This window comes from uncultured Roseobacter sp., from assembly GCF_947495275.1.
In the GTDB taxonomy this organism is placed as follows: Bacteria; Pseudomonadota; Alphaproteobacteria; order Rhodobacterales; family Rhodobacteraceae; genus Roseobacter.
Genome location: NZ_CANLYL010000002.1, coordinates 346,029 through 403,067, shown reverse-complemented (window position 1 = coordinate 403,067; position 57,039 = coordinate 346,029). Strand labels below are relative to the sequence as shown.

The following is a 57,039-nucleotide window of genomic DNA, read 5'->3' as shown; positions in this document are numbered from 1 at the left end:
GGGCGGATTGCATGTCGTCAAGGCTCAACTCGGGCAGATCACAGCCTTTGCTTTCGGCCAGTGCAACAAGGCTGCCGGTGATATGATGCGCCTCCCGAAAAGGCAGGCCAAGTATACGTACCAGCCAGTCAGCGAGATCCGTTGCAGTGGAAAACCCGGAGCCCGCAGCTGTCGCCAAGCTCTCCCGGTTCGCGGTCATGTCTGTGACCATTCCCGTCATGGCGGCAAGGGCCAGCATCAAGTTGTCGGCGGCATCAAAAACCTGTTCCTTGTCCTCCTGCATATCCTTGGAATAGGTCAGCGGCAATCCCTTCATCACCATCATCAACGCCGTATTCGCTCCGAAAATACGGCCGACCTTGGCGCGGATCAGCTCGGCCGCATCGGGGTTTTTCTTTTGCGGCATTATGGAGGATCCGGTTGAAAACCGGTCACTCAGGGTAACAAAGCGGAATTGGGCGGAAGACCAGATCACCAATTCTTCGGCAAAGCGGCTGAGGTGCATCGCGCAAATGCTCGCGGTGCTGAGAAATTCCAAAGCGAAATCCCGATCACTGACCGCATCCAGCGAATTGGCAGCCGGCGCATCAAACCCAAGTGCCCGGGCTGTCATGTGCCGGTCGATGGGGAATGAGGTGCCCGCCAAAGCTGCGGCCCCCAGAGGAGAGGTGTTCATCCGTGCCCGCGCATCACGTACCCGGCTCAGATCGCGCCCGAACATTTCCACATAGGCCATCATATGGTGACCCCAGGTGACGGGTTGCGCCGTTTGCAAATGCGTAAAGCCCGGCATGACCCAATCAGCGCCAGCCTCAGCCTGCGCCAGAAGCGCTTTGATCAACGCCCGCAATCCGCCTTCCGCGGCATCCAGTTGATCGCGCACCCAAAGCTTGAAATCCGTTGCGACCTGATCGTTGCGGCTGCGCCCGGTGTGCAACCGCCCGGCAGGTTCGCCAATGATTTCCTTGAGCCGCGCTTCAACATTCATGTGAATATCTTCGAGCGCGGTAGAAAACTGAAAGCGCCCGCTTTCAATTTCTGACAAGACTGTGAGCAGACCTTCCCGAATGGCATCAACATCGCTAGTTTGCAAAATGCCTGTCGCTCCCAACATCGCGGCATGCGCCCGCGACCCTGCAATGTCCTGCGCCGCCATCCTTTGGTCAAACCCGATCGAGGCATTAATTGCCTCCATGATCGCATCCGGCCCGGCGGCAAAGCGACCGCCCCACATCTGGTTGGAGGCATTGGAGGAATTCGTGTCGGGCGTGTCGGTCATCTGTGAAAACCCTTCGGAGGGGATATGAAAAGAATACTTGCTGCGCTCGTTTATACGGCCCTTGGCGCGGGCGCAATCTCGGCTCCGTTCGACGCACGCGCAGATCTGGCGCAGGCGGCATTGCTCCGGGATGGCGATATGCGAAAACTGGTTTTTCACGAGGTGCCGGAAGCCACATCCTCCGCATCCTATCTTTTGGCGGATGACGCTGGCGAACAAACGCTGGAGGCCTACAGGGGCAAATATATTCTGCTCAACTTCTGGGCCACATGGTGTGCTCCCTGCCGCAAGGAAATGCCCCAACTCTCGGAGCTGCAAGCCGAATTTGGGGGCGACAGCTTTGAGGTTGTGACAATTGCAACCGGGCGTAACTCTCCCGAAGGCATCAAGAAGTTTTTCGAGGAAACCGGTATCGACAATCTGCCGCGTCATCAGGACCCGCGTCAATCGCTTGCGAGCCAGATGGGAATTTTCGGTCTGCCGATTACGGTTCTGATTGATCCCGTCGGGCGTGAGGTTGCCCGGCTTCGCGGGGATGCCGATTGGGCCAGCGAGAGCGCGAAAGCAATCATTGCCGAGGTCATCAAGCCCGAAAGCTAAACGACTGGTCCTCGCAACTTTCCTGGGACAACGGACATCAAACCCGCGCTTTTGATTTTTTGATCAAGTGCCCTGCTCTTGGCAAGACAAGACATAGCTGCGGGATCAGCCAGCGTCGGCAGCAGCGGCCTTCAAGCCGCATGGGCAAGAATGGCAGCTTCCGAGGATGTCAGGTTTCGTCGCGCGTAACTGCCGTAGCGGTGAGGGTCGAAGGCCAAATCCGGATTATGGGCCAGCAATCGGGCCCGATCAGAGCTTTCCAGGGCCGCTATGTCAGCATTTGCTGGGTGAAAACTCTCTGTCGCAACGCCGTTTGCCCATAGAATGTTGTGGCCGGGCAAGAGTACATGAATGTAGGTTATTTCCCGCACTTGCAAATCGACCGCAATGTGATGTCCGTCTATCAGATCTCTCGCAGCGACCAGCACTTCTGAGGTGTTGAAAAGATCCATCGCCGCTGGTCCGGAAATAAGCATTCGGTGCTGGGGAGATACCAGCAGCTCCTGATCCGGCCTCTCGACACCCAGCGCGCCTGCTCGAATGCGCACCGGGCGCAAGCTCGGTATCGCAAAGAGACGCGCGCCAGTCATACGTCTGCTGCCAATCCATTCAATCGCCTGAGCACCGTTGTCTTTTGTTTGCACCAGGTCTCCAACACTCAGATCCTGCACCAACCTGACCCCGTTTGGCGTGCTGATGCGAGTGCCGGAGGTGAAACAAATGACACCACAACCCTCAGCCCGATCCTTGGCTACTCCCTTAGATTCAAGTGTATGATGCACGATCCATAAATCGGTCCCGCGGGGCGGCAACTCATCAAGGAACATCAACAATGGTTGCGCGCCGCGCCCGATCGCGATGAGGGTGACCGTGTAACTTTGCGCTCCGTCGGTCACGACAAAACTGCTGTCCGCCAAGCCACTCTCTATTGCGCCTGCTGATTGTGCTCCCGGGTCGGCCTCCAGAGCCGTACCAACAAGTCGGTGCACCATTTTTGCTGCGCGTTGGCGCAATGTCTCTGATCCGTCCGCCCGGTCCAACCGCAAAACGCCGGAAGGTCCGTCTACCTGTACCGCATCCCCGCGCCAGGACCACGCCGCACCCACATTGAGCGAACACACTGGCGCGGCCACCAAGCCGTCTACTTCCGTCTGCGACCAAGAAATTACGAACGTGCCACGAAAGCCCGTCTTCATTGCCTGTTGCCTGCTTTAGTTTTTTTATTACCAAAGGCATAGCAATGCTGGATCAATCTGTGAAGTATATTTTTCTCGGAGATTCCAAGATGTTGCACTCAGACTCTGATGCGTTTTCAGATCAGCTTGTTCAATTCCGCTCTAACAACCTTGGCGTCAGCCCAGCCAATCACGGACTTTAACCGGGAAACTTGACACGCGATCAGAAATGTTCGATATTTCTGTCATGACAGAAATAGATGACATATCGGAAGCTTCTGCAAAATCTCAGTTCATCCTGTACTGGGGTGACATGGGAGGGCAATGGGGCGTGAATCGTTCAGTCGCGCAAATTCATGCTCTTTTATACTTGAGTATCAGCCCGTTGAACGCGGAGCAGATATCTGACGAATTGGGAATCGCCCGTTCAAATGTTTCCAATTCGCTCAAGGAACTGGCGGGCTGGAAACTCATCCGACGGGTCCCCGTTCCAGGTGACCGCAGAGAGCACTTTGCTGCGGAAACCGACGTTTGGGAAATGGCGATGCGGATCGCACAGGGCCGCAAGGAACGTGAGATCGACCCGGCGATTTTTGCCATTGCCGAATGTGTCGAACGCGCCCACACGGAATCCACCCTGAATCCAGAAGTTCTTGAGCGCATGAAGGAAATGCAGAGCTTTCTGGCCACGGTGGATACCTGGTATGGGCAAATGCTGAAGGTTCCGAAAGCAAAACTGAACCTGCTTATGAAAATGGGAAACAAGGTGATTTCGCTGCTGTCCACTAACGGGAAATGAACGAGGTCGTTTTTTGTGCCTCTATTTCTCTTTATCCAGAAATTTCAGACTTTAACGATTGTGAGGATATTATGCACTATGATGATGAAAACCAATTTGAAGAACCGGTCAAAGACGAACGTTTCAGCACCCTTCTGGGGGCGGAACAATGGCGGCGACTTCCCGACCCAATCCGTCATAGATTTGGCAAACGCGTCCGCGGCGGCGCGAGCATTGCCTACCAGGGCACCATCGAGCAAATGGAAATGAACTGGGCTGGCAAATTGCTTGCCCACGCGACCCGCATCATCGGTGCGCCGTTGCCATTTGATTTGTCCTGCGTCGGGCGTTCGGCGGTGGTTGTCGTCACCGAAGATTCGGCGGGTCAGGGCCAGTTCTGGATACGTCAATATGGCCGAAGATCCGGCTTCCCCCAAATGGTCCACAGTTCAAAACGGTTTGCCGGACCGACCGGCCTCGAAGAATACATCGGATATGGCATCGGAATTGCTCTACGTGTCGAAGTGTCTGACGCGGCTCTTTTGTTCAAAAGTGATCACTACTTCATTTCCGCTTTGGGATGGCGCATCCGGTTTCCGCGTCTATTCAGCCCGGGTGCTCTGACCATCGGGCATCATGATCTCGGTGGCGGCAAATTCCGCTTTTCACTCCGTTTGCAAAACAGGTTGCTTGGCACTCTGCTGAGCCAGGACGCAATATTTCAGGATGCGGCCCCGTGAAACCCGAACCGCACCGCACATATGATACCCTTGCAAAGCCAGCACGGGCGATCAATAGCCCACGAGGGTTGGAACCATGAAGAAAAAACGTGTTCTCATCATCGGTGGGACGGGAGTTTTTGGTCGCCGGCTCGCGCAGCATCTCGCGCGTTGGAACGACATGGAACTGGTCCTCTCGTCACGCTCAAAGACAAAAGCGCGCGCATGCATATCACAGCTGCAAAATCTTTCTTCCACCGCCAAGGTTCGGGCCACAGTACTTGAAAAAGGTTCGGGCCTTGGGTTTCGATTGGAGGAGATCAACCCAGACATTGTTGTCGATTGCTCGGGTCCTTTTCAGGGCTCAAGCTACGAAACAGCACGCGCCGTCATACAATCGGGCGCAGATTACGTCGATCTTGCAGATGCCAGAGATTACCTGACCCGGTTTGAGACCGAACTCGATGCGATCGCACGCCAAAATCAAGTGTCGGCGCTCGCAGGCGCAAGTTCAACGCCCGCCCTTTCTGCCTGCGTTGTAGGCCAATTGGCGGAGGGCTGGCAGCGCGTTGATGACATTGATTTATGCATCACACCGGGTGGGAAAAGTGAGGTCGGTCGAGCGGTCATTGCCGCGATTTTGAGCTACGCAGGGCGTTCCGTTCCCTGTTGGCGCGAGGGCGCTTTGAGCAGCGCCATTGGATGGTCTGGAGGGGAACGGGTAAATATCCCTGACCTTGGAATACGGCGGGTAGCGCCCGTGGAAACTCTGGATGCAGAACTTTTAGGGCCGCGCCACGATGTGCGCGGGCGTGTTTCTTTTTCTGCTGGCCTTGAATCACCCATCGAACAATTCGGCATCGAAGCGTTGGCTCTCCTGCGAAGGAGAGGTTTCGTTCGCAATCTCAAGCGTTTGATCCCGGTTCTTTTGAGATTGCGACAGATCACACGCCTTGCGACCTCTGATCGCGGCGGGATGCGCGTCGCGGTCCGCGGGATCGATGGCCACGCCCAAGCGACATTGGCGACCTGGTCCCTACTGGCCAAGGACAACCAAGGACCATTTGTGCCAATCCTGCCCGCCGCCGCAACGGTGCGAAAGCTGCTGGCGCATGCAACGCCCCCCGGCGCCTGTCTGGCGGATCGCCATCTGGAACTCGCTGATATCCTTGCGGAAACAGGGGGGTATCAAATCACCACGCGGGTCGATATCGCACATGGCGCCCAATAGGACTGTGCGATTCCAACGGGAGCTTCCCGACTATCCACGTTTCTGAAAGGCGATCATCACCAATGCAAGGCAGGACGATCCAACCATCAGCAAAAGCGAGACCGCATTTAGCAGGGGCGTCGAGCCCTCCTTGAGGCGATCAAACATGGCGATAGTCAGGGGCGCATCTGAACCGACGAGCATCAAAGTAGTGTTGAAATTCTCGAAGCTCATCAGGAATGCAACCACGAATGCGCCGATCATGGCGGGGGCAAGATAAGGCAATGTGATGGTGCGGATGGCTGTCAGCCGCCCGGCCCCGAGGTTCAATGCGGCCTCTTCCAGGGTCTGGTCAAACTTCTGCAATCGCGCGCCGATGACCAGTGTTGCGATGGTCGTGATGAAAGAGAACTGCCCCAGGACGACAAGCCAAAGCCCTGGGCGAAGGGCTTCCACGTCGACGGAAAATCCGTCCCACAGACCATTTGCCACCCGGCTGGAAAACACCAGGATCGAAATGCCCAGCACGATGCCGGGGATCACAAGCGGCAAAAGCATCAGAACATAAAGAACGCCCTGCCCGCGAAACCTGTATCGGTTGAACAGAAAGGCATTGGAGGTGCCGACACAGACCGACAGCGCGGAAACCACAACCGCGACAAAAACCGACGTGCCGATGGCGCGCAGGATAGATCGTTCGTGGAAAACACCGATCATCGGGCGTTCGGATCCGAAAAACCAGTTCCAGGTAAACCCTTCCCAGGGCAGCGATGGAAACTGGCTGTCATTGAAGGCAAAAACCGCAACGACAATCAGCGGCAAGGCCAGAAACACGAAGAACATGGTGACATAGGCCGCGTAGGCAGCGGTTAGAAAACGCGGTTGGGGGATGGAAGGGATCATGGTGCCAGCTCCTTATCCCATCGTCTTTTCGAGCGACTGGCCCGTGAGTTTGAGCATGCCCCAGACAATGGCGGAGGACAGGATCAGCAGCATGAACCCGAAAGCCGCGCCCAACTCCCAGTTAAACCGAACGATGAACTGCGAATAGATCAGTTCCGTGAACCATAAGCTCTCCTTGCCACCCAGCATCGTGGGGGTCAGATAGTTCCCGAGGCTCAGCATGAAAACGACGATACACCCCGATACGATTCCCGGCATCGCATGCGGGATGATGATTTCGCGTAACACGCTCAGACCGCTGCCACCCAGATCGTAACCCGCCTCAACAACCTCATCCGGCAGGCTTTCCAGCGTTGTCACCAGCGGCACAACCATGAACAGCATCGAGGTATAGACTAGCCCGACCATGATGGCGCCGTCGTTATAGAGCATTTCCACCGGGCCGTCAGCGAGGCCCGCAAATTGCAGAAGGTTGGAAAACACACCGGTTTCGCGCAGCAGGATCATCCAGCCGAAAGTGCGCACGAGTTCGGACACCCAGAAGGGCACGAGGCACAGCAAGAACAGCGCCGATTGCACCCGCCCCTTGACCATCTTGGCGATGTAGTAGGACACCGGAAAGGCGATCACCAGGGTCACCAGCGTTGCCAGAACTGACATCACCGCGGTGCGCAGAAATGTCCACAGATAAAGCGGTTCGCGAAAAAACGTCAGGTAATTGGCCAGGCTCGTTTCATATTGCCCGACACCCACACGCTCCCGTAGTGAGACCAGAAACACATCCACGTGCGGGATGAAAATGAGCAGCGACAGCCACAACAGCAGCGGTGTCAGCAAAAGCGCCAGCCCCAGTTTTGCCTGATCGCGCATTCAAGCGCCTCGGGCGGCAAAACAATTGCCCTGATCGCTGGCCCAGCCAATGTGGACATCCGCCCCCTTGCTCAGTGCCGCGAATTCGCCCGATTGCGGCAGGTTAACCTCGATTTCTTCCCTGCCTTCCGACGTGCCCACCAGAACCCGGCTGGCAGCCCCGTTAAAGAGCAGCGACGTGACCTTGCCCGAAATCCGATTGTCGAAATGTTGCAGGTCATTCTTGTGGTGCGCAATCCGGATGGCTTCGGGGCGCACGAAGATATCCGCAGGGTCGCCCGCTGTCATGTGCCTGCCGTGCGTCGCGCCGCGCAAAACCATGCCGCTGTTGGTGCGCAACGCGATCTGCGCGCCTTCCTGTTTCTCGATACGTCCACGCCAACGGTTCGTGTCACCCACAAACCCCGCCACAAAGGCGGTATCCGGTCGGTAATAAAGATCACGCCCCGTGCCCATCTGCTCGAAACGGCCTTCGTTCATCACCGCGATGTTGTCGGACATCACCAGCGCTTCTGACTGGTCGTGGGTGATATACACAAATGTCGTATCAAAGGCGGCCTGCAACGCTTTCAACTCAACCTTCATGCGCTCGCGCAGTTTCAGATCGAGCGCGCCAAGCGGTTCATCCAAGAGCAGCACATCCGGTTCCAGCACCATGCACCGTGCGATGGCGACCCTCTGTTTCTGGCCACCCGAGAGCTCATTGACCTTGCGTGCGCCAATCCCCGGCAGACCGATCCGCTCCAGCCCCTCGCCGACCTTCCTGTCGATTTCAGTTTTCGACAAGCCCGCGCGCCGCAGCCCGTATCCGATGTTGTCGGCAATGTTCATCATCGGGAAAAGCGCCAGATGCTGGAACACCATATTCACCGGGCGCTTGTTTGGCGGCACGTCCAGCACAGACCTGCCTTTGATGCGGATATCTCCCCCGGAAGGTTCCAGGAACCCGGCGATCATGCGCATGATCGTTGTCTTGCCGCATCCTGATGGCCCCAGGATCGAAAAGAACGATCCCTGCGGCACCTCGAATGAAACATCTTCAACAGCAGTCGTGGAACCAAACCTCTTTGTCAGGTTGGTGCATTCAAGGTCTGGGGTCATAGGAGATCACTGTAAGGATAGCGGCGCCCGCGTTCCGGCGGGCGCCTGACTTGAAATGGTTGGTTCAGTTGGCCGCTTTTACGCGGTCCAGAACACCGCCCTCGATGGCTTCAAGGCCAGCGGGAACCGGCGGATACCACTTGATGTTGTCGATGGCTTCTGGCGGGAAGCTCGCCTGATAGCGTGCTTTCAGATCATCAGCAGCAAAGGCGTCAGCCCCTTGGGCGGCAGTGAAATTACCCGCGGCCGCCGTTATCATCGCAGCCACCTCCGGCTGCATCACGAAATTGATCCAGGCATAAGCCGCGTCATCCGCCTTTCCCTTTGCGGGCAGCACGAATGTGTCCACCCAGCCAAGCGCACCAGATGCAGGAGCCACAAATGTGATGTCAGGATTGTCGGCGTTCAGCTTCCAGCCGCCCGTGTCCCAGGCCATTGATGCCACCACTTCGCCGGACCGCATCAGACCCATCAACTCGTCGCCGCCGCCCCAGTAGGTTTTCACGCCTGCCTTGCACTCAATAAGCTTGGCTTCGACCTGCGACATGATATCGGAATAGGCTGCTTCGTCACCGTAAGCCGCAAAGGGATCAAGACCCATCGCATATGCGAACCCAATCAGGGTCGGGCGTTTCAGGCGATAAGATACTTTGCCCGCCACATCACCGCTGCAAAGATCCGTATAGTCTTTGACCGTGCCCGCGTTCTTCGTATCGACAACCAAGCCGCTTGTGCCCCAAACGTGCGGCACCGCGTAGACCGCGCCGTCAACGGTTGTGTTGAGCTTAGTCGCTTCCATCATGGACGGAATGAACTGCGCTGCGTCAATTTTGGATAAATCGATCGGCTTATAGATGCCAAATTCCTGTTGCGGCCCGGCAATACGGTCCTGGCTTGGCTGCGCCAGATCGAACCCACCGCCACCTGTCGCGCGTAGTTTGGCGATCATTTCCTCATTGTTGGATTTGGTCACCTCGACTGTATGTCCGGTCTCCGCTTCGAATTTCGCGACAACCTCTTCGGGTGCATAGCCACCCCATGTCAAAAGCCGGAGCGTGTCGGCTGACGTCGATGTCGCGACACCCATAAGGGCAAAAGTGACCGCAGTTGAAATTGTAAGGGTTTGTTTTTTCATAGTTCCCGTCCCTGTTGAAGAGTCCTGATTAGGATGCCGTGACACTGTGATTACTTTTGATCATTTGGTCAAACCGAAACACCAGATGTCCGACACAATTGGGATTTCATGGTTTTCGCAGAGAGCGACTTCCCGCCGCTGAACCCCTGGATTCTCCACCTCAATTGCTCGAATCCGCGAATAGATTTACCCTAAGACCGCCCGCTGAAGCTTTCCGGGTCATTATTTTCCGACCCTTTTTTATCGCAGCGGTATTTGGATTGGATATTGCGATGAAACTTTTTCACCTGACTTTCCGCATTTTTGTTCTTTCGATTTTTCTCTCGGCCATCGGCCATACCGGAGACGCGCAGCCCGCCGACGAGGTCGCCCTTGGCCCCGGCCCGATGATTGATCTGGCAGGGTTGAGCGCCGCAGGTTGCCGCACGCCCTCACAAATGCCAACCAATACGGATACGGCGCGCGCGACACTGCCTTGTCGCCAAATTAAAGGGGTACAGCATGCGCTGAATCACTTCATTGATCCAAGGCAGGTACGTACCGAACCCGCAAACCTGCCTTTTGTCTACGTATCGGATGAACCCGCCATTCGCGCATTGACCAGAGCAATTGTTGTGGCCTGTTTGACGGATGGTGCCCTGCCGGAATTCACCCCCCCCGGACTGGAATGTTCAACGGCATTGGCCCAGCAACCAGAGATTGATGACATTCGGCGAAAGCTCTTTTTTGGGGACTATTGGGATGGCGATGTCTCCGGCATTTCCGAAGATTGCAAAGAAGTGCCCTTCGAGGACTTTGAAAAAAGTCTCCGGTCCGCTTTCCCGCGCATGACAGCACTCCTCATCGCGTCTTCCATGCCGGTTGACCGGGTGGACGCCGCGACGTTTGGCGACAGTTGGATTTGGGAATTGCCGCAAGCCTATGCTCAGGAACCGAACCTGAACCTGCGTGCCCAGATGATGCGCGACGATGTCAATATCTGGATCCAGGATGCAGGCATCTCAGTTTTTGCAGATGCGGGCACGCATGAAAACATTGATGAAGGCTGCGTTCCGGCTGACTACGACTTCATCCTTTCGCTGATCACCCATTTTCTGCACATCTTTCAGGATCGCCCTGACCTTCTGACCACGCAAAGCGTCGAACGGCTGATCTATAAGGACACTTTTGGCACCGGGCCGTTGATCGGATATCTGACACCGGCAACATGGGCTGGCAGCGCGGTTCCCTTTTCCGGTCAGCACTTCGAAAGAGAACTTTGGTACGGGCAGAGCATTTCTCTGAAAGCCACCCATATCGATTTTGCCTTGGCCGAAACCGAGAACCACGTGCTGATGACACTGGCCCACTATTACCTGATCAATCAGTGGCTGTCTTCTGGCAAACGCGGGGCGCCCGAAGATCTGGACGATATCGCGCCACCCGGTGTGGACCCGATCGATTGGTTCGCAACCGAAGGCACTCCGTTGCAAGAAAAACTGCGCGATGTCATCGCCCGCGTCATGCACAACGGGTTTTTTGAGACCAACGCGCGGCCCTATCACGGCTACACGATCGGAGCCCTCATTGCCCTCGCTTCATATGCTCAGGATGACCTGATCCGTACCGAGGCCCAGAATGCCCTGCATTTCGCGGCCACAAAATTCGCATTCCAATCTCTGGAGGGTCGGCGGTTTTCGCCGCAACGGCGCAATTGCCAATACGTCGATGAACTCAGCCTCTACAATCGGGACGCCGCCGGACAAGCCTTTGGCTGGCTGTCAGGTGCCTACAAATGGAATGACAGCCCCTTCGGCTTTCGGCAGTTTCGCAATGACCCGCAAAGCTGTTTCGCCGCGGACGCACAGACAGGCCCCGGTATCGTCGAAAGCTGCCCCTGGCGGTTCTATACCTGGAAGCGGGACAGCGGCATCGAGGGAATACCCGGCAGTGACAAACCCGCAATCGAAGATGGAAAATCAGCCAATCCCGAAATTCTCGATTCGATTGCCGAAGGTATACCCGCCACAGTTGAGGAACTCAGCGATGACAGGCCCGGCCCCCTACTGGCCACCAACCTGTTCCTGCTCTTTTCAAACTACGAGCTGCCACGCGCGATTCACGATTTTCTGCTCGATAAACAGGATGGCTATTTCGCGCGGATGACGTCGCAATACGAAAGCGATCACTATCCGATCAGACCCTTCGGCGGCATTGTCACACCGGGCTATTTCACGTCCGATCAACCGTTTGATTCCATCGGCAACAATGAACGGGTGCCCGAATTCTACTTCGCAGGACCCGGTTTCATCAATGTCGCCGGCGGCATCTACAATCCGCTCTATGACCGGTTGTTCAATGACTTCTTCTCGGGTGGCGAAGATCGCCCCTATGGCATCCCCACCAACCCTTTCCCGCCCGCCATTTCGACCTGCAATGGCGGCAATAAGGCGGTCGAACAATACGACTATCTGTCAAAACCCTATAGCGTTTTGACGTCGGTGCCGACCCACCCGGACACCCTAGATCAGGATGGTGACGGCGATACCGATGAAGCCCTTTTCTATGCACCCTTCGGCACTTGGGAGCAGCCCGATGCGAGCTTCAACCTCAAGACCGCAATGGAAAACATGCCAATGATGCGTGGCGATGTCCGCAGGTTCTACAAATCCGCCAATATCGCGACCTACAAGAATTTCAGCTATGGATATCAGGTCCACAGACAAGACAACATTCCGGACGACCTTGAATGGTTTGATGTAGAATCAGGATTTTGGGACAAGATTCTTAACCTTGCGCCAAACATCCTCAGCCTGCTCGATACTTATCTTGCACCGTTTTCCAAAAAGGACCTCGATTTCCCTCAGGACATTCCTGCGGCGTGGGAGGCGGACTCCGTGCCACGCTCGGATTTCAGCATCGGTTCGGCCTCTTTCCGCGTATATGACCTGCGTGACCTGATGCGCGACAACGGACAGGAACCGCTTTACGTGGTCACCGCACGCATTCGAAAAAAGGCGATTGGTCTATGGTCCAAGAAGGTTTCACGGGGGTTTTGGGAAATCGTCCCCGGCAGATCTTTCCGATCATTGGACGCGCTTGTCCAGCGGGTCAGGGATCACAACCCCAAAAGCAATTTCTCGTTCCGCTACACCGACACGATATTCGGCAATTTCAAGCACTATCGCTACCGCATGGCCGTCTCCGGAGAGCGGATCAGGCTGAGCCAGTATTACGGCGCGATTTACGAGAACATGCGCCATAGAAATGAGGGAACGGTTCAGGGGATCATCTCGATAGCGGACACCGCAGGAGAAAATATTCCCCTTACGGAAATCCATCTGCGCTACATGAGCAATGGTTTCATGAACAGATTGCCCTTGATTGATGTCAAAGCGGTTGAGCCGGATTTCACCTTCAATCGCCTTGAGCCTGATGCCGCCAACGAGGATGCGGACCCGCGTGGCCCGTATCTTTTTTACGCCTGCGCACAAAACGGATGGCTTTTTGTCAATCGCCCAGCTGATCCCAATGTGCCGGGTGACATGGGTCGTTGGTTATTTGCCGACAGTCGCAGACACATTGAGGAAGCGCCCTATTTTCGCGGCGGGACATTTTCTGACGATGAAATTTGGCGCACCGGTTGTGGTGCGGGAACAGGTGGGGGGTGGACGCCCGAGCAGCCCGACAACGGCGTTCCCGATGAATGTTCAGATCCTGATGACTGTCCTCGCCCCGATCCCGGCGGCGACGGCGATCCGGGTGGCGATCCTGGAGGTGATCCGGGCAGCGACCCAGGAGGCGAATGTGTTTCGTCCAACCAAACCTGTGAGACAACGTCACAGTGCCAGCGAGGCCAGTTCTGCATGGATCTGGACGGTGATGGCATAACCCGTTGCGCTTGCGATCCCGCCTTGCAACCGGACCTCTTTCCCTTGCCCGCTCAGCAAACCACCATCGAGGGCCTGCCGGGTAGCGGCTATTGCGCACGGCGACCCACTCCGGGACCCTCGCAGAATTTGCGCATTCAGGTCCGCAACGCTGGCGGATCAAATGCAAATGCAAGTCAGTTGGAGGTCGACTTCGAAGGTGTCTTGAGCGGGCCGGTCAATGTTCCCGCACTCGGAATTGGGGGCTCCGTCATACGCACGGTACCCATACCATCCTCTTGTTATGCAAACGGGTCGAACTGCAGTTACACCATCACGGTCGATGTTCAAGATACCGTGTCAGAGGGCAACGAGGGTAATAACACGGCCTCAAGCCATTGCCTCAGTCCACAAGGATAGATGATGCGAACAGCGTCACGGGGGCGCTGTTCACATTCGTCCAGCTTTACGACGTCTCGGCAAACCTGATCACCTGCATGCTTCAGCGTGTTCGCCCCATTTTGCCTTTCAATCAAACGGCCTGGTTCGGCTGATTAGCGTTTTGCTTCATCTAGTGTCTGCTGGCTTGCAGTGACCGCACTGCCGTGCGACGCTCTACCCTTGCAGATGAGAATGAGGTCAATATGGCAGCGCCGCTTCTGATCAGAAACAGAAACTACCGCCTTCTATTTGGCGCAGGCACGTTGACCAACCTTGGCGACGGCCTCGTCTTGCTCGCATTGCCCTGGCTTGCCACTTTGATGTCTCAAAACCCCGTGGCCATCGGCGCCGTGGCGGCAGCGGGTCGGCTACCATGGTTACTTTTTGCCATACCCGCAGGTGTGGTGATCGACAACGCAGATCACAAAAAACTAATCGCCCGCGCCGACCTTCTGCGTGCGGCGATTGTATTGGCAATCCTTATGTTGGCCATGAATGACCATGTGGAGGGTGCGGTCTGGGTGTTGGCAGGGCTGGCTTTCTTACTGGGTTCTGCGGAGGTCCTCAGAGACAATGCCGCTCAGACAATGTTGCCGTCCATCGTGGACTCCAAAGACCTGGAGGTTGCCAATGGCCAACTCTGGAGCAGTGAACAGCTGACCGGTCAGTTTATTGGGCCACCCTTGGCGGGTATATTGATCGCCGCCGGCATTGGTATCCCCTTTGGCCTTGATGCCGCGTTACTGGTTTTGGCCGCCGGGTTGGTGTGGATGATTTCCCTCAAACCACGTGCCCGTGTTCAGACAAGTTTCCGTAAAGCGCTGATGGAAGGGATCGCATTCATGCGAAGCGATCCCCTATTGTTGCGGCTTGCGGTTGTGTTGGGGATCGCAAATTTCATCGCCACGGCAACGATCACCATTCAGGTTCTGTTTGCTCAGGACGTTTTGGTCATATCCGCCTCTTCCTATGGCATGATCCTGTCCGTCGCCGCAGTCGGGGCCATCACGGGAAGCCTGCTGGCGCCCCGGTTCATCGCAATGCTGGGAACACAGCCTTGCCTGTATCTTTCAATTGCCACCTGGGGCGTTGGCTATGCGGCGATCGGTTTGAGTCATTCCGGAATGGCAATGGCCATCGCCTTGTTCTTTGTGATGGCGGCGGCGATGCTCTGGAATGTGATCACGGTGTCTTGGCGACAAAGACGCATCCCGGCTAATCTGCTCGGTCGGGTCAATAGCATCTACCGTTTCTTTGGGTGGGGATCGATGCCGCTGGGTGCCTTGGCGGGCGGTCTGCTGGTGTCGATGCTGGAACATGAATTCGGCCGCGAAATAGCGCTTCGTGCCACATTCCTGTTTGCTGGGGCGGCATGCGCGTTACTGCTGATCTACGCGCTATTCAAGCTGCGTCTGGATTGAACAAGTAAGCTCAGCGCAAAGCCTGTTTTGATTGATCTCTCAAGCTCTTGGTTTCCGGCATCGCATCGGGCATCTGCTCTACGCCCAGCAGAATGATGGCTCACAACGTAGCGCCATGGCGCATCAGGTTGTTTTATAAAACGCGCGAACCACACCTTCTGGCATAAAAACTTCCCCGTGAGGAATGATGCCAGCGCGGTTTCTCATCGATAGCATCGATTGCCTCCTTTGCTATGCTCGGATCAGAGGCTTGACCAACCCGCTGCACCCGCTTAAATTTCAAAGCGAAGGTCAAACACTCACAACGGGAGGGCAAAAGCTGAGCATGCGTATCATCCGCCGACTTCAGCATGGTCCCCGTACTGCCCTGCAGATCCGTTTGCAGGGCTGACCACTTACCGGTCTGCCCATTCCGCCGCACAGCGCGGCAACATATATATGTGCAGAGACCACTATGACCTTAATCAATGTTCAATCCCTTGGGGTGACCTTGGGTGATCCGCTATTCGACAATCTCACATTTACGATTTCCAAGGGCGACCGCATCGGTCTGGTTGCCGCCAATGGGCGGGGAAAGTCCACTTTGTTGGGCTGCCTGGCAGGCAGTTTCGAACCCACAACGGGTGACATCACCCGCGCCCGAGGCTTGCGTGTCGGACATGTGAAGCAGGATGTTCCCGCGCAAGCTTTGACAAAATCCTTCTACAACTGGGTTTTGTCAGCGCTCCCCCAGGAGCAAGCAGACTATGAAAGCTGGCGGGTCGATGTGGTCTTGGATGACCTCATGGTTCCGATCACGCTACAGCAAGAACACCTTGTTCATCTGAGCGGAGGATGGCAACGCACGGCCCTGCTGGCGGCAGCGTGGATCACCGAACCAGATATTCTGTTGCTTGATGAACCGACCAACCATCTTGACCTGCACAGGATCGGACTGCTGCAAAACTGGCTCGGTGCTCTACCCCGCGACACGCCCGTCGTTACCATCAGCCATGACCGGGCCTTCCTGGACGCAACCACCAATCGGACATTGTTTTTGCGCGCGGATCGCAGCCGCATATTTCCATTGGCCTTCACCAAGGCCAGAGCCGCGCTGGAAGAGGCTGACGCCGCCGACGAACGTCGCTTTGCCAATGACCTGAACAAGGCCAGCCAGTTACGCAAGCAAGCGGCCAAGCTAAAGAACATCGGGATCAATTCCGGCTCTGACTTGCTGATCACCAAGACCAAGCAGTTGAGTGACCGCGCCGCCAAGATCGAAGCAGCCGCCAAACCCGCCCATCACGAAAGAGGTGCCGGGAACATCAAACTGGCCAACAGCGGCACACACGCGAAATCACTGATCACACTGCCCGACGTCCGTGTGACAGTTCCGGATCAGCGCGACCTGTTTCGCACGGGGACAAAGTGGATCAACCAGGGTGACCGGGTCGTTTTGCTGGGCACCAACGGAACGGGAAAGACCCAATTCGTCAAAATGATCCACCGGGCACTATTGGGAAAAGAGCCCGCGATACGCTGTGCGCCGAGCGTTGTTCTGGGATATTCTGATCAGCACCTCAGCCAGCTGGACGATGCGGGCACGCCCATGAGCGCCGTGGCGGGCCAATTCGATGTTGGTGACCAGCGCGCACGCGGGTTGTTAGCCGGGGCCGGCGTCAACATTCAGATGCAGGACACCAGGATAGCAGCGTTATCAGGTGGCCAGAAATCGCGACTGGCGATGCTGGTGTTACGGTTGCAAAACCCCAATTTCTATCTGCTCGACGAACCGACAAACCATCTGGACATCGAAGGACAGGAAGCATTGGAGGAAGAGCTAACCAGCCACGGTGCATCCTGCCTGGTGGTCAGCCACGACCGGAGTTTCCTGCGCAACGTGGGCACCCGCTATTGGCAGATCGAGCAGAAACGACTGATTGAAGTGGACGATCCGGAAGCCTTTCTCTCTGCTGAGATGTCGGGCTGACGTAAAAGCGCAAGGCGATCCCCACCCGCGGCTTGGGCCATCACCTTTTAGGCCGCCAAAATTAGTTTTGTTTAAGTTTCAAGACCGCCAAGTGGCTCATCGCAGTCGGGGGACCTGACGATTTCCCCCATGTTACTTGCATCCGTCTGCGAGGTCCGTCCGTCATATTCTAATACAAACCGAAAACGCATAACCCCGTCGCGAAACATGGCATTCAAAACTCACATCTCATCATTGCTGCGGCGCCAGCGGGAAGATCAGAGAACGGAGCCCGCGGAGGCTGATTTGCGGCTGCTGGTACCGCTGACAGAGTCGCTGGATTTGAACTGCCCTCAACATGGGCTTCTGGAAGGAATTGAAGCAGAACTCGATACGAGCCAAGCGCAGCCCGCAAGATCAGTGGAAAAGTGGTGCGCGACGCTGCCATTGTTCCTGGCCTTTGCCTTCGGCGCTTTGATCGCTCTGGGTATTTCAGGAAACAGTCGCGACGGTTTAGAAATAAGCATCCGTTCGGAAGCAGACGAAGCCTGGCTGTCGTTGGGCGTGGTTACCCTGCGCGGCGCGGCCTTGCATGCATTTGTCGCGGCCAGGTGCCAAGATCACTCTCATCTGACCATCGCTCTAACTAGTGGTCACAAAAACGAAAAACCCTCTCTGCGCGGCAAAACTGAACCGTATGCGCAGCCGTCAAGAACGCATTCTGGTGAAAAAATTCTGATGGCCTGCAACTTTTGACCCACGGCTCCCGTCCTTGCTAGATGCCAACAGAACGGGGAGACTGCCGTGGGAGTGACCAGACTGGTGCCCGCATCGGAATCGAAGAAAAGCGAAACCAAGCCTATGGCCGCCACAGAACAATGCCGACAACTGGCGCATTTGCTTGCGGCCTGCGCCGAGGGTGATCGAGCCGCATTTCGCCGATTTTATGACTTGAGTTCGCGCTATGTATTCGGCGTGATCCTTGCCATTATGAGAGATCGCGATCTGGCCAGAGACGTCGCGCAAGAGGCGTTCGTGCGCATCTGGAAAAGATCACACCAGTATCGCCCGGACAGCGGCAACCCGCTTTCCTGGATCGGCACAATCGCCCGAAACTGCGCAATCGACAGGCTAAGGTCCGAGCGTACGCGTGGTTTTGTGGAGTTCACAGATGACGTCCCGGAGTTCTCCGACCTTGATGACCCGGCAAGCCACACGCTCGACAGCCTGGTGATCCGGCGCCTTCTTGCGGACCTGCGTCCCGACCATCGCAAGGCGCTGATGCTTTGCTATTTTCAGGGTTACACCTACATCGAGCTCGCGGGTGTACTGGATATTCCCGTCGGCACCGCGAAAAGCTGGGTCAGACGCGGATTGGCTGCTCTGCGCGAGGCAATGGAATGAAACAGGATACCGACAATACAATGCGTTCACAGGATAAAATGGTTAGTAATCTCGACACGATCCCCGCCATTCCGGGCACCATGCCACAATTGGGCAAAGGGGCTGACGAAACGCTCGCGCAGTTGGCACCATTGGCTCAATCTCTCCCGTCCGCTACGCCACCGTCCGATTTGTTTGCGGCCATTGAACGTGAACTCGACGCTGAACCGAAGGCCGCAACGCAGGTACAGCGAGCCGATGAGGGGGAGTGGACCAAACGGTCGGACCTGATCTGGAAAAAAATCCTCACGCGTGATCCCCAGAGCGGACGGTGTATGTATCTGTTGCGCTGCCTTCCCGGCGCGCGGATCAAACCACATATCCATGATCGCTCCGAGCATCTGTTTATTATCGAGGGTGAATTCTGGATGAACGGCAAGCTCTTCACGGCAGGAGACGCACAGTGCTCAATGCCAGGGACCGAACATCATGAAATCACGATGCCAAACGGATGCCTGGTTTTGATCAGCGCCTAGATATGGGTCTGCTGTACCCAATTGAGCAAGAAACTGGCCGACAACCACGGACCGAAGGCCAGTTTTTGTCGCTTCAGGATCATCGCATAGCAAAGTGCCGATACTGCTGCCAAGGCGACCAGCCCGGGCAGCGCTGCCCACCCCAGCCACGCCCCTGCCCCTGCGAGCAGTTTGGCGTCTCCAAGACCTAAGCCGTCGGTGCCCGTCCGCCGGAAATATATCTCTCCGACAACCGCAAAAACCAGATAGCCTGAGACGACCCCGAATAGGTGTTGCACAGGCCAACCGGATGCGTAAATCGCCGAGACAATGAGACCCGAGATCACCAGCAAACCATTGGCAATATTTGGAATTCGCATGTGATTTATATCCCAGACGCTGATCCAGAGCAGCATCATTGCCAGCCAGATTGTGACGGTGATCGGAAAGGATTCATATGGCATATACGTCTTCTTTTCCAACGAATGGCCTCATCTAACTAGCAATACGTGACGTGCCCTGAATTTGTTGCGCGGGCTGAAACTAATTCTCAAAGCCTGCCGTTTTAGTGATTACAGCTTGAACAATCCCTCAGCGGAAACCCGCGACCGGACTCAAACCGCTGTCGCGCAAAGCCCAGGCAAAAGATGCTTCTTTTGCCAACGGAGACGCTTTGCGTGGAACTGAAACGTGAGGAACGAAAATGAAAACCAACCGACCCCTTGCCATGAGCAGCTTGCTTGCCGCAGCCATCATGGCCGCTGCAGCGCCGGTCACCGCGTCGTCTCATCGTGAGGCACCTGCCATTACCGAGCATCCCAAAGTGGATGGCACAGATTTCTACATCTTTCGCAGCTACGAGCCCGGGCGCGAAGACTACGTGACCTTCCTGGCCAACTACCAACCCTTGCAGGTCAATTACGGCGGACCGAGCTACTATACGATGGATGCAGACGCGCTTTATGAGATCCACATCGACAACGACGGCGACGCCATCGAGGATCTGACATTCCAGTTTGAGTTCGACAACCAATTGGCAAACGGCGGCGCGGGCATTGGCCTGGACATCAACGGTGAACGTGTGGCCATTCCGCTGAAATACGCAGGAAGCATTCTGCCCAACGATCAGTCTCTGCTGAACGAATCCGAGAGCTATGGCATTACTTTGGTTACGGGCGACCGCCGGAGTGGCAACCGTAACGCCGTGACCCGTTCCGGTTCGAGCGATACTTCCTTCACAAAGCCACTCGATCACGTCGGCCTGAAAACCCTGCCCGACTATGACGGTTACGCCGATCAGTTCATCTACGATGTTGATGTACCCGGCTGCGACACACCCGGTCGGGTCTTTGTCGGTCAGCGTTCAGATGCGTTTGCCCTGAACCTCGGCGAGGTATTCGACCTTATCAACCTTGTGCCCATCGAAGGCGACAGCGCGCCCGGAGCGGGCGATGGTGGCGGTCAGGTTGGTGGTATCACGCAGAGCCGTGCCAATGATGACGTCTTCGGCAAGGTCAACGTATCGACCATCGCGCTGGAAATGCCGATTTCCTGCCTGACCTCTGGGGATGAGACGGTGATTGGCGGCTGGACCACTTCGAGCCTTGCCCAGGCCGAACTGGAAGATGCCACACCGGGCTATGAGGCAACCTCGAAGATTGGCGGCGCGTGGGTACAACAGTCCCGTATCTCTACACCTCTGATCAACGAGGTCGTCATCGGCATTCCCGACAAGGATCGCTTCAATGGATCGGAGCCGATTGATGACGTTGAGCTTGCGACATATGTGACCAACCCTTCCTTCCCTGCGCTGGTCGATCTGTTGTTCCGGGGTGATCTGGGCGCGACAGATAACATCGCGCCCTCGAACTTCCCGCGGCAGGATCTTGTCACGACTTTCCTGACCGGCTTTCCTGGCCTGAACCAGCCCGCGAATGTGCAGCAGGCAGAGATGTTGCGTCTGAATACCGCGATCGTGCCAACGCCGCGGGCCAACCAGCATACGCTGGGTGTCGTCGGCGAGGATCTTGCAGGTTTCCCCAACGGGCGTCGCCCGGGCGATGACATCATTGATGTCACGTTGCGGGTCGCCATGGGCGCGCTCTGCCATCCTGTGCCTTTGGGTGCAGAGCTGGGCATCGACGGGGCGGTCGAGGATGAGGCAAGCGATTTGATCAACCTCGGGCTTTGTGCGGAAGCTGACGCGCCTGTCGGCGCCGAGGCCTTTACCGATGGCGCGCCCATTGCTGCCACTGAATTGCAAAACCGCTTCCCATACCTGAACTCGCCAATCCCAGGATCGCCTAATTGATCCTGATAAAAGAGAGGAAATCCCGATGAATACTCCCTATGTAAGAGCAGGCTGTTTCGCGCTGATAGCCGTCCTTCTGGCTGCATGTTCCGGTGATGACGCTGTCGGGGGCCAGACTGGCCTTGCAGCCGCACTCGCCGCCCTTGGGGGCGATTTTCAGACGGCGTTTAATCAGGGTCGCAACGACACACCCATCAATGTCGATATCGCGACACTAACGCTGAACCGCACAGCAGAACCGTTCGAATTCTGAGTTAAGGCAAGACTGTGTTAACCATCAGGCGTCGCGGGAGAATCCTGCGGCGCCTACTTCTTTGGCGATTGCTCAGAAGGCAGATCGATCACCCGCCCCGACTTGGGGTCGCGCAGCACCCGACGATCATAGGTCATCGTTACATCTCCGACAGTTGCTGTCACCGAGATATCATAGTTGTGAGATTGCCAGCCTGCGAGTGCTGGTTGCACCACCCCCAGATCAGAAAGATCGGCACGGATCAGAAAACCCTGCGACGCCCGACGTGCGCCTAAGCTACGGGCAACAATTGCGTTGGCAAAGACCGCTTCAAGCACGGGTTCCGAGGCGGTGTTTAAATTGATCGTAGCCGGTTGCAGCAACGTCGTCACATGGGGGGCGAGCACGGCAACCGAATTATCGCTGATCCCATACATCATCAACGCGTCAACAGACGGCAGCGGCCCCTTTCGAGCCACGACATCGACAATCTCCGCTCCCAACTCCCGAGGGAGATCCAGCGCTCCCAGCAACTGATCGAACACACGTCTTTGGGTAAGGGCGTTGCCTGTGAGGCTGTTGATATCGAACCGTCCTTGCGCATCGGTCACGGAAACCGAATACGATCCAAAGTCAAATGCGGTTTCCTGCTGGGCCACCAGCGCCCATGGCTCTCGCAGGTGATCACTCTCCGGGGCAGTCATCAGATCGCGCCTCAGAGCGGTTCGCAAGGAGGCAACCCCACCTTTGGCCAGCGCATATGCCTGCGCGCGGTCCGTGGCCTGCCGAACGTCCCTGATAGCCGTTTCCTGCGAGGTCAGCATCGTCTGCACGAGTGCCGCGGAAATCGCTATGACCAGAAGCACGTTGATCAGGGCAACGCCATCGTCGGACCTCTGCGGGATCATTCTGGCCAACGAGGGATGGACGACAGCGGCACCAATCTGCGGATCGCGTGGGTGGTATCGCCCTCTGGTAAAAGGTTGATTTCAACCGCCTGAATTTCACCAACGTCTGTTACGCTCCAGAACGCGCGCGCTGGATATACCAGAACCTGTTGGACAAGGGCCGGCTGTTCGGAACGCTCGATCCTGCGGCGCAGCCCCTTCTGAGATGAGAAGTACGTGATACGGTCCGCTGATGAAACCAGCGTGATCCGATCCTCTTCGAGTACAGAAAGGCCTTGTGATCGCAGAACATCCGCCTCGAATATACGAAGCGCCAAATCCAATTGAGCAACTGCCTCCAGGCGGCCATCCGTCTGTCGATCTGTGCGCACAATGGCATCAAGCACATTAAAGCTTGCCAGACCGATCAACGAAAAAACGGAAAGCGCGACAAGCATCTCGATCAATGTCACACCCGACTGCCCAGCCCGCGTTGTCATCCGACCTTGACGATCCGACCGTTGCTGACCTGCAGAATGGCCAGTTTACGCATGCAGGTTCGATCTTTGCGGAATGAGCATTGGCCCAGAAGCCCTTCGACGGGCGCATTAACGGCCAACTGTATCTGACCCCGCCGATCTCTTGGCAGGCCAAATGCAAGCATGACGGCATCAACGGCCAACCCGGAAATGATCCCCATTTCTTCTCCCAGCTCATTTTGATAACTGGAGGAAAGGCGTCCAAAGAGAGTTGGATCGGGGCCGGTGAAGCTCATGGATTTGATATCCCCAAGAGTATCCGGCGGCACATCTGCCCATTGCAGCGAGCCGATCACCGCCTTGCCGGCACTACTGGCCATCCGCGCAAGCTTCAGGCCCTCTGCGTCAGCGGCCGGTATGTAAATGCTGTCAGCCGCTACGCCATCGCCGTTTGCTTTCAGACGCCGGTTAAAATCACCTGGGTTTGCGCTCTGAATGGGCGGCATCAGTTTGACACGTTGCGCGCGGGCGGCACGTGCCAAGGCTTCAGCCGACCGCACGCCGAACGCCCCACCAGGCTGGAGCATGGCCATGCTGCCAAATCCCTTTTGCTTGGTAAAGGCAACCGCCGCCTCTGCCGAATGCGCCGGTGTCACACCAAACACCCAGGCTCCGGTTTCTGTCAGACGATCATCATTGGAAAGTGAGATGACCTGCGCCCGCGGTTTGGTTTTCATCACGGACTCAGTATGGTCAGAGAACAACGGACCTACGATGACCTCTGCGCCCGCGCCGTCAGCCAATCTTGCGGCTGCGGCAGCACCTGCGGGCGATGGCCCGGTGTCAAAAATCTCGACACGTTGCCGCAAGCCGCTGCGATCCTCGACAAGCCAGACCGCCTTGGCCATGGACTGCCCCAGTCTGGCCTTTGGCCCAGTGAGGGGAAGCAGCATGGCCGTACGGGCGGGCTCTGTCGGGATCGGTGCGCGGCTTTGAGAAGGTGCCACACAGGCACTAAGCAAAGGTAGACTTCCTGTCGCGGCCAGACAACCAAGCAATTTTCGCCGCGTAAATGTATGCATTCCAAGGATTCCTTTCGTTTTCTGGCCCGGTCAGACCACCAGATTGTTGAGGTTCACGATGGGCAGGAGGATGGCCAGCACCAGCAACATCACGATCCCACCCATGACCAGCAGCACCAGAGGTTCAACAAGACCGACCAGCGCCTTGACGATCGCATTGAGCGAGAGGGCAGTGTCTTGAGCGTATCGAGCAAGGGAAAGCGGCAACGAGCCTCCTGCTTCGCCGCTTGCCACCATGGTAATCATCATTGGCGAAAAGATACCGTGGCTGGACAAGGCTTGCGACAAGGCCGCCCCGTCGCGCACGGCATTCGATACTTCTGTCAGCGTGGCACGATAGGCGAGGTTGCTCACCGTACCGCTCGCAGCTGCCAAGGCATCGTCCAGGCTGACGCCGCTTTGCGTAAGAGTTGCGAGCGTGCCGGCAAACTGTGTTGCCGCGATTTGCCGGACAAGTCTGGTTCGCAACGAGATGCGATGCCACGTCATGTGCAGCCTCGGTACCTGAAGCGCGCGCCAGATTGCGAAAGCCGCAGCAAGCAGCCCTGCAATGAGGTGAGGCCACCAGATCAAAATACCGTCGCTCAGCGCGATCAGAACGAGCGTCAGGCCCGGCAAATCCGCGCCCCGGCTTGTGAAAACACGCACGATGTCCGGCACAACGAAAACCAATAGCGCAATGACGACGGCCAAAGAAACAACCGCCAGGATTGCCGGGTAAATAAGCGCCAGTTGAATACTGTTTTTATTTCGTGACCTGCTCTCCACATGGTCGGCCAGATGGCCCATCACCGCACCCAGTTTACCCGCCGCTTCTCCGGCCCGGACGGATGACACATAAAAGGCGTCAAATATTTTCGGATGCTTTGACAATGCGGCGGCAAGGCTCTGACCTTCGACAATATCGGTTTTCAGCCCGTCAATCATGCCCGCGACACGGGCACCGGATTGCCGGGCGATGGCCGTCAAAGCGTCATCAATTCGCACGCCACTTTCGAACAACGTCGCCAATTGTCGGGTCAGTATTGCCAGTTCACCCGGCGATACTGATTTCCGGATCACAATCGACGGCAAAGCCGCTAATTCCGTTTGTTTGACGTCCAACGGAATGAGATTCCGACTGCGTAAAACGCTGGTAGCTGTCTGTATGTCGGCGGCTTCGAGCTTTCCCCGCTGTGTCTCCCCGGAATTCGTTGCAGCAATATATTGGAAACGTGGCATGCCTCACTCCGCAGTTTCGTAAGTCACACGCAGGACCTCTTGAGGCGTGGTCAGACCGGCGCGGATTTTCTGAAGACCATCCGCGACAAGGCTTTGCGCGGACTCGCGTGCGATCAATTGCAGATCCGCCTCTGACAAACCGTCGGTGATGCCCCGTTCGAGCCGGGGCGTGGCTTCAACCACCTCATAGAGAGCGACGCGACCGCGGTAGCCGGATTGGCCGCAGGAGGCACACCCGGTCCCACGTTGCACGATATCGTTTCGCGTCGTTCCCAGAGCTTCTGCTTCGTGGCCGGTCATGGTATCGGGCGCTGCGCAATCGGAGCACACTCGTCGCACAAGACGCTGGGCAATTACGCCCCGCACCATCGGCGCCAGAAGGAACCGCTGCACCCCCAGATCAACCAGCCGGTTGATACTGCCCACCGCCGTATTCGTATGCAGCGTTGACAGGACCAAATGCCCCGTCATGGCGCTTTCCACCGCGATCCGGGCGGTCTCGCCGTCCCTGATTTCACCTACCATGATTACATCAGGGTCCTGTCGCAGAATCGCGCGCAAGCCCCGCGCGAATGTGAGATCAGTCGCCGTGTTCACCTGCATCTGACCGATGCCTGCAAGCGCGTATTCGATAGGATCTTCGATGGTCATGATGTTGCGTTGGCGATCATTGAGCGCATCCAACGCGGCATAAAGCGTGGTAGTCTTGCCCGACCCGGTTGGCCCGGTCACCAGGACAATGCCGTCAGGAGATTTCAGCATCCGCCTGAATGCAGCGCCCGCCGTATCTCCCATCCCCAAACCAGACAGGCCCGCGCGGGTCTGGCTCCGATCCAGCAGTCGAAGAACGACTCGCTCGCCATATTGCGCAGGTAAGGTCGAGATACGTACATCCAGTTCAAAATTGCCAACGCGCAGGGAGACCCGGCCGTCCTGGGGCACACGTTTTTCGGAGATGTCCAGCTTTCCCATCACTTTGATCCGGCTACACAACAACGGCGCCAATGCCCGGGAGGGCTCAAGCACATCGCGCATGACACCATCGATCCGGAAACGCACGACAAGACGTTTCTCCTCGACCTCAATATGCACGTCCGAGGCCTTTTCACGGGTTGCCTCAAGCAGGAGCGCATTGATCAAGCGCACCACCGGCGCGTCGTTGCGTTGATCCAGCAAGTCATCCACAGCCGCTGCGCTATCGGCAAGCGCCGCGAGATCACCACCACCCACATCCGCCTGAGCGGCGCCAGCGGCGGCGTGAGAATTGTCGCGATACATCGTCTCCATACGTGCCGCCAACACGGTCGCCGAAACCTTGCGCAGCTTTAACAGGCGAGATTGATGCCGTTGCACCTCAATCAAGGCTGCCACGGACGTCGCCTCGGTCATCAGACAGGTCTCGCCGTCTTCCAGAACAAGCAACCCATGGTCTCTGGCAAAGGCGTAGGAGAGCTGTCCGGTCATCGTGCAGGCTCCAGTGTGATCCGTGTCGAAACCGTCCCGGGTGCCGTGCGCCTTCCCATTTCGACCGCGCTGATGCGCAGCCCTTCCTCTTGCGTCAAAGACGCCAGCCAAGCGATTACAATCGCAAATGGCGCGTCATCCAAGGTCACGGACATGGCTGCCCCCGACGGCTCCAATCGGCGTATCAAAAGGTTCGCCGCTTCGGCGCTTTGGGTCAGGATGCCCTGAATGGGACGGGGCGTGTTTGTAACGACCGTACCGTCGCTGGATGCCAGAATATCAGCTATTGCATCAGCTTTCTGGATGCGTGTCAGGCTTTCAGCTTTCAACGTGATCATGGGCGAGATCAACGCGATCCAAATCGCCCAGGCCAAAACTGGTGGAACACCGGCCAATAGAAACCGGATTTCCCGTGCTGACAGACTGCGCTTCACGACGCATCCCTCACCTGCAGGAGGATTTCAGCACCGCTTTCAGTCGCGGTTGCCGTGCCGCTCGTGACCTCCATACCCGCATCGCTCAATGCGACTTCAGAGGCTTGCAAAGAGCTGAACTCGCGACCCTGAACAAGTAGTGTCAGCACGTCTTCCTGCGCGCCGTAGCGCAATTCGCGAAAAGTGACTTGAGCATCCTGAGCGTCCAAAGCACGCGAAACCTGCGCCAATAGTGTCATGAAACGATCCTGTCTCTGGGGTGCGATTTGTTCCGAAATTCGTGCCGCGATCTGAAAAAGCGGTTGCCCTATAGAAGCATCCGGTACGCGCTCCGCGAGGTCAGCGGTCACAATTGCGGTCCGCTTCTCGGCAATTGCGGCCAGTGCGCGCGCCTCCACGGCCAAAAGTGTGAGTTGTCCGATAGCGCAAATGATCAGGGCTATTGCCGAAAACCTGACAAAACGGCGTGGCGCCCTTTTGCGATGTTTGAAGGCTCCGCGTCGCAAGTCCATCTGCAGATCATTCGGGTCCGCTGGTGGCGGGTTGCTCGAAAGATCGGTGACGTCCGGTCCTGAATCCAATGGGCCTGTTAGCGAAAAAAGTTCCGGTTGACCGCCCACCTTCCAGAACGTTGTAAAATCGTCAGCGCGACAAACAAAGCCCGTTGCATCCGTTGCACGGACGTAAACTACCGATGCCTCACACCACAAGTTCCACGCATGGCCGTCGGTTTCGGGTCGCGGAATACCAAGCACATCCGGCAAGGCAGCGCCCGGAAGTTCAGCATTGGGGATGGCTCTCGCCAGCGCATCATCGTCGCAACAGGCTACAAGGTAATGGTCGCCCTCGAACGACGGACCCAGTGTCAGCTCCGCGCCTCCCGCTTGCTCGCAAAGCTGACCGCTTAGCGCAAATGCCATCGCCTTGCGACGCTGACGGGGCGATTTCAGTGGCAGTAACACGTTGAAAAGACTGACCGCCCCCGTCGGCAGGACAATCGGCGCCGGACGATTGGCCTCACGCGCGGCATCGTTCAACCGCGCGGCAAGCGCATCACTAACACCCGGGATGCCACGCCCTGGCAACACGGGGACGAGAGCACGCGAGGGCAGGCCCTCGTGGTTTCGCCCAGTGATAGCGCAGCCGTCACCGCATTGTGTAACCATTTGATTTTCCACAATAAAATACTTTTCATCGCGACATTTCGTGTCTATGTACCCAGACTTACGAGACTCGAAAGGAAATGGTTTCATGACCCAACTCACACTCAAGCTGCGCACCCACCGCCCGACAGATGCAGGCGTCACATTGATCGAGATGATGGTAGTACTTGTGATGATCTCCGTTGTTGCGGCCATCATCGTCCCAAATGTCATCGGCCGACCCGATGAGGCGCGGGCCAGTGTTGCTCAAACGGATCTGCGCTCCATTGCCAGTGCGCTGGAGCTATACCGCCTTGACAATCGGAGCTATCCGACCACCGGACAGGGTTTGTCTGCCTTGGTCGACCGCCCTGTCAGCCCACCCGTTCCCCGGAATTGGCCCGAGGGCGGATACCTCACCACACTTCCACAGGATCCATGGGGCAATGCCTACCTGTATCAATCGCCCGGGTCAGCGGGCGCGTTCGACCTTGTATCGCTCGGAGCAGATGGCGTGCCGGGTGGTGACGGGACAGCAGCCGATATTGCGCTCGACGGACATCCCTCAAAGCTCTCATCAAGATGAGCAACCGCCGGAACGACGCCGGAGTCACGCTGGTCGAAATGCTTATCACCCTTGTTGTGATCGGCGCGATGGCCGGTGCCGTCGCCTTGGCCATCGCGCCAAAGTCAAGGGGCAACTCTGCCGAGCTTATGGCGCTCAAATTGTCGGCCGATCTTGCCCGGGCTGTTCAATACGCAATGGATCATGATCAGGCTTTCGGTGTGAAAGCGGGGCAGGATGGATACAGCTTTTGGGTTACCGATGGAAAAGACTGGCAGCAGCATCCCACGGCTTCGCTGCACGATCTGAAACCTTTTGGAGAGAACTTACGTATCTCGGTGCAGGACCATGAAGATGTGGTCTTTGCCGTGTCGCGGTATCTGGTGCCTAGGGCCCGGACACCATGGCAGGTAACATTGAAGCAGGGATCTTTGACGCATCTTGTGACCTTTGACGGGATCACAGCGCGGATCGCTCTGGCAGGCGGAGACTAGACAGGATGCGACGTGCACAGGACGCTGGATTTACCCTCATCGAAGCGCTTGTTGCCCTTGGCATCCTGTCGACCGCATCGATCTTCTTGTTGGCCATATCGCAGTCGCATGTCGCCCGCGTCGGGCAGATTTCGGATCGTAGAACTGCGCTCTGGATCGCTGAAAACCGGCTTGTTGAGCTTGAACTGGGTATGGTCGATTTGCCCGCAGAAGTGACCGCGCTGGGTGGGCTTTGGCGAATTAACACCGACAGATCCGCAACCTCTGACCCCGATTTGACCCGCGTGGACATCCGCGTGGCCGCAAGCGGAGGAGGACTTACCGCCGCTTCGGCGCTGCTGACCGGATTTGTCGAAACCCGGAAAGCAGGTGGATCATGAAATTTGATCCATGGCATCTGGGACAACTCGGAATTGGTATTTTGGTCGCCGTGCCCCTGATCTGGCAGACGCCTTCGGTTGTGCGACATTCGCTGGGTATTGTGGTGCTGGAACAACCAGAACGTTCCATCAACCAACCAGACACTGATGACCCAACGGTCGACCTGACGGCGCTGTTGGCCTTTCGCCCCTTTGGACGGGCAGCAGCCGAGGCGACAACAGACTTTGGTGCGCCTACCAACGCGCTGCCTGATCTGACATTGAATGGTGTTCTGAAGTCGGCGAGAGCGGAAGCTTCCGCCGCACTTATCTCGGTGGCAGACGTTCAGGATCTTTTCCGTGAAGGCGACCCGATTTCCGAAGGGCTTCGCGTTGAATCCGTCGCCTCCGATCACGTCGTTATCCGTTCAAGAACCAAGAAAATCATTCTGACATTCGAAGAAACCCAGGAAACAGAGGGGGAAAAAACCCGAAATGCCACCGCCGAGACGCCGATCAACAACCGCCTGCGGGCGGCCGCTGTTGTAGCAGATCGCACGTCCCGCACGGGCCTTCCCGAAACCACGCAGGAATACATCGCCTATTGGCGTCAGAAGATACGCAAGAACCCGCAGGCCGTTCTGGACACGATTGGGCTGGAACCCGTCGGGGATGGCTACCGCATTGCCCAAAAACACAACCGCGGCGTTCGGCTCGCGGGACTGCAGGCTGGTGATCTGGTGCGGAGTGTCAACGGCAAGTCGGTTGGCAATCCGAAGGAAGATCGCAAGACATATGATGCCATCGCCGCATCTGGCCAAGCGCGCATTGAAGTTCAGCGCGGCGACAGGCTGCTCACATTTTCATTTCCGCTTAGGTGACCGCTTTGACGTTTTTCAGATCAACGCTTGCAGCCGGGCTATTGATGGTCTCGCCGCTTCTTGCGCAGGAAACGGAGGATGGGTTCATCATCAACCTGCGCGACACCGACATTACTGTGCTGGCCGAGCAGGTGGCACAGATCAGCGGTCGAACATTGATTGTTCATCCTGAGCTGCGCGGCGAAATAACGGTTGTTTCGGCGGAACCCTTGGACACCGAAGGCGCCTGGGAGCTTTTCCAGTCGATCCTGAGAGTGCGCGGATTTCAGGCGGTCCAAAGCGGCGCGATCTGGCAAGTCCTGCCCTTGGAGACCGCCCGCACCGCCTCGCGTGTCACAGGTGCCCAAAAACCCGGCAGCCAGGATTTTGTGACGCGGCTTGTCATCCTGGACCGCTTGCCATCTGGCGAGGCCGTGCGCGTGTTGCGCCCGTTGGTGGCGGTTTCAGGCTCGATTGAAGCGCTGGAAGAACCGAACGCAGTGCTGATCACCGACACATTGGAAAGCACCGCGAGGATCATGCAATTGGTGGCGGAGTTGGATCAGGAAGACACCCGGCAATCACGTGTGCTGCGGTTTCAACATACCCAGGCATCCGTTATCGGCTCTGCAATTGCAGAAGTATTGGGGCCCGACCCAACTGGCGCGCGCCTGTCTGTAGACCCGATGTCCAATACGCTGCTGGTCAGAGGGTCGCTGGAAGATCTGGATGAAATTCAGGCGCTCGCCAGTTCGATGGACGTGCCCCCCGAAGAAAACCCACAAATTGCGCTGACGACCGAAGTGATCCGGTTGCGCTTTGGCGAGGCAACGCAGGTGGCGGAGCTGGTACGGGCCACGTTGACCGGATCAGCCGGATTGACCAACCCCGTTTCAGAAAGCCTCGAAAGCGAGAGCCTCCAGAGTATTGCCGCAACCGATGGCATCGAAGACGTTTCGGTGCAGGCCTCCACCGAGCTGAATGCAGTCGTTGTGCGGGGAACGGCGGCACAAATCCGCGAAGTTGTGGCCTTGGTTGGGCGTCTTGATCAAAGGCGGGCACAGGTGCTGATCGAAGCCGCTATCGTGGAAGTTTCGGGCGATGTGGCGCAGCGGCTGAGCGCACAGCTTGGTTTTGGTGATCTGGCGCCACCCGGTGGGCTGGCAGCAACATCATTCAGCAACGGTGGCGTGTCACTGGGCTCCGTCCTTGCAGCAATCGGTGTGCCCAACGCGTCTTTGGCACCAGCGGGAGGCAGTTTCAGCATCGGCAATGACAACTTCGGGCTTCTGCTGCAGGCACTGAACCAGACCAGCAAAGCCAACCTGCTGTCCACGCCATCCCTGACGACACTAGACAATCAGGCCGCGTCCATCGTGGTCGGGCAGAACGTACCGTTTCGTACAGGCTCCTTCGCCACGGACGGCAACACCGTGCAGCCATTCACCACCATCGAGCGACGGGATGTCGGCATCACCATGAATGTACTGCCAAGGGTCAACGCGGGTGATGTCGTCCGACTGGACATCAGCCAGGAGGTATCCTCTCTGGTGAACGCCAATCTGGAAGGCGCCGCAGATCTGATCACCAACCGCAGGTCCATACAGACAAGTGTTCTGGCAGATGATGGCGCGACTATCGTTCTTGGCGGCCTGATCACACGTGATGACCTGGAGAGCCTGCAAAAAGTACCCGGTGCAGGTGATATCCCGCTCCTCGGCAATCTTTTCAAGTCACGGAGCACCACCCAAAACCGCAGAACGCTCTTTGTCTTTCTCAAACCCACCATCCTGAGATCAGCACCCGACATACGCAAAACCTATGATGCGCGTCTCAAGGCATTGAGCGCGGCCCGTGTAGAGCAACAAGGCAAGGCAAAGGTGCCGCGTGCGCCGGTCAAACTGGAAATCGGAGGACTTTATTGATGAACAATTCGATAGCCGTCGATGGCAGCAACAACGTAACACCTCTTCGGCGGGTTGAGCCTGACCTGTCTGATCTCATCCGCCGCGTCGCCTCTCGCGACCGAGCGGCCTTCGATCAGTTATATCTGGTGACGTCGCGCAAGCTATTTGGCGTTACTTTGAGAATGCTGAAAGATCGCGCGGAAGCCGAAGACGCGCTACAGGAAGCTTACGTACGCATCTGGCAAGAAGCGGATCGCTTCCGACCAGGTCAGGCACAGCCGATGTCCTGGTTGATCGCAATTACACGCAACCTGTCCATTGACCGCTTGCGGCGCCGAAAAGCACCATCGGTTCCCATTACCGATGCCTTCGATATAGCCGACACCGCGCCCGGACCCGAAACGATGACAGCCCATTCGATGCAGCGCGCGCAGCTCGATCAATGTCTGGAGAAGCTAGGTGCTCGCAAGGCCGAAGCCGTGCAATCAGCCTATATCGAAGGCTACAGCTATCAGGAACTCGCTGACAGGTTTCAAATCCCGTTGAACACCATGCGTACATGGCTACGTCGAAGTCTCCTGTTGCTGCGCGATTGCCTGAAGGAGAATTCGCAATGAATGTCACCGACACGCAGGACGCAGATGCCGCCGAATATGTCATTGGTCTCATGGGTCACGCCGATCGAATCGCGTTTACCGAGCAACTGAAGAAAGAACCTGCTTTGGTTCAAAGTGTCTTCGCATGGGAAGAGCGCCTTGCTTCTCTCAACATCGAATATCACCTGGCGAGCCCGCCCGACTGGGTGAAGAGGGCCATTGATCGACGCTTGTTTGGCAAGCCAGCAACAGTCGGGCGCAGTACATGGCGCTTGCCCTTCTTACCAACTCTTATCGCGGCAGGGCTGGCAGCGGTTCTGGTGATTTTCAGTTCGCAATTACGGCCCAATTCACCGGAATATGTTGCGCGTTTGGAAGCCATCGAAACGGGATACTCTTTCCAGGCCAGCTATGATCAGGGAGATCAGTTGTTGACAGTCACACCGCTTGAAAGCCAGCGGCCAGAGAACACCGATTTCGAAGTTTGGCTCATTGGCGACAATGGTGTGCCTCTTTCATTGGGCGTCCTGCCGCCCGGTGGGCAGATAAATGTGCGATCAGATGTCTCGATAGCGCAGGGGCTGACATTGGCCGTCAGCTTAGAACCTCTTGGCGGTTCCCCAACCGGAGCCCCTACAGGGCCGGTTTTATCCGCAGGAATTTTGAACGATGTTTAGAATACTGGGCTTGTTGACGGCGATGATCCTCGGCGGGATGGCAGAAGCCCACGAATACTGGCTGGAACCATCCGCGTTCCTGCTGGAACCGGACGAGGAACTCTCCGTTACCGTGCGCGTAGGCGAGGCCCTTGAAGGGCGTACCTTCCCATTCGATCCACGCGCTTATAAGGCGGTAATTTGGGCGGGGGCCCGTGATCAGGTCGATCTCAGTGCGCAGCAAGTTCGGGCAAAAGTCAGCGAATTGCAGCCTTTTGGCAACGGTCTGCACAGCCTCACGGTTTCGTCCTACGACCAAACTCTAACATATAAAAATCGGAACGATTTGCTGAGTTTCCTGAAATCGGTTGGTCAGGAGGCACTAATTGAAGAGCTGTCTGATCAAGACCTTCCAGCCACCAGCATTACGGAGATGTACCGCCGATCCTCAAAGCTTCTTGTCCACTTTGGGACACTTGATGGCGAAGATAGCCGCAGGAGCTTAAGTCGTGAATGGGTTGCCATGGGAAATGGCTTTGTTTTGTTTGACCAAGACGGCGTCGCGGCAAATCAATCCGTTCAGATTCTTTGCCGCTCGCAGGAAACCGGCGCGGTGTCCATGTCGCTGACCATGAAAACCCATGCCGCCGGTCAGGTGTCGCCTCGCCTGCCCGAGAGATCGGTTTGCTTGCTGAATTCGGTTTTTGTCGAGCCGGGGGGAGCCAAAAGCGATCTGAAAAGTGACTGGGTATCGTTGCATTTCAAAACGTTTCCCTGAGGACAGACGACCAATGCGGGCACGAAAATCCGCGACGCAAGCACGTGATGGCACCCTCCCAACGCGGTGACCATAGATACGCGTCGGTTAGGTGATGTGGCCGCCTTGGTCGAGCTTTCCGCCACCTTTCTTGTCAATCATCAAACGATGTGCAAGTTTGCGGACAGCTTCAATATCCCCCGGTTTCAGTATGATTTCGCGTCGAAAATTCTTCTCCATTTTGCTTGTTCCGTTCCTCGGACACCAATTAGGCGGCATTGCCAAACTTGGAGAGCGCTGGGTTGTTCGGAACGGATGGATACTTTCGACCAACGACATTGAAAGGCTGCGCGATCATCATAAGAACAGGGGCTGATCTTGCTGCGATATCTGACCCCTGAAACCGGAATTTCGGCAAATTATGATGTATGTGTGATCGGCGCGGGTGCTGCCGGCATTTCCTTGGCTCAAAAATTGCGTTCAAGAGGGCAAACGGTCTTGCTGGCCGAAGGCGGCGGCGAAGACTGGGAAGACGACTCGCAGGCAATATACCAGGGTAGCGTTGAGGGCGACGAGTACTTTGACATCGAAACCGCGCGTCTGCGTTTCTTTGGCGGCACCACAAATCACTGGGGGGGGATGTGCCGTCCGCTGGAGGAGTTGGATTTTCAAGCAAAACCCGGTTTTCCGCTTACCGAGTGGCCTATCTCGCGTAGCGATCTCGATCCGTTTCTGGATGAAGCCCGCGAAGTTGTCGAAATCCCGGAATTCCCGGACGACAGCGCGCTGGAAGGCACGGATGATCTACGCAGAGTTCATTTTGTTTTCTCGCAACCGGTACGTTTTGCAGAGAAGTACCGCGAACCGTTTTCCTCCGACCCCGGCATTGATGTCTTGCTGCATGCCAACGCCCAGGAGGCCATGTTAGAAGACCAGAAAATAACATCCGTCCGTTTTGAAAACTACTCCGGCCATTCGGTTGTCGTGAAGGCAGATGCGTTCGTTCTTGCCTGCGGCGGCATCGAGAACAACCGCATTTTATTGCAGTGGAATCGGGATCATAACAATGGTTTAGGCAACAAAAATGACCTTGTCGGACGTTACTGGATGGAGCATTTGACCCAAACCATCGGTGAGGTTGCTTTTTGTGAAGGGACGTCTTTTGGAGATGACGACGTTTACCTGCCCTTCTCGCGAAGCCGATTGTACGTTGCCCCGACACAACGGTTTATGACCGAAAATGGGTTGCTGAACTGCCGAATCCGGCTTGACCGCGACCCGGATATGGACTGCACCCCACCAAGCTGGATAGCCAAGTTATTGGGCACGGCGCCCGAAGCGCCTGCCCGCATCGCGTGGTTGCGCAGTTCATCGGAACAAGAACCCGTGTTTGAAAACCGTGTTACACTGTCCTCGGACGTAGACCGATTTGGCAATCCGCGTGCGAAGTTGCACTGGCGTCGAAGCGATCTGGACCGAAGGACATTTCGAGAACCGGCACTAGCCCTTGGACAATTTTTTGCAGAAAAAACCAAGGTCAGGATGCGTCTGGATGACTGGGTCTTATCATCTGAGCTTGAGTTTAGTTGTGAAGGCGGTGGTCATTGCCCCGGCGGCTATCATCACATGGGCGGTACACGAATGGCGGCAACCCCGGAAACGGGCGTTGTGGACTTGAACGCTCAAGTATTTGGAAGTGACAATCTTTTCTGCGCAGGGTCATCAGTTTTCCCTTCTGGCGGTTTTTGCAACCCAACGTTTTCTATTGTTCAGCTCAGCCTGCGATTGGGCGATTATCTTGCAGACAGGAACCTAAAATAGCGGGCTGGGATATTTCATGCACCTGCCGCCTGCGACAGGTGTTGAGCTAGTCGCCTGTTGGCATGTCACTCGCCCGAAGGCATGGTTTTGTAAGGCGCAATTGCAAGCGCCTGCCGTGTGTCTTCCAGCGTTTTCAAAAACCTCAGAGAAGCGTCGATGCGGGCCTGAACCTCTTCGATCTTGCTGGCGAGAAACGCATCGCCGTCCAGATCATCCCCGTCCGCGGCATCAAGTTGCGATAGCAGGATTGCGAGGTCTCCGATGCTGACCCCCGCTGCCTGCGCGTCCCGAACGACCTCCAGCGTCATGATCGCCTCTTCCGGGTAGGTCTTGTAGTTATTGCCGCCTTCGCGACCGCATACCGGTATCAGACCCTGCTTTTCATATAAGCGGATCGCGTCGCGGCTAAACCCGGATCTCTTTGACAGTTCTCCAATACGCATCTAAAACCATAGATTATGAACCATGGTTTAGATTCCATGGTTTTGAAGCACAGATCAAGGAGAATATTATGGGGAAAAGATGCCAGAGTTGCGGAATGCCGTTTGATAGGGACCCTGAAGGTGGCGGCATCGAGAAAGACGGAAGCCGCAGCGTAACGTATTGTTCGCTGTGTTACGCGGACGGGGCATTTCGCCATCCCGGAGTATCCGTCGAGGAGTTTCAGTCACACTGCGTGGATGCCTTGACCGCCAAAGGGATGCCCCGGATTATGGCTTGGGCCTTTACCCGCGGAATTCCAAAACTCGACCGATGGACGGCCTGAAAAGCTCCCAGCTGAAAAATGCAGGCAGATCAGTCGTGTCGCATAAGCTCTTTTACAGCACACATCGCCCTATCGACCGGATTTCATATTGTCGATGGCAGTACGGGCGCTTTGAGACAAGCTGCGAATTTCGGTGCTGATATGCGCGAACCCAGCCCCTTGATCGCCGAGCCGCGCAGCTTCAACGGAAGCGTTGATCGCGACGTAGAAAATTTTCTTACTTATCACATCCAGTTCCGCGATCGAATGTTTCGACATATTGGCGTGCTTGTACTGTCGCGACAGAACCATGGTCAAAAATGTTTCGCGCAAGACATTGATGGCTTCGAGAACTGCTGGGCGCATCATTTCACGAATCGACTTCAGAACGGCGGCGCGCCGATCAGGATCGGTCTGATCAGAAGCGAAGTCTTTCAAAAGCTCATGTGTCTGGTCCACAGAGTTGGCAGCGACCTGGCAAATTTCGCGGTGCGCTGCCTCAACCATAGCCCCTTCTGCCTGAAAATTCTCGCTGCCCGACGAACGCAGCAAATCCGCCGCACGGTCCATTCTTCCAGAAACATCCTGAATGTCCGCATTGCCGCTCTGTTCAAGAACGAAGTCGATCGGAATCCACAGCACTGGAAGAATCTCATCTTCAAGCTGCACAACGGAATCTTTGGTCCAGTCCAGATTTAGTTCCATATCAGGCCTTCGTACTAACGCTGAACCGATGACTATCATTGATAGGTTAATCAGGTGTTCGAAAGATCATGTCCTCAAAACCGAAAGCTGGTCTAAGAAACCGGGCAAGCAGCAGCGACAAAACATCCCTACGCTCGCGCCAATGATCCGCAGTCAATCTCTGCCGAATCAAACCTTTGTTTGCCTCAGTCGAATTTGGATAGATGCTCAGAAAATTGGCGGACGGCTCATCACCTTATCAACCATTGGCCCGTCAGAAACCGGGCGGAGACATTTACAATTATGCGGCGATTGCAACATTGCGATCTAATTGCCGGTATGTCTTTGCAAACTCAATCGTTTCATTGCAGTTTGAAAGACTAATTGGATAAGGATTTGACGTGTCCCTCTTTTTCATCGTTGCTTTACCCTTTTTTGGAGCGCTCCTACCCGGACTGATGAATGCCGCAGGACGGGCTGCCTGTGCAGGTGTCACATTCATCGTATCGCTTTCGGCCTTTTTGGGCTTGCTGACAAATCTGCCTGCCGTTCTCGCCGGTGAAGTGGTCTTGGCTCGGGTCGATTGGATGCCGACGCTGGGGTTGAATTTCACGCTGATGCTGGATGGGTTAGGCTTTTTCTTTGCCCTGTTGATCCTTGGCATTGGCCTGTTGATCATTGCCTATGCCCGCCACTACCTCAGTCGCGATGATAACATGGGCGAATTCTTCACCTACCTGCTGCTGTTTCAGGGCGCGATGGTCGGGATCGTTCTGAGCGATAACATATTGCTTTTGCTTATTTTCTGGGAGCTGACCTCCCTGTCCTCCTTCCTGCTCATCGGTTATTGGAAACATCTGCCTGCGGGTCGACAGGGCGCGCGTATGGCGCTGGCGGTCACGGGTATGGGCGGCCTGGCAATGATCGGTGGCATGCTGATCCTTGGGCAAATCGTGGGCAGCTACGACCTCAGCGTCATTTTGCAAAATCGTGAACTCATTCAAGCCGACCCTCTCTACCTGCCTGCGCTGCTATTGATCCTGCTGGGTTGTTTCACAAAATCCGCACAGTTCCCATTCCACTTCTGGCTGCCCCACGCGATGGCCGCACCAACGCCGGTCTCGGCCTACCTGCACTCCGCGACGATGGTGAAAGCCGGTATTTTCCTGATGGCCCGTCTGTGGCCGATTCTGTCCGGGACGCCGGAATGGTTTGCAATCGTCACCACCGCAGGTCTGGTCACAATGGTTCTGGGTGCGGTGATTGCGCTCTTCAAGCACGACCTCAAAGCCCTGCTGGCGTTCTCGACCGTCAGCCATCTGGGGCTGATCACGATGCTTTTGGGGACCGGCACAGCCTTTGGCGCGATGGCCGCAGTGTTTCACATCCTCAATCATGCAACCTTCAAGGCCGCGCTCTTCATGTCGGCAGGGATCATCGACCACGAAGCGCATACCCGCGATATCCGGCGGCTGGGGGGCCTGCGCAAACTGATGCCCGTAACCTTTGTGATTGCCACTTTGGCCGCCCTGTCAATGGCCGGCATACCCTTGCTCAACGGGTTCCTGTCCAAGGAAATGATGCTCGAAGAAGCCACGCATACTGCCTTGTTCGGCGTCAACTGGCTGCTGCCGGTTATGGCAACGCTTGGCTCACTTTTTTCTGCGGCCTATTGCTTCCGTCTGATCGGGCATGTGTTTCTCGGACCGGTGCGCGATGACTACCCTGCCAAACCACACGATCCCGGTGCTGGCATGTGGCTGCCCCCGGGTCTGCTGATCGTGCCCGTTATCGTGATCGGCATTGCCCCGTTTGTCGCCGAACCTTTTGTCAAAATGGTCACCGCCTCGTTGCTTGGTGACGCAGCAGAGGTCCCCAAAGCCCATTTCAAAATCTGGCACGGGTTCGTTCCGCCGCTCTATATGTCCATGATCGCGACGGCGGGCGGTCTGATCCTGCTGGCCGTTTTCACACCGATGCTGCGGTTTTGGGAAAACACGCCGCGCCCCGAAGCCAAGGTCATCTTTGAGGCCATTGTCGAGGCCGCAGCGTCGCTCGCGCAGAAGATTGTCCTGACATTGCACAATGGTGCCTTCACCCGCTATGTGGCCATCGCGTCCGTTGCCATGATCGCGGCGGGCTTTCACGCGTGGAGCACCGGCACAAGTTCCTTGCCAACGCGGTCTGTGCAGGCGGCAAGCCCCGTGCTCATCGCCGGTTGGGCTATGTTGGTCGCGGCAACCTGTGGGTTGGTTTTGATGCACCGAAACCGCTTTTTGTCGCTGATCCTGATCGGCATCGTCGGTTTGATGGTTTCCATCGGGTTCGTTTTCTTCAGCGCGCCCGATCTGGCCATGACCCAGTTCACTGTGGAAGTGGTGACCATCATCTTGCTGCTGCTGGCTCTGAATTTCCTGCCGAACCATACACCGGTTGAAAGCACGGTACTGCGGCGCGTGCGTGATACCGGCGTCGCGATCGCAGGGGGTCTTGCAACCTTTGCTCTGGCCTATCACTACCTGCTCCGCGACGCGGTCAGCACGCCAATCTCGGAGTTCCATCTGGCCAATTCATACAAAGGCGGCGGCGGCACCAACGTCGTCAATGTCATTCTTGTCGACTTCCGGGGTTTCGACACCTATGGCGAAATCATCGTGCTGGGTATCGCGGCTCTGCTGATCTATGCGCTGACCGAGACACTGCTCGACGGTCCAGTACGAGCAAGGCTTCTGAACCGAAAACCTGACCAGCCCCGCGCAGGCGACATGCATCCGATGATGATGGTTGTTTTGACACGGGTCATCATGCCGGTGGTGCTGATGGTCGGTTTCTACATCTTCCTGCGCGGTCACAATGACCCTGGGGGTGGGTTCATCGCCGGTCTCGTCGTCTCCATAGCAGTCGTGATGCAATATATGGCGAGCGGGTTTGCATGGACCTCGGCGCGGCTGAAATATCCCTATCACGGTGTCATCGGGGCAGGTGTCCTGATCGCCGGCCTGACAGGTATCGGATCATGGTTTGTCGGCAAGCCCTTCCTGACATCCGATTTCACCTACGTGCGCATCCCGCCCTTTGAAAAGTTCGAACTGGCCACTGCCGCCCTCTTTGACTTGGGTGTCTTCCTGGCCGTGGTCGGTGCTGTGATGCTGTCGCTGGAAAGCTTCTCGCGGCTCGCGCGGCGCGCTCATGTCGTCGACAGCGAACATCCGATGGATATTGATCCCTCACGGGATGACCTGGCCCCCGAAGGGCCCGACACCGCAAAGGGGGACGTGTAAAATGGAATTGCTTGTCGCCTCCGCCATCGGGATCATGACGGCCGCCGGTCTGTATCTCGTGCTGCGCCTCAGAACTTTCCCGGTTATCCTTGGCATGTCGTTGCTGACCTATGCCGTGAATGTCTTTCTTTTTGCGTCAGGTCGGCTGACCATCGGTGCACCGCCCATCTTGCGCGACGATGTGACAGCCTATACCGACCCGCTGCCGCAGGCGCTGGTACTGACGGCCATCGTGATTTCCTTTGGCATGACGGCCGTGGTGGTCATGATCGGGCTCGGCGCCTTTCTGGGATCGAATGACGATCACGTGGATGACCAACCAGATACGTCGACACCAAAATCCGAGGGGCAAACATGACGCACTGGATTATCGCCCCTGTCGTCTTGCCTGCATTGCTGGCACCCTTCATCGTATTGGCCGCCCGCTATCATATTGGCATACAACGTGTATTCTCGGTCGCGGGCGTCGTCGCGCTGATCTCCATAGCAGCGGGGCTTGCGTGGCAGGTCTCCGATGGCTCCGTTCTGCTCTATCAACTGAGCGATTGGGCCGCGCCATTTGGCATTGTACTTGTGGGCGACCGGCTCTCCACGCTTATGGTACTGCTGACAACCGTACTAGCCCTTTTTGTGCTGCTTTATGCCATTGGGTCGGGCTGGGATAACCGTGGCCGACATTTCCACGCCCTGTTCCAATTCCAACTCATGGGCATTCTGGGCGCCTTCCTGACCGGCGACCTTTTCAACCTTTTCGTGTTCTTCGAAGTGCTGTTGATCGCCTCTTACGGGCTGATGATCCATGCGGGTGGCAACGCGCGGTTGCGCGCGGGCGTGCAATACGTGCTCTTCAACCTTGTCGGCTCAACACTCTTCCTGTTCGCGCTGGGATCAATCTATGCCGAAACCGGCACGCTTAACATGGCTGATCTTGCACAACGTGTGACCCTGATCGGGCCGGAGGAAACTGTTGGTATTCGGGTCGCTGCAGTTCTTTTATTGCTGGTCTTTGCGATCAAGGCGGCGCTCGCGCCGCTGCATTTCTGGCTCCCCTCAAGCTACGCCGAAGCACCGGCACCGGTTGCAGCCCTCTTCGCCATCATGACCAAGGTCGGCGCTTATGCGATTATTCGCGTCTACACCATGATCTTCCCGCCTGACCTGGAGGTGACATCCGGCCTGCACGATCTGTGGCTGTTACCCGCCGCACTGGTTTCGCTGGCCATCGGCATGCTGGGCGTTCTGGCGGCCAAAAAGCTGGACCGGTTGGTCGCCTTCTCCATCATTGGTTCCATGGGCATGGTGATGGTGACAATCTCGCTGTTTTCACCCGCCGGTATCGCCGCGGCGCTTTACTACATCGTGCATTCAACACTGGCAGGCGCTGCCCTTTTTCTGATTTCTGACCTCGTGCGCACCGGTCGCGCAAATCTGAACCTTGTTCCGCACCCCCCCGTCATGGGCAGCGCCCTGACCGCTGGTCTGTTCTTCGTTGGTGCGATTGCAATGGCCGGTCTGCCGCCCCTGTCCGGCTTTCTGGGCAAACTGCTGGTTCTGGACTCGGCCTATGGGACGGATCTGGTAGTCTGGATCTGGGTCATTGTGCTGGGCTCCAGCCTGATCAGTATTCTCGGATTTGCCCGCGCTGGCAGCATCCTGTTCTGGAAAGCACATAGCATGGACCCCGGTGAAGACCCCGGCGACGTGACGCGACCCACCGTCTTGTCTTATGTTGCCGTCGGCGGACTCTTTTCACTCCTCACCGCCCATACCGTCTTCGCCGGTCAAGTGCATGGATACACCACGCGCATTGCGGCACAGCTCTTTGCACCGGATGCGTATATCTCCACTGTGATCGACACCCCCGGCAAACTCAGCAAGCCCAAGGAGGACCACTGATATGGCACGTGCATACCGATGGCTGCTGCCCCACCCCATTCTGACGCTCATTCTTGCGGTCGTCTGGACGTTGCTGCAAAACGAGGTTTCAGCAGGAATGGTTGTTTTCGGGATCATTCTCGGGATCATCATTCCCTGGATAACGTCGGTCTGGTGGCCTGACACACCGCGTGGGTTCCGTCTGGACAAGATGATCAGCTACAGCCTCATCGTCATGTGGGATATTCTGGTCGCGAATGTTCAGGTCGCCTGGATCGTCCTGACGGTGCCCAATTCGAAACTGAAACCCGCGTGGATTGTCGTGCCTCTCAAACTGCGCGAACCGGAGGCCATTACGGTACTCGCCGGAACCATCACGCTGACGCCGGGAACAGTTTCTGCCGATCTGTCCGACGAAGGTCACAGCCTGCTGGTGCATGTGCTGCACACAGATGATCCCGACGCGGTTCTGAATGACATCAAGACCCGGTATGAAGGCCGCTTGCTGGAGATATTCTCATGACCTTTGCATCGGGACTGCTGGATTTCGCCTTGACGATCGCCTTTGTCACGCTGGCGCTCGGCCAGATACTCTCCATGATACGGCTTGTGCTTGGCCCCAGTTCGGGGGACCGCGTTCTCGCCCTTGATACGATGGTCATCAATGCATTGGGGCTGGTTGTTGTTCTGGGCATACAGCAAGGCATCCAGATATATTTCGAAGTATCGTTACTGATCGCAATGCTGGGGTTTGTCTCCACCGTTGCGCTTGCGCGCTTCATTCTGCGAGGAGACATCATCGAATGACGGCTCAAATAATCGGCACATATGCCGCAGCACTTTCGCTGTTGATCGGCTCGGGATTTGTCCTTGTTGGCGCCATAGGCCTGTTGAAGTTCAACGACCCGATGACCCGCCTGCATGCCCCGACAAAAGTGGGCACGGTTGGCATCGGCATGCTGCTGCTGGCGTCAATGTTGCATTCACTTGTGATTGGCGACGGATCATTTCATGAACTGCTGATCATGGCGTTTCTCTTTGTCACGGCGCCTATTTCCGCCAATTTCATTGCCAAGGTGAACATTCACCGCCGCGCCTGCGAAACGCCGCCTGCTCCGCCGCGCGATGATACCTGGTCCACGCTGCAAACGCCGGAATCTGACTAAGACGCGAGAGCTTCAATTCCAGTATCCCAAAAGTCAAACACATGAAGTGTGTCCTGTCGCCTAAATAAGCCTTCGAGGCCGGAGGCCGTGACGTGACAGGTGATCATTTCCAAGGCTAAGTCAGCACCTCAGAGCCGCCTGAAAACGATCTTTCAAACCTGTGAACTGGCTTTCAGGATTTCATAAATCCGGTCGATAAGTGCCCGGACCTCGGGTAGAAATCGGTCTTCGTGGTGTGTCACCAACCACTGATCATGTTCCAATTCATCAATATGCGGCGACACTTGCTGCAGGGTGGCACAGCCATCGCCTACAAATGTCGGCAAGACGATCCTTGCGGATCCCGCCAACGCCAAATCAAGCGCGTTTCGGGGACTTGTGACTTCGATGACGCCTGCCTTTCTGGACGCTTCACCGACCCATTTCGCCGATGGCGTCGATCCGACAACGCGCGCCCATGCATCGATCGTTTCATCACGCGCGTAGGTCGCAAATCTGACCCGCGCGACCCTGCGCCCAGCCAGTCCGGGTCCTTCAGGGCGGCGGTTTCGAACCCCGATCAGCGCTTCACGGCGCCCGATATCAGCAATCTCATCGTCGGCAATGAACCTTAACCGCACAGAGTTCGTCCCGGTGATGGCCGCGAGCTTGCTACAGAGCAAATGGGTAACCCAAACCCCGGCGGAGATTTTGACGGCGGGCTTAACCTCTGCTGCGTTGAGAGCAATGATCGGCGCCACTTTCCATTCCAACTCGACGGCTTTGGCCAGCAACCGCTCTCCATCTTCGGTAAGCTCATATCCCCTTGGCAGCCGCCGGAACAGTTCACACCCCAAGCGGCGTTCAAGCGCCAACATCCGTCGGCCAAGCGTCGGCGCACTTTTTCCTGTCTTAACCGCAGCCGGTGCAAGCCCGCCCCCACGCGCAACCGCCAGGAAAAGGCGAATATCATCCCAGTCGAAGTTCATTTCATTCATGAAATGATCATTACAATAGATTTCATTTCGTTGGAATGCGTGACCTGCTTGAATTGGGGGCATCTCAAAGCAGGAGCAATGACATGAAATTTCTTGATCAGAAGATCGCCCCTCTGGGCATGGGATGCTGGCCAATTGGCGGTGCGATGTATTCCGACGGTCAATCATTGGGATACACCAATGCTGATGACGGCGACTCTATCCGTGCAATCCATGCGGCACTTGACCGGGGCATAAGACTGTTTGACACGGCAGCCGCTTACGGTGCCGGCCACTCCGAAAAACTGCTGGCCCGCGGTTTGAAAAGGCATCCCGATGCAATCGTCGTCACCAAGATCGGCATTGCAATTAATGAGGATACAAAGGAGCTGACCTTTGGCGACACCCACCCCGATCGGGTCGGCCCCGCAATTGACCAATGCCTTGGCCGCTTGGCGCGCGATTGCATAGATCTAGTCCTGCTACATGACAACGGGCTTCCGGTTCCCCAAGCCGAAGCGATTTTCAATGAAATGGAAAAAGCGCAAAGCGCCGGAAAAATCCGCGCCTATGGCTGGAGCACTGATTTCTCAGAAAATGCCGCGGCAGTAGCGTCTCGACCGGGCTTTGCCGCTGTTGAACATGCGATGAACGTTCTGGTCGATGCCCCGCGCATTCAACGGGTCGTGGAGCAAAACGCGCTGGCAGCCCTGATCCGGTCTCCTCTCGCGATGGGGTTGCTCGGCGGGTCCTATACCTCGGGCGCGACTGTCCGGGATGGCGATATTCGGGCCGGAGACAGCATGGTTACAGCCTACTTTAAGGGCGCGCGCGCCAATCCGCATTTCCTCGACCAGCTTGACGCCATACGCGACCTTCTGACCGTCGATGGCCGCAGCCTCGTTCAAGGCGCCATTGGATGGCTTTGGGCCAAGGGCGCCTGCAACATCCCGATCCCAGGCGCGCGGACCGCCGAGCAAATAGAAGGCATTGCTGAAGCATTGAACTTCGGTGCCTTGCCACCAGAAGTCATGGAGACCATTGAAAGCCTTATGCCGCGGGAACGGGAAACTTCTCCTGACAGGGCACTCTGATCACGACAGCGCCCATAATAACGCTCAAATCCTCTATTTGTCGCAAACTCTTGAAAAGAGTGCGCACCGACATGGGGGATCGCCTCCTGAATTCTATTGATTGTCGCCAATCCAGAAATCGTAAGGAACCAATTTTAGGGAGGCGATCCGCATGTCTGCGAATGACGAAATGATAAAACAACCCAGCCTGGGAATGGCGCTTCTGCCCATCATCCTGACGCTGTTTGTCCTTGGGCTACAGCTCTTTTACTTCGGGGATTTCACGCCCCATATTCCGCTGGCGTTCGGGATCGCGATCACCGGTCTTGTCGGTCTGAAACTCGGGCACAAATGGCCAAACATCGAAGAGGGTGTTTTCCACGTCATAAACATCTCATTGCCATCGGTTTCCATCCTGATCACGGTCGGGATGATCATCGGTGTCTGGATCGCCAGTGGCACTGTGCCCACGCTTATTTACTACGGGTTGAAAATTCTCTCACCGGAAATGTTCCTGGCTGCCGGAATGCTGCTATGTGCGATTGTTTCAGTGTCTCTAGGCACATCATGGGGAACAACTGGTACAGTGGGCCTGGCCTTGATGGGGATCGGCGCTGGCTTTGGTATCCCGATGTATTGGACCGCGGGCGCGGTTGTGTCGGGAGCCTTTTTTGGCGACAAGATTTCGCCCCTGTCCGACACGACAAACCTGGCCCCTGCGGTCACAGGCACGAATCTCTTCGATCATATCCGAAATATGTTGCCCACCACTGTGCCCTCCATGCTGATCGCTCTGGTCATCTATTTCATTGTCGGATTCACCCTGATCGACACATCCCAGGTCTCGTTTGAACGCATCGCGGTCATTACCACGGCCCTTGAAAACGCTTTCTGGATTTCGCCGCTGATGCTGCTTCCCGCCGTATTGGTGATTATTTTGGCGATCATGAAACAACCTCCGATCCCGTCACTCTTTGCTGGCGCCGTCGTCGGGGGGATCATGGCCATTTTGTTTCAGGGCGCCGGCCTGCACGAGACCTTCACCTTCGCAAACAGCGGTTACTCCATTGACACAGGCGTCGCTGAAATCGACCCGCTGCTGAACCGGGGAGGCATCCAGTCCATGATGTGGACGATCTCGCTGGTGCTGCTGGCATTGGGTTTTGGCGGTGCCTTGGAACGCACAGGCTGCCTGCAATCAATCATCTCTGTGATCATCTCGAAGGTGAAAACATTTGCCGGCATCCAAACCTCGGCGATCCTCACATCGGTTGCGACAAATACCGTCGCTGGCGATCCCTATCTGTCAATTGCCTTGCCGGGGCGGATGTTCGCGCCAGTTTATCGCGGCATGGGATATTCCCCCCTCAACCTCTCGCGCGCCATTGAAGAAGGCGGGACGCTTGTGTCGCCCCTCATTCCCTGGAACGCAGGCGGCGCTTTCGTGATTACCGCACTCGGGCTTGGCATCGCGGATGGGAACTTCGAAAACCTGCTCTACATCCCGCTGGCATTTGCCTGCTGGTTATCGCCGGTCATCGGGATATTCTATGCCATGACCGGTCTCTTCTCGCCCAAAGCCAGCGACGAGGAGGTTCGCGCCTGGGAAGAAAGCGGGGAACCCGTCGCGCACCTGAGCGCCTGAACAATCGGAGTACCAAAGCCCTGCGGGTTTTGGTACTTCTACCCTTTCCAATCCGGCCGTCCGGGGAGCGCGAATATGAAAGAGAAGAATTTTATCCCCAAGGGTGCTGCAAGTTTCCAGATCAATTTTGATGGCAAGACCAGAGACATCTACTTCCTGCTCTTGCCGAAACTGACGATGCTCGCCTTCAGCGCGGCAGTTGAACCTCTGAGGGTTGCCAATCAGGTCACCAATAAGGAACTTTACAGATGGTATCTCGTCAGTGAAGACGGGCAAAAAGTCCAATGCTCAAACGGTGTGGAGATCAGCGCAGATCTGGACCTCGAGAACATTCCCCGCGCGGCACGACTATTTGTCTGCTCCGGCATTGAGCCAGCGGAGAGCACCAGCCCAAAAGTTCTGGCCTGGCTCAACCGGCAACGCGCTTTTGGCTGCCATTTGGGAGGCATTTGTACGGGGGCTTTCGCGCTTGCCAAGATAGGCGCCCTGCGCGGCAGGAAGTTCACTTTGCATTGGGAGAACCAGCCTGCTTTTTCCGAATATTTTGATGGGTTGGAACCTTCGACAAATCTTTATGAGATCGACAAGGACTTGATGACCTGCGGAGGTGGCAACGCTGCGACAGACATGATGCTCGACATGATCGAATCCGATTTCGGCAAGGATCTCGCCATCATCATCTCGGACATGTGCATTCATTTCCGATCGAACAACAGAAAGGCGCTGCAAAAATCTGCATACTCCGTTGCTCTGGGCAGCCGTAATCAGAAGCTGATCAACGCCATGCAGGTCATGCATGATCACATCGAAGAACCACTGGAAATTACCGAGATCGCCGATCTGGCGAATATTTCACGCCGCCAGTTGGAGCGCCTTTTCCAGAAACACGTCGAAATCTCGCCAGTCCAGTTTTACATCGAATTACGGGTCGCGCGGGCACATGCATTGCTGAATGAAACGGATATGACCGTTGCGCAGATTGCGGCAGCAACGGGCTTTGGCAGCACAACCCAACTTGCGGTACGTTTCAAAAAGCGGTTCGGAAAATCTCCGTCCGCTTTTCGTCGGGGATGGTCAGAACATTCGTGAAACGGCTGGTGTCAGATGCGCCGCCAACGCGATAATTATGTCGGCGGCGCATCGCCCGGGCTCATGGTGTCAGGTCTGCATGGGGAAACGGCATTGACCCGACTTCTGACGGCAGGACGAGGTCAGCTACCTCCCGTCAAGCTCAAGAGCCGGTCAGTCTGCCCCCAGGATCGCATAGAAACGCGTGAAAACCATATCTTCATCGGCGTTGTCGATATGGCATGACGCACAGGCCTCTATCGGTGCAGCCGCTGCTGTTTCTGCATAGGGCGGCGCATGGTGACCAAAGTTAAAATACCCCCAGTTCTGGCTGTCCGAGAACCTGGAGGAATCTTTTACAGCAATGTCGATGCCGTTAAACGCACCCGGGAAGTACCCGCGTCCTGACACCTCGGAACGAGACCCGTCTTCTTCCTCCGCTTCCAGCGTCAGCTGAAGTTCTTTCAACAAGATTGTGCCTTCGGGAAAGACTTTGGTCTCCTTGTAAATCTTGTAAGCTTCCGGATGCACATAGACATTGTGATATTCCGGGAAACCTGCCGCGCCCCCATTCAGGGCATTTGGCGTCAGGGGGGAACCAAGATAGACCCATTCCCGATACCCTTCGGGCAGGACAAGCTCACCCCCCTCCGTCCAGGTCGGTTTCCAGTCTTCGGTCTGTTGCGCAACTGCGGTCGTGCTGATTTGGCTCAAGGCAACGACGGCAAGTGCCGAGCAAGCGGTCAGCGTGGCGATGGTCGATTTTCTCATTGCTTCACTTTCATAGCTATTGGTTGTGTGGCCCAAGGATCGAGGCGGTACACTCTATGTTAGGAAGCGGTAGCTTTTTCATAAGGGTCAGGAATTCGAGTTTTCTTGCAGATCGTTCAATAATCAATCTGCACTATTGTGCAGCAGCACGTTTTGCGTTGACTGGGGGCTATGACAGAGCTGAGCTTCAATATCCTCGACATGCTGCGTATTCGCAGCACGGCCTATGTCACAAAAAACCCCGCCGGGAATTGGAGCACGGCTGTCAACTCCCACTCTCATCTTGCGCGTTTTCATCTGGTCTTGTCAGGTTCGGCATGGGTCGAGTTGCCACAAACCGGTCAACGCGAAAAACTTGACAAGGGCGACTATGTGATTGTCCCGAATGGCGAAGCGCACAACCTGAGCGCCAAGCCCGGGTTGACGCCCATGGCTTGCGACATCATTCCAAGCGATGAGTTCGCACCCGACCTGCTTGGTCAAGGTGATCCAAGTGACGGCACGCATCTTTTGTGTGGTTATTTCCAGATGTCTGAAAGCGCACCACCTGCGATACTGACGCGCCTGCCGAACCTGTTGGTTCATCGCGGCAACAGCGAACCGGACCGGCAGAAAACCGATATGTTGTTTCAACTTATCCGCAGCGAACTCTTGCATAAATCAGGCAATATGCCCTCAGTACTCAATCGAATTTCAGAGATTCTTTGCATTTATGCGATCCAAACGTGGCTAGAGGAGATGATATCCCAAGACTTGCATCTCTCCGCGCTCTTCGATCCAAAGTTTCAGCAAGTCCTCGACAGCATCCATGCTGATCCGATCTTTCCTTGGACCGTCGAAAATCTTGCGAGCGTATTTGGGCAATCGAGAACCACATTTGCCACGCATTTCAGAACACTCATGGGAACCGCGCCCATCAACTACGTGACAAGCTGCCGCGTTCGGGCTGCCAAACGAATGCTCGAAGAAAGCAATCTCTCGCTTGACGAGATCGCCGACAAATCCGGCTATACTGACACCAATGCATTCAACCGCGCATTCAAAAGAGAGACCGGCTCAGCACCAGGTGCCTTCCGACGAGCATCAAGGCGGTAAGCCCGTCCCAATCGAGTGCATTGCGGCATTTGGCATCCAGAGCAGCGCAGCGACCTTGAAAAAGTGGCCAGATCATCTTATCACAATGTGATCACATTGGAGATTTCATGTCCCGTTAAGGTGGGGAGGCAAAAGACCTCCCGATACGCAGCCAAAGCCCAAAACACCTGGCAATCTCAGGATTGGCATACTTTTTGGCTGTGACCTCAATGCACTTGACACCTTAGGCTCAAGAACCCCTTGAACAAAGACATGAAAGTTGACCCAATGACACGGGACTATTCCGGATTTTTTCCTTCCAAGGCAGGCCACGCACCCGCTGAACGAAAGCTGTCCACGCTTGAACGATATGGATGGCAGCCCTATTTTTCGCAACAGATCAGCGTGGATGCGTTAACTCAGACCCCGCCCGTGCGCGTTGTCGAAGTTCACCGAAACGCCCTTCACGTGATCGGGGACGCCATCGACGAACACATTCCCCCTCTCCCGAACAGTGCGGTCGGCGACTGGTTATTGCTTGATCGTTCCCACCCGCCTTCCAGCGTCGTTCTCGACCGAAAAAGCCTTCTGAAACGCCGCGCGCCCGGCACCGACCGAAGTATCCAGTTGATCGCGGCCAATATAGATACGGCTTTCATCGTGTCTTCCTGCAACCAGGATTTTAATGTTGCAAGGCTGGAGAGGTACATCGCACTGACCATTGAAGCCAACATTGCGCCTGTTGTTCTCTTGACCAAAAGCGATCTGGTCACATCTCCCGAAGATTACGTGGAAAGGGCGCGTAGTCTTTCGGAACTCGTTCCGATATTGACACTTGATGCGCGCGGCGCGGCACCAGGCGAAATGCTGTCAGTGTGGTGCAAACCAGGAAAGACCGTCGCTTTTCTGGGATCGTCCGGCGTCGGGAAATCGACACTCACCAATGCCTTGACGAAATCCCGGGAAATTGAAACCGGTGCCATCAGGGAGAGCGACGCGAAAGGACGCCACACGACAACCAGGCGCCAGTTATACGCCATCCCGAACGGATGCGTTGTCCTGGACACTCCGGGTATGCGGGAGGTGCAATTGACCGACGTATCCTCAGGTATCGAAGAGGTATTTGCAGACCTTCACGCCTTGGGCGAACAATGCCGTTTTCGCGATTGCCAACATGAAACCGAACCCGGGTGCGCCGTACTGGCAGCAGTCAAAGAAGGCGACATTGATGACGCTCGGCTTGCTCGGTGGCGCAAATTGAAAGCTGAAGAAATATTCAACACGGCAAGCCTTGCGGAGCGCAAATCCAAAGACAAGAAACTGGGAAAGACCATCCGCCAAATCATGAAACATCACGGAAAACGACAATGACGCCTATTCCATCTGCGCGGGTTGCCCGATTTCTGCAGCATCACAAAGGGGTGCAAACTGCACCAGCCCCGCGCCGAATATCTCGTCCGGGCCGACCTTACCCAGATCACGTGCCGTTCTGCGCAGGACGGATTTGACAGCGGTCACAGCCATCTCGTCATCCGACGACAACACGATGGCGGCGGCAGCGGTGGCGAAGGGCGTTGCAAAGGATGTGCCGGTTTTGGTTCGAACGCCGCGCACAGAAGCGGCCGTCCAGACATCGACACCGGGTGCTGCCACATCCACATGTGCGCCCCGACCGGCGCGCCGGTAAATCCTGCCGTCGCCATCCACAGCCGTGACCGTAAGAACCTGCCCGTAGGCACCTGGATAGGCAGGTGCGGCGCGTGGGCCCGCGTTGCCGGCCGCCGCCACGATCAGAATTCGGTCTTCACTCAGGCGCGCCACCATTTGTCCCAGCAGAAGGTTATCGGGACCGGCGAGGCTCATATTGATCACTCCGACATCTGCGGCGGCAAGTTGATCCATTGCCAGCACGATGTTGAAGACATCGCTGCGTTCGTCCCGCCCCATCTTGTAGAAGGCATCGACTGCCACCAGCTCGGCGTCAGGCAGCACCCCATGCACCCGGCCCTCGCGGGAACCAATCAGAAGAGCTGCCACCGCGGTCCCATGTTGGGCGCCGGAAATACCGGGGCCGCCGGGATCAAAATCCAAAACCGACAGCCTACTGTTGATAAAGGCCTCATGATCAGGGTTGATCCCGGTATCGATTAACCCAAGGCGCACAACCTTTCGACCACACCCCGAAAACGGCGGTTCTGGAGGCGACCAATCGACGAGAGCGAAGGCGGGACAATGCAGCCCCACACATGATTTGCTTTCAGCCGCATTGGCTCTGTAGAAATGATTGAAATCGGACAATTGCCCCGATGAAAGCTGGCGCACCTCCAAGAGTGCCGCGTCAGGCGAAATACCCGGGGGAATACGCAGACGCCGCAAAGTCGCGCCGAAAGCAATCACTTCCGACGTCCGAACAACCTCATATCCCCGATCTGTCAGAGTGGACAAATCCTCGGGTGAAAGATTGACCGAAACAACCTCATCGGCCGCGCGGGTGGGGAGAGGTTGCGGTGTGGGCGTTTCAGAAGGCACCTGAGACCCACGTCCAAAAAGCAGATCGAGTAAATTCCCGCCTTTGTTGCCGGTTCTGGGCCTCCGTCCCTCACCAGCCCCCCCACTCGCGCCACTTGCACTGCCACGGTCATCGCTGTCATCGTCGCTATCGCCATCACCATCGCCATCGTCGTCAGCAAGCGCCCAGCCGGCAAACAGGCTGTTGGGCGAGATTGCCGGAAATGCCACGGCGAAAAGAGTCGCCAGGACAAAGGGAAGAATGACTCTCGACAATTTGATGCTCCGATCTGGCCGCAATCTGCTCCAAAGGGTGTTCAGACGGCACTGTTCCTTGCGCCACCAAAACAAGCTGTCGTAAGACAACGCGATACCCTGGGAAATATTCCACTCTTTGGCGAAAGAGGAAAGAAGCACGATGTCTGATAGGTTTGCGGAAGACATCATCGCATTTTTACCCAATCTGAGGCGTTTTGCCCTCTCGCTCTGCCGGAGCGCTGATATCGCGGATGATCTCGTTCAAGTCACCGCGGAACGAGCGTTCGCAGCACAGCACCAATTTGATCCCGAAACCCGGCTTGAAGCTTGGCTCTTTCGGATCATGCGCAATGCATGGATTGACATGGTGCGCCGCACCAAGACCCAAGGCACGCAGATCGACATCGACCATGCGCCCGAGGTTGCAACGGTGGATGGTCCCAGAGCGACCGAGGCGGCCCTGATGTTGAACGCCGCAAAGGCCGCAATTGAAAATCTGCCGGAAAACCAGCGGGATGTCGTGATGCTGATATGTGTGGAAGAACTGAGCTATAAGGAAGCAGCATCGGTTCTGGATATCCCCGTCGGAACGGTGATGAGCCGACTTGCGCGCGCGCGATTGGCGATTGCAGAAAAATTGGGAATAAATCCGAACTCCGCACGTTCTTCTCATAGTCAGGGAGACGGCTGAGATGCAGAAATTCGAATTCACCGATGAAGAACTCATGGCCTATGCTGACGGCGAGTTGGGGACCGAACGCGCCTTGCAACTGGATGCAGCCTTGGTCAGCAATGCGGCGCTCAATCTTCGTTTGGAAACTTTCGCCGAGACCCGCGAACTGTCTCAAAAGAGTTTTGAAAAGGCACTGCACGAACCGGTTCCTGAACACCTGGTCCAGAAGGTGCGGAACCTCGCGGCAGAATACCAAACGCATGCCCCACCCGAAGATCGTAAGATTATTGCATTTGGCCAAAAATCTGTTTCTGCGCCTTTTTGGAAGCTACCGCTGGCAGCCGCACTCGCCCTTGCGGTTGGCTTAGGTGCGGGTCTACTCGTCTCAACAGACAGCACCCAAAGTGCCCGAGGTATCGTGCTGGCGACACTGACCGAAGTCGAACTCAATGACCTGCTCGATACGGTACCCTCCGGTGAACTCGAACAATTGGCAGACAGCACTCAGATTACCCCAATTGCCACCTTCTATGATGGGTCGCAAACATTGTGCCGCGAGTTTGAACTTCGTAGCACCGATGGCCCCACGGTTGTTTCGGTCGCGTGCGAACAGAACGGTACATGGAATTTGCGGTTGGCCGTCGCGACGGCAAAGATGGACGAAAACGGCTATGTGCCGGCGTCTTCATTGCAAGCATTGGACGCCTATCTGGATGGCCTGAATGCCGGGCCCCCGCTCGATCCAGCCGCTGAAGCTGCCGCTTTGCAAAATTTGCGCTGACGGGAACACACAGACCTCCAAAGAACTGTTGCATCCAAGTGAGAAGCGTTTGGCCACCAAAAACGGCGGGCTGGATTTCATACCGAATTCATGGAGCCTGCAACACCCATCAGGAACGTTGTGCAAAAATAACTTGGAAAAGATGGAATAACCCGCTGTTTGATCCGTTTGCCTTGTTGAAGACGCTCAATGTGCGTCAAATACATGGCAAGAGGACACATGATATGAACATCCTGTTGGTTGAAGATGAAATGCGGGTCGCCGATTTTGTCCGGCGTGGTCTGAAGGCGGAAGGCTGGGTGGTTGAGCATGCCGGCGACGGCGAAACCGGATTGGAGATTCTGCAGGACCGTGAGTTCGACGTGGTGATCCTCGATCTGATGCTCCCCGGGATCACCGGTCAAAAGGTCTGCCAAAAAATGCGGGCGCGCGGCATCGTGACACCCGTGCTCATGCTGACCGCATTAGATAGCACGGATGAACGGGTCGCTGGGTTGCGTTTGGGCGCAGATGACTATCTGCCGAAACCCTTTGATTTTGAGGAATTAATTGCACGTGTTCACGCTCTGCATCGCCGCGCTATTGGTTACGCGTGCAATGACGATGACGGTAAACTGCGATACCAAGGTATCATCTACGACAGTTCCGCCATGGTCCTTACGGTCGACGAAGTTGTGGTCGAGCTCTCCGCCAAGGAACGCGATTTGATAGCGATCTTAATGGCCAGCCGGAACAAAGCGCTCAGCCGGGAACGCATCTTGAACTCCGTTTGGGGTACCCACGAGGATCCCATGACGAATGTGGTAGATGTGTACATCGGTCGCTTACGCAAAAAGCTTGGCCCCTACGGCAAGTTGATTACCACAGTCCGCGGTGCCGGTTATCGATTTGGATAGACGGAGCCCAATGCGCCCAACCGCAGAGCCCCCCCGGAGAAACGAAATCGTATCGCAGGGTCTCTCCCTATCAGGGGATTCCCCGGTTTAGATGGCTGACACCTCCCTCCCTCGGGCCGTCATCCGAACACAGTACGCATGACGTGAAGCAACCGCTTGACCTCCCTTCTCATCGAAATCCGGAAAAGTTCTTGCTTTGCTATTAAAGTTTCTCATAATTTGAGATAGAGTCTCATAAATCGAGAGCCTGTATGCATCTGGATCGCCTGATCAATCTTCTTGAAATCGTCGCGGTAGCTGGCCGCCCGGTATCGGTGCCAGAAATTCAAAAGGCGACTGGCTTGCCCAAACCGACCTGCTACCGGCTGATCCAGTCATTGCAGGACCAGCGGTTGCTGGATCAACCCGCGGAAGACGGCAGGTTTGTCATCGGCGAGCGGATGATCCGCATCTCGCTCCTGGGGAAGTCTGACATTGATGTCCGCAGATGTGCCGCACCACTTTTAAAGGCCGCCACCAACAGCTTTAATGAGACCGTGTTCCTCGCCCGTTTTCGCGGCGGCAAGGTGGAGATCATCCACGTCGAGACACCGGGTGATCCCGGCCGGGCCTTCATCCATCCGGGGCTTGGCGAACGCCCCATGCACGCCTGTTCTTGCTCAAAGGCAATCGCGGCATTTGCCGAGCCCGAGTTTCAGGAGAGCATTCTGACGCGTAGCCTGAAAGCCTATACCGAGCATACCAAGGTCACCAAGGCCGATCTGCGCGCTGAATTTTCCCAGATTGTGGCGCAGGGATTTGCAGATTGTGATCAGGAAATTGACCTTGGTATCGCAAGTGTCGCCGCACCCGTTTCCATCGGGAATATCGGCGCGATTTTCAGCGTCGGCGCGGTCGGTCCGATCCGCCGTTTTGAAAGAGACTACCGTCACGAGATCGGCCGCAAGCTGACCGGCCTTTCAGACAAAATCAGCGGTGCCATCCAACTGTGC

At 56.3% G+C, this 57,039-nt stretch carries 57 protein-coding genes (2 of these 57 running past the window's edge); 37 read left to right on the top strand and 20 right to left on the bottom strand.

What is annotated here, in order from left to right; genetic code table 11:
- A protein-coding gene (argH, locus tag Q0802_RS05205; protein WP_298914588.1) for an argininosuccinate lyase crosses the window boundary here: on the bottom strand, positions 1–1,279 show its 5' portion. The gene continues 134 nt to the left of window position 1, outside the view; the window shows 1,279 of its 1,413 coding nt (coding positions 1–1,279); the start codon lies at positions 1,277–1,279; its stop codon lies beyond the left edge, outside the window.
- Between the two features lie 24 nt (positions 1,280–1,303).
- Here argH and Q0802_RS05200 point away from each other — a divergent pair, with 24 nt between their 5' ends.
- Positions 1,304–1,879 carry a TlpA disulfide reductase family protein gene (locus Q0802_RS05200; protein WP_298914585.1) on the top strand — a complete coding sequence of 192 codons (576 nt, stop codon included), beginning with the start codon at positions 1,304–1,306 and terminating at the stop codon, positions 1,877–1,879.
- A 131-nt stretch (positions 1,880–2,010) separates the two neighbouring features.
- On the opposite strand, the gene Q0802_RS05195 is transcribed toward Q0802_RS05200, so the two are convergent.
- Positions 2,011–3,075 carry a Hint domain-containing protein gene (locus Q0802_RS05195; RefSeq protein WP_298914582.1) on the bottom strand — a complete coding sequence of 355 codons (1,065 nt, stop codon included), beginning with the start codon at positions 3,073–3,075 and terminating at the stop codon, positions 2,011–2,013.
- 208 nt (positions 3,076–3,283) lie between these two features.
- Here Q0802_RS05195 and Q0802_RS05190 point away from each other — a divergent pair, with 208 nt between their 5' ends.
- From Q0802_RS05190 to Q0802_RS05180, 3 genes are all read left to right on the top strand, one after another.
- Entirely contained in the window at positions 3,284–3,853 is a 570-nt protein-coding gene (locus Q0802_RS05190; protein ID WP_298914579.1) for a MarR family transcriptional regulator, read from the top strand.
- A 71-nt stretch (positions 3,854–3,924) separates the two neighbouring features.
- Positions 3,925–4,572 (top strand): DUF4166 domain-containing protein, encoded by a 648-nt coding sequence (locus Q0802_RS05185; RefSeq protein WP_298914576.1) that lies wholly within the window; start codon positions 3,925–3,927, stop codon positions 4,570–4,572.
- Between the two features lie 76 nt (positions 4,573–4,648).
- A complete protein-coding gene (locus Q0802_RS05180; RefSeq protein ID WP_298914572.1) occupies positions 4,649–5,782 on the top strand; it encodes a saccharopine dehydrogenase NADP-binding domain-containing protein in 1,134 nt (377 codons plus the stop codon).
- 30 nt (positions 5,783–5,812) lie between these two features.
- Here the strand turns inward: Q0802_RS05180 and Q0802_RS05175 are convergent, their stop codons facing one another.
- From Q0802_RS05175 to Q0802_RS05160, 4 genes are all read right to left on the bottom strand, one after another.
- Positions 5,813–6,664: an ABC transporter permease gene (locus tag Q0802_RS05175; protein ID WP_298914570.1), complete on the bottom strand. Its 852-nt coding sequence runs from the start codon at positions 6,662–6,664 to the stop codon at positions 5,813–5,815.
- A gap of 12 nt (positions 6,665–6,676) precedes the next feature.
- The gene (locus Q0802_RS05170) at positions 6,677–7,534 is read right to left on the bottom strand and encodes an ABC transporter permease (RefSeq protein WP_298914565.1); all 858 of its coding nucleotides are present in this window, start codon (positions 7,532–7,534) and stop codon (positions 6,677–6,679) included.
- A complete protein-coding gene (locus Q0802_RS05165) occupies positions 7,535–8,635 on the bottom strand; it encodes an ABC transporter ATP-binding protein (protein ID WP_298914562.1) in 1,101 nt (366 codons plus the stop codon).
- Positions 8,636–8,699: 64 nt separating this feature from the next.
- On the bottom strand, positions 8,700–9,722 hold the full coding sequence (locus Q0802_RS05160) for an extracellular solute-binding protein (RefSeq protein WP_298915279.1): 1,023 nt from the start codon (positions 9,720–9,722) through the stop codon (positions 8,700–8,702).
- Positions 9,723–10,042: 320 nt separating this feature from the next.
- On the opposite strand from Q0802_RS05160, the gene Q0802_RS05155 reads away from it, so the two are divergent.
- The 6 genes from Q0802_RS05155 to Q0802_RS05130 all read left to right on the top strand — a co-directional run bounded on the left by Q0802_RS05155 (position 10,043) and on the right by Q0802_RS05130 (position 19,347).
- Positions 10,043–14,038 carry a CARDB domain-containing protein gene (locus Q0802_RS05155; protein ID WP_298914559.1) on the top strand — a complete coding sequence of 1,332 codons (3,996 nt, stop codon included), beginning with the start codon at positions 10,043–10,045 and terminating at the stop codon, positions 14,036–14,038.
- Positions 14,039–14,262: 224 nt separating this feature from the next.
- A complete protein-coding gene (locus Q0802_RS05150) occupies positions 14,263–15,480 on the top strand; it encodes an MFS transporter (protein WP_298914557.1) in 1,218 nt (405 codons plus the stop codon).
- A gap of 454 nt (positions 15,481–15,934) precedes the next feature.
- Positions 15,935–17,449 carry an ABC-F family ATP-binding cassette domain-containing protein gene (locus Q0802_RS05145; RefSeq protein WP_298914554.1) on the top strand — a complete coding sequence of 505 codons (1,515 nt, stop codon included), beginning with the start codon at positions 15,935–15,937 and terminating at the stop codon, positions 17,447–17,449.
- A gap of 285 nt (positions 17,450–17,734) precedes the next feature.
- The gene (locus Q0802_RS05140) at positions 17,735–18,184 is read left to right on the top strand and encodes a hypothetical protein (RefSeq protein ID WP_298914549.1); all 450 of its coding nucleotides are present in this window, start codon (positions 17,735–17,737) and stop codon (positions 18,182–18,184) included.
- Between the two features lie 48 nt (positions 18,185–18,232).
- Positions 18,233–18,832 carry an RNA polymerase sigma factor gene (locus Q0802_RS05135; RefSeq protein ID WP_298914546.1) on the top strand — a complete coding sequence of 200 codons (600 nt, stop codon included), beginning with the start codon at positions 18,233–18,235 and terminating at the stop codon, positions 18,830–18,832.
- Positions 18,829–19,347 (top strand): cupin domain-containing protein, encoded by a 519-nt coding sequence (locus Q0802_RS05130; protein ID WP_298914543.1) that lies wholly within the window; start codon positions 18,829–18,831, stop codon positions 19,345–19,347. The genes Q0802_RS05135 and Q0802_RS05130 overlap by 4 nt, the downstream gene beginning before the upstream one ends.
- Here Q0802_RS05130 and Q0802_RS05125 read toward each other — a convergent pair.
- A complete protein-coding gene (locus tag Q0802_RS05125; RefSeq protein WP_298914540.1) occupies positions 19,344–19,790 on the bottom strand; it encodes an A24 family peptidase in 447 nt (148 codons plus the stop codon). The two genes, Q0802_RS05130 and Q0802_RS05125, sit on opposite strands and share 4 nt — an antisense overlap.
- 239 nt (positions 19,791–20,029) lie before the next feature.
- Between Q0802_RS05125 and Q0802_RS05120 the strand changes: the two genes are divergently transcribed.
- Positions 20,030–21,637: a DUF4331 domain-containing protein gene (locus Q0802_RS05120; protein WP_298914537.1), complete on the top strand. Its 1,608-nt coding sequence runs from the start codon at positions 20,030–20,032 to the stop codon at positions 21,635–21,637.
- A gap of 25 nt (positions 21,638–21,662) precedes the next feature.
- A complete protein-coding gene (locus Q0802_RS05115; RefSeq protein WP_298914535.1) occupies positions 21,663–21,890 on the top strand; it encodes a hypothetical protein in 228 nt (75 codons plus the stop codon).
- Between the two features lie 53 nt (positions 21,891–21,943).
- On the opposite strand, the gene Q0802_RS05110 is transcribed toward Q0802_RS05115, so the two are convergent.
- From Q0802_RS05110 to gspL, 7 genes are read right to left on the bottom strand one after another with little or no spacing between them, the layout of a single operon-like run.
- Positions 21,944–22,777: a type II secretion system protein GspK gene (locus tag Q0802_RS05110; protein ID WP_298914532.1), complete on the bottom strand. Its 834-nt coding sequence runs from the start codon at positions 22,775–22,777 to the stop codon at positions 21,944–21,946.
- Positions 22,774–23,256 (bottom strand): prepilin-type N-terminal cleavage/methylation domain-containing protein, encoded by a 483-nt coding sequence (locus Q0802_RS05105; RefSeq protein WP_298914528.1) that lies wholly within the window; start codon positions 23,254–23,256, stop codon positions 22,774–22,776. The genes Q0802_RS05110 and Q0802_RS05105 overlap by 4 nt, the downstream gene beginning before the upstream one ends.
- On the bottom strand, positions 23,253–24,317 hold the full coding sequence (locus Q0802_RS05100; RefSeq protein WP_298914525.1) for a penicillin-binding protein activator: 1,065 nt from the start codon (positions 24,315–24,317) through the stop codon (positions 23,253–23,255). The genes Q0802_RS05105 and Q0802_RS05100 overlap by 4 nt, the downstream gene beginning before the upstream one ends.
- A gap of 30 nt (positions 24,318–24,347) precedes the next feature.
- Complete coding sequence (locus tag Q0802_RS05095; protein WP_298914523.1) at positions 24,348–25,538, bottom strand: type II secretion system F family protein; 1,191 nt, start codon at positions 25,536–25,538, stop codon at positions 24,348–24,350.
- Between the two features lie 3 nt (positions 25,539–25,541).
- Complete coding sequence (locus Q0802_RS05090) at positions 25,542–27,002, bottom strand: ATPase, T2SS/T4P/T4SS family (RefSeq protein ID WP_298914520.1); 1,461 nt, start codon at positions 27,000–27,002, stop codon at positions 25,542–25,544.
- Positions 26,999–27,436 (bottom strand): type II secretion system protein GspM, encoded by a 438-nt coding sequence (gene gspM / locus Q0802_RS05085; protein ID WP_298914518.1) that lies wholly within the window; start codon positions 27,434–27,436, stop codon positions 26,999–27,001. Before gspM ends, Q0802_RS05090 begins: the two co-directional genes overlap by 4 nt.
- Entirely contained in the window at positions 27,433–28,602 is a 1,170-nt protein-coding gene (gene gspL / locus Q0802_RS05080) for a type II secretion system protein GspL (protein ID WP_298914515.1), read from the bottom strand. Before gspL ends, gspM begins: the two co-directional genes overlap by 4 nt.
- A gap of 85 nt (positions 28,603–28,687) precedes the next feature.
- Between gspL and gspG the strand changes: the two genes are divergently transcribed.
- The 8 genes from gspG to Q0802_RS05040 are packed head-to-tail and all read left to right on the top strand — an operon-like array spanning position 28,688 to position 34,793.
- A complete protein-coding gene (gene gspG, locus Q0802_RS05075) occupies positions 28,688–29,164 on the top strand; it encodes a type II secretion system major pseudopilin GspG (protein ID WP_298914512.1) in 477 nt (158 codons plus the stop codon).
- Positions 29,161–29,637: a prepilin-type N-terminal cleavage/methylation domain-containing protein gene (locus tag Q0802_RS05070; RefSeq protein ID WP_298914508.1), complete on the top strand. Its 477-nt coding sequence runs from the start codon at positions 29,161–29,163 to the stop codon at positions 29,635–29,637. Before gspG ends, Q0802_RS05070 begins: the two co-directional genes overlap by 4 nt.
- 5 nt (positions 29,638–29,642) lie before the next feature.
- The gene (gene gspI / locus Q0802_RS05065) at positions 29,643–30,017 is read left to right on the top strand and encodes a type II secretion system minor pseudopilin GspI (RefSeq protein ID WP_298914505.1); all 375 of its coding nucleotides are present in this window, start codon (positions 29,643–29,645) and stop codon (positions 30,015–30,017) included.
- Positions 30,014–30,877 carry a type II secretion system protein N gene (locus tag Q0802_RS05060; RefSeq protein ID WP_298914502.1) on the top strand — a complete coding sequence of 288 codons (864 nt, stop codon included), beginning with the start codon at positions 30,014–30,016 and terminating at the stop codon, positions 30,875–30,877. The genes gspI and Q0802_RS05060 overlap by 4 nt, the downstream gene beginning before the upstream one ends.
- 5 nt (positions 30,878–30,882) lie before the next feature.
- Positions 30,883–32,781 (top strand): type II secretion system secretin GspD, encoded by a 1,899-nt coding sequence (gene gspD, locus Q0802_RS05055; protein WP_298914500.1) that lies wholly within the window; start codon positions 30,883–30,885, stop codon positions 32,779–32,781.
- On the top strand, positions 32,781–33,380 hold the full coding sequence (locus Q0802_RS05050; RefSeq protein WP_298914497.1) for a sigma-70 family RNA polymerase sigma factor: 600 nt from the start codon (positions 32,781–32,783) through the stop codon (positions 33,378–33,380). The genes gspD and Q0802_RS05050 overlap by 1 nt, the downstream gene beginning before the upstream one ends.
- A complete protein-coding gene (locus tag Q0802_RS05045) occupies positions 33,377–34,036 on the top strand; it encodes an anti-sigma factor (protein ID WP_298914494.1) in 660 nt (219 codons plus the stop codon). Before Q0802_RS05050 ends, Q0802_RS05045 begins: the two co-directional genes overlap by 4 nt.
- Positions 34,029–34,793, top strand: coding sequence for a hypothetical protein (locus Q0802_RS05040; RefSeq protein ID WP_298914491.1), 765 nt, complete (start codon positions 34,029–34,031; stop codon positions 34,791–34,793). The genes Q0802_RS05045 and Q0802_RS05040 overlap by 8 nt, the downstream gene beginning before the upstream one ends.
- Positions 34,794–34,880: 87 nt before the next feature.
- On the opposite strand, the gene Q0802_RS05035 is transcribed toward Q0802_RS05040, so the two are convergent.
- Positions 34,881–35,012 carry a hypothetical protein gene (locus Q0802_RS05035; protein WP_298914488.1) on the bottom strand — a complete coding sequence of 44 codons (132 nt, stop codon included), beginning with the start codon at positions 35,010–35,012 and terminating at the stop codon, positions 34,881–34,883.
- Positions 35,013–35,150: 138 nt separating this feature from the next.
- Here Q0802_RS05035 and Q0802_RS05030 point away from each other — a divergent pair, with 138 nt between their 5' ends.
- Positions 35,151–36,593, top strand: a complete 1,443-nt coding sequence (locus tag Q0802_RS05030) for a GMC family oxidoreductase (protein ID WP_298914485.1) — start codon at positions 35,151–35,153, stop codon at positions 36,591–36,593.
- A 65-nt stretch (positions 36,594–36,658) separates the two neighbouring features.
- Here the strand turns inward: Q0802_RS05030 and Q0802_RS05025 are convergent, their stop codons facing one another.
- On the bottom strand, positions 36,659–37,036 hold the full coding sequence (locus tag Q0802_RS05025) for a MerR family transcriptional regulator (protein ID WP_298914482.1): 378 nt from the start codon (positions 37,034–37,036) through the stop codon (positions 36,659–36,661).
- A 68-nt stretch (positions 37,037–37,104) separates the two neighbouring features.
- Between Q0802_RS05025 and Q0802_RS05020 the strand changes: the two genes are divergently transcribed.
- On the top strand, positions 37,105–37,359 hold the full coding sequence (locus Q0802_RS05020; protein WP_298914479.1) for a zinc ribbon domain-containing protein: 255 nt from the start codon (positions 37,105–37,107) through the stop codon (positions 37,357–37,359).
- 69 nt (positions 37,360–37,428) lie between these two features.
- On the opposite strand, the gene Q0802_RS05015 is transcribed toward Q0802_RS05020, so the two are convergent.
- Positions 37,429–38,082: a methyl-accepting chemotaxis protein gene (locus Q0802_RS05015; protein WP_298914476.1), complete on the bottom strand. Its 654-nt coding sequence runs from the start codon at positions 38,080–38,082 to the stop codon at positions 37,429–37,431.
- A gap of 341 nt (positions 38,083–38,423) precedes the next feature.
- On the opposite strand from Q0802_RS05015, the gene Q0802_RS05010 reads away from it, so the two are divergent.
- From Q0802_RS05010 to mnhG, 6 genes are read left to right on the top strand one after another with little or no spacing between them, the layout of a single operon-like run.
- Entirely contained in the window at positions 38,424–41,303 is a 2,880-nt protein-coding gene (locus Q0802_RS05010) for a monovalent cation/H+ antiporter subunit A (RefSeq protein ID WP_298914473.1), read from the top strand.
- Position 41,304: 1 nt separating this feature from the next.
- On the top strand, positions 41,305–41,661 hold the full coding sequence (locus Q0802_RS05005) for a Na+/H+ antiporter subunit C (protein ID WP_298914470.1): 357 nt from the start codon (positions 41,305–41,307) through the stop codon (positions 41,659–41,661).
- Positions 41,658–43,199 (top strand): monovalent cation/H+ antiporter subunit D, encoded by a 1,542-nt coding sequence (locus Q0802_RS05000; RefSeq protein WP_298914467.1) that lies wholly within the window; start codon positions 41,658–41,660, stop codon positions 43,197–43,199. Before Q0802_RS05005 ends, Q0802_RS05000 begins: the two co-directional genes overlap by 4 nt.
- A gap of 1 nt (position 43,200) precedes the next feature.
- Positions 43,201–43,701, top strand: coding sequence for a Na+/H+ antiporter subunit E (locus Q0802_RS04995; protein ID WP_298914465.1), 501 nt, complete (start codon positions 43,201–43,203; stop codon positions 43,699–43,701).
- Positions 43,698–43,985, top strand: coding sequence for a K+/H+ antiporter subunit F (locus Q0802_RS04990; RefSeq protein ID WP_298914462.1), 288 nt, complete (start codon positions 43,698–43,700; stop codon positions 43,983–43,985). The genes Q0802_RS04995 and Q0802_RS04990 overlap by 4 nt, the downstream gene beginning before the upstream one ends.
- A complete protein-coding gene (gene mnhG / locus Q0802_RS04985; protein ID WP_298914459.1) occupies positions 43,982–44,344 on the top strand; it encodes a monovalent cation/H(+) antiporter subunit G in 363 nt (120 codons plus the stop codon). The genes Q0802_RS04990 and mnhG overlap by 4 nt, the downstream gene beginning before the upstream one ends.
- Before the next feature lie 152 nt (positions 44,345–44,496).
- Here mnhG and Q0802_RS04980 read toward each other — a convergent pair whose 3' ends face one another.
- Positions 44,497–45,321: a LysR family transcriptional regulator gene (locus Q0802_RS04980; RefSeq protein WP_298914456.1), complete on the bottom strand. Its 825-nt coding sequence runs from the start codon at positions 45,319–45,321 to the stop codon at positions 44,497–44,499.
- A gap of 83 nt (positions 45,322–45,404) precedes the next feature.
- Between Q0802_RS04980 and Q0802_RS04975 the strand changes: the two genes are divergently transcribed.
- The 3 genes from Q0802_RS04975 (at position 45,405) to Q0802_RS04965 (ending at position 49,107) form a co-directional block, all read left to right on the top strand.
- Positions 45,405–46,394, top strand: a complete 990-nt coding sequence (locus Q0802_RS04975; protein ID WP_298914453.1) for an aldo/keto reductase — start codon at positions 45,405–45,407, stop codon at positions 46,392–46,394.
- 151 nt (positions 46,395–46,545) lie between these two features.
- Positions 46,546–48,018 (top strand): Na+/H+ antiporter NhaC, encoded by a 1,473-nt coding sequence (nhaC, locus tag Q0802_RS04970; RefSeq protein ID WP_298914450.1) that lies wholly within the window; start codon positions 46,546–46,548, stop codon positions 48,016–48,018.
- A 75-nt stretch (positions 48,019–48,093) separates the two neighbouring features.
- A complete protein-coding gene (locus tag Q0802_RS04965) occupies positions 48,094–49,107 on the top strand; it encodes a GlxA family transcriptional regulator (protein WP_298914447.1) in 1,014 nt (337 codons plus the stop codon).
- Between the two features lie 153 nt (positions 49,108–49,260).
- Here the strand turns inward: Q0802_RS04965 and Q0802_RS04960 are convergent, their stop codons facing one another.
- On the bottom strand, positions 49,261–49,857 hold the full coding sequence (locus Q0802_RS04960; RefSeq protein WP_298914443.1) for a cytochrome P460 family protein: 597 nt from the start codon (positions 49,855–49,857) through the stop codon (positions 49,261–49,263).
- Positions 49,858–50,028: 171 nt separating this feature from the next.
- On the opposite strand from Q0802_RS04960, the gene Q0802_RS04955 reads away from it, so the two are divergent.
- Both Q0802_RS04955 and rsgA read left to right on the top strand, forming a co-directional pair.
- The gene (locus tag Q0802_RS04955; RefSeq protein ID WP_298914441.1) at positions 50,029–50,952 is read left to right on the top strand and encodes an AraC family transcriptional regulator; all 924 of its coding nucleotides are present in this window, start codon (positions 50,029–50,031) and stop codon (positions 50,950–50,952) included.
- A 252-nt stretch (positions 50,953–51,204) separates the two neighbouring features.
- Complete coding sequence (gene rsgA, locus Q0802_RS04950; RefSeq protein ID WP_298914438.1) at positions 51,205–52,302, top strand: ribosome small subunit-dependent GTPase A; 1,098 nt, start codon at positions 51,205–51,207, stop codon at positions 52,300–52,302.
- Between the two features lie 3 nt (positions 52,303–52,305).
- On the opposite strand, the gene Q0802_RS04945 is transcribed toward rsgA, so the two are convergent.
- Positions 52,306–53,715: a S8 family serine peptidase gene (locus tag Q0802_RS04945; RefSeq protein ID WP_298914435.1), complete on the bottom strand. Its 1,410-nt coding sequence runs from the start codon at positions 53,713–53,715 to the stop codon at positions 52,306–52,308.
- A 142-nt stretch (positions 53,716–53,857) separates the two neighbouring features.
- Between Q0802_RS04945 and Q0802_RS04940 the strand changes: the two genes are divergently transcribed.
- The 4 genes from Q0802_RS04940 to Q0802_RS04925 all read left to right on the top strand — a co-directional run.
- Entirely contained in the window at positions 53,858–54,388 is a 531-nt protein-coding gene (locus Q0802_RS04940) for an RNA polymerase sigma factor (protein WP_298914432.1), read from the top strand.
- Between the two features lies 1 nt (position 54,389).
- A complete protein-coding gene (locus tag Q0802_RS04935; protein WP_298914429.1) occupies positions 54,390–55,151 on the top strand; it encodes a hypothetical protein in 762 nt (253 codons plus the stop codon).
- A 224-nt stretch (positions 55,152–55,375) separates the two neighbouring features.
- Entirely contained in the window at positions 55,376–56,047 is a 672-nt protein-coding gene (locus Q0802_RS04930) for a response regulator transcription factor (protein ID WP_298914426.1), read from the top strand.
- Between the two features lie 251 nt (positions 56,048–56,298).
- A protein-coding gene (locus tag Q0802_RS04925) for an IclR family transcriptional regulator (protein WP_298914423.1) crosses the window boundary here: on the top strand, positions 56,299–57,039 show its 5' portion. It continues 18 nt past the right edge of the window; the window shows 741 of its 759 coding nt (coding positions 1–741); the start codon lies at positions 56,299–56,301; its stop codon lies off the right edge, out of view.

Coding starts and splice junctions, on each gene's coding strand:
- Q0802_RS05200 (WP_298914585.1), top strand. CDS start 1,304: ATGAAAAGAATACTTGCTGCGCTCGTTTATACGGCCCTTGGCGCGGGC.
- Q0802_RS05195 (WP_298914582.1), bottom strand. CDS start 3,075: ATGAAGACGGGCTTTCGTGGCACGTTCGTAATTTCTTGGTCGCAGACG.
- Q0802_RS05190 (WP_298914579.1), top strand. CDS start 3,284: ATGTTCGATATTTCTGTCATGACAGAAATAGATGACATATCGGAAGCT.
- Q0802_RS05185 (WP_298914576.1), top strand. CDS start 3,925: ATGCACTATGATGATGAAAACCAATTTGAAGAACCGGTCAAAGACGAA.
- Q0802_RS05180 (WP_298914572.1), top strand. CDS start 4,649: ATGAAGAAAAAACGTGTTCTCATCATCGGTGGGACGGGAGTTTTTGGT.
- Q0802_RS05175 (WP_298914570.1), bottom strand. CDS start 6,664: ATGATCCCTTCCATCCCCCAACCGCGTTTTCTAACCGCTGCCTACGCG.
- Q0802_RS05170 (WP_298914565.1), bottom strand. CDS start 7,534: ATGCGCGATCAGGCAAAACTGGGGCTGGCGCTTTTGCTGACACCGCTG.
- Q0802_RS05165 (WP_298914562.1), bottom strand. CDS start 8,635: ATGACCCCAGACCTTGAATGCACCAACCTGACAAAGAGGTTTGGTTCC.
- Q0802_RS05160 (WP_298915279.1), bottom strand. CDS start 9,722: ATGGGTGTCGCGACATCGACGTCAGCCGACACGCTCCGGCTTTTGACA.
- Q0802_RS05155 (WP_298914559.1), top strand. CDS start 10,043: ATGAAACTTTTTCACCTGACTTTCCGCATTTTTGTTCTTTCGATTTTT.
- Q0802_RS05150 (WP_298914557.1), top strand. CDS start 14,263: ATGGCAGCGCCGCTTCTGATCAGAAACAGAAACTACCGCCTTCTATTT.
- Q0802_RS05145 (WP_298914554.1), top strand. CDS start 15,935: ATGACCTTAATCAATGTTCAATCCCTTGGGGTGACCTTGGGTGATCCG.
- Q0802_RS05130 (WP_298914543.1), top strand. CDS start 18,829: ATGAAACAGGATACCGACAATACAATGCGTTCACAGGATAAAATGGTT.
- Q0802_RS05125 (WP_298914540.1), bottom strand. CDS start 19,790: ATGCCATATGAATCCTTTCCGATCACCGTCACAATCTGGCTGGCAATG.
- Q0802_RS05120 (WP_298914537.1), top strand. CDS start 20,030: ATGAAAACCAACCGACCCCTTGCCATGAGCAGCTTGCTTGCCGCAGCC.
- Q0802_RS05115 (WP_298914535.1), top strand. CDS start 21,663: ATGAATACTCCCTATGTAAGAGCAGGCTGTTTCGCGCTGATAGCCGTC.
- Q0802_RS05110 (WP_298914532.1), bottom strand. CDS start 22,777: ATGATCCCGCAGAGGTCCGACGATGGCGTTGCCCTGATCAACGTGCTT.
- Q0802_RS05105 (WP_298914528.1), bottom strand. CDS start 23,256: ATGACAACGCGGGCTGGGCAGTCGGGTGTGACATTGATCGAGATGCTT.
- Q0802_RS05100 (WP_298914525.1), bottom strand. CDS start 24,317: ATGCATACATTTACGCGGCGAAAATTGCTTGGTTGTCTGGCCGCGACA.
- Q0802_RS05095 (WP_298914523.1), bottom strand. CDS start 25,538: ATGCCACGTTTCCAATATATTGCTGCAACGAATTCCGGGGAGACACAG.
- Q0802_RS05090 (WP_298914520.1), bottom strand. CDS start 27,002: ATGACCGGACAGCTCTCCTACGCCTTTGCCAGAGACCATGGGTTGCTT.
- gspL (WP_298914515.1), bottom strand. CDS start 28,602: ATGGTTACACAATGCGGTGACGGCTGCGCTATCACTGGGCGAAACCAC.
- gspG (WP_298914512.1), top strand. CDS start 28,688: ATGACCCAACTCACACTCAAGCTGCGCACCCACCGCCCGACAGATGCA.
- Q0802_RS05070 (WP_298914508.1), top strand. CDS start 29,161: ATGAGCAACCGCCGGAACGACGCCGGAGTCACGCTGGTCGAAATGCTT.
- gspI (WP_298914505.1), top strand. CDS start 29,643: ATGCGACGTGCACAGGACGCTGGATTTACCCTCATCGAAGCGCTTGTT.
- Q0802_RS05060 (WP_298914502.1), top strand. CDS start 30,014: ATGAAATTTGATCCATGGCATCTGGGACAACTCGGAATTGGTATTTTG.
- Q0802_RS05050 (WP_298914497.1), top strand. CDS start 32,781: ATGAACAATTCGATAGCCGTCGATGGCAGCAACAACGTAACACCTCTT.
- Q0802_RS05045 (WP_298914494.1), top strand. CDS start 33,377: ATGAATGTCACCGACACGCAGGACGCAGATGCCGCCGAATATGTCATT.
- Q0802_RS05040 (WP_298914491.1), top strand. CDS start 34,029: ATGTTTAGAATACTGGGCTTGTTGACGGCGATGATCCTCGGCGGGATG.
- Q0802_RS05035 (WP_298914488.1), bottom strand. CDS start 35,012: ATGGAGAAGAATTTTCGACGCGAAATCATACTGAAACCGGGGGATATT.
- Q0802_RS05025 (WP_298914482.1), bottom strand. CDS start 37,036: ATGCGTATTGGAGAACTGTCAAAGAGATCCGGGTTTAGCCGCGACGCG.
- Q0802_RS05020 (WP_298914479.1), top strand. CDS start 37,105: ATGGGGAAAAGATGCCAGAGTTGCGGAATGCCGTTTGATAGGGACCCT.
- Q0802_RS05015 (WP_298914476.1), bottom strand. CDS start 38,082: ATGATAGTCATCGGTTCAGCGTTAGTACGAAGGCCTGATATGGAACTA.
- Q0802_RS05005 (WP_298914470.1), top strand. CDS start 41,305: ATGGAATTGCTTGTCGCCTCCGCCATCGGGATCATGACGGCCGCCGGT.
- Q0802_RS05000 (WP_298914467.1), top strand. CDS start 41,658: ATGACGCACTGGATTATCGCCCCTGTCGTCTTGCCTGCATTGCTGGCA.
- Q0802_RS04995 (WP_298914465.1), top strand. CDS start 43,201: ATGGCACGTGCATACCGATGGCTGCTGCCCCACCCCATTCTGACGCTC.
- Q0802_RS04990 (WP_298914462.1), top strand. CDS start 43,698: ATGACCTTTGCATCGGGACTGCTGGATTTCGCCTTGACGATCGCCTTT.
- mnhG (WP_298914459.1), top strand. CDS start 43,982: ATGACGGCTCAAATAATCGGCACATATGCCGCAGCACTTTCGCTGTTG.
- Q0802_RS04980 (WP_298914456.1), bottom strand. CDS start 45,321: ATGAATGAAATGAACTTCGACTGGGATGATATTCGCCTTTTCCTGGCG.
- Q0802_RS04975 (WP_298914453.1), top strand. CDS start 45,405: ATGAAATTTCTTGATCAGAAGATCGCCCCTCTGGGCATGGGATGCTGG.
- nhaC (WP_298914450.1), top strand. CDS start 46,546: ATGTCTGCGAATGACGAAATGATAAAACAACCCAGCCTGGGAATGGCG.
- Q0802_RS04965 (WP_298914447.1), top strand. CDS start 48,094: ATGAAAGAGAAGAATTTTATCCCCAAGGGTGCTGCAAGTTTCCAGATC.
- Q0802_RS04960 (WP_298914443.1), bottom strand. CDS start 49,857: ATGAGAAAATCGACCATCGCCACGCTGACCGCTTGCTCGGCACTTGCC.
- Q0802_RS04955 (WP_298914441.1), top strand. CDS start 50,029: ATGACAGAGCTGAGCTTCAATATCCTCGACATGCTGCGTATTCGCAGC.
- rsgA (WP_298914438.1), top strand. CDS start 51,205: ATGAAAGTTGACCCAATGACACGGGACTATTCCGGATTTTTTCCTTCC.
- Q0802_RS04940 (WP_298914432.1), top strand. CDS start 53,858: ATGTCTGATAGGTTTGCGGAAGACATCATCGCATTTTTACCCAATCTG.
- Q0802_RS04935 (WP_298914429.1), top strand. CDS start 54,390: ATGCAGAAATTCGAATTCACCGATGAAGAACTCATGGCCTATGCTGAC.
- Q0802_RS04930 (WP_298914426.1), top strand. CDS start 55,376: ATGAACATCCTGTTGGTTGAAGATGAAATGCGGGTCGCCGATTTTGTC.